General features: G+C 65.6%; 50 protein-coding genes and 1 tRNA gene. 29 read left to right on the top strand and 22 right to left on the bottom strand.

Annotated elements, in window-relative coordinates:
* Positions 1-866: Hpt domain-containing protein (locus tag J6500_RS26940; RefSeq protein ID WP_225715727.1), on the bottom strand; the 866-nt coding region annotated here is incomplete at its 3' end.
* 378 nt (positions 867-1,244) lie between these two features.
* Positions 1,245-2,768 (bottom strand): flagellin N-terminal helical domain-containing protein, encoded by a 1,524-nt coding sequence (locus tag J6500_RS26935; protein ID WP_225715726.1) that lies wholly within the window; start codon positions 2,766-2,768, stop codon positions 1,245-1,247.
* A gap of 576 nt (positions 2,769-3,344) precedes the next feature.
* Here J6500_RS26935 and J6500_RS26930 point away from each other — a divergent pair.
* The 3 genes from J6500_RS26930 to J6500_RS26920 all read left to right on the top strand — a co-directional run bounded on the left by J6500_RS26930 (position 3,345) and on the right by J6500_RS26920 (position 5,440).
* Positions 3,345-4,055, top strand: coding sequence for a Crp/Fnr family transcriptional regulator (locus J6500_RS26930; protein ID WP_225715725.1), 711 nt, complete (start codon positions 3,345-3,347; stop codon positions 4,053-4,055).
* Positions 4,056-4,231: 176 nt separating this feature from the next.
* Positions 4,232-5,008 carry a Crp/Fnr family transcriptional regulator gene (locus J6500_RS26925; RefSeq protein WP_225715724.1) on the top strand — a complete coding sequence of 259 codons (777 nt, stop codon included), beginning with the start codon at positions 4,232-4,234 and terminating at the stop codon, positions 5,006-5,008.
* A 183-nt stretch (positions 5,009-5,191) separates the two neighbouring features.
* Entirely contained in the window at positions 5,192-5,440 is a 249-nt protein-coding gene (locus J6500_RS26920; protein WP_225715723.1) for a hypothetical protein, read from the top strand.
* Between the two features lie 58 nt (positions 5,441-5,498).
* Here the strand turns inward: J6500_RS26920 and J6500_RS26915 are convergent, their stop codons facing one another.
* Positions 5,499-6,116, bottom strand: coding sequence for a response regulator transcription factor (locus tag J6500_RS26915; RefSeq protein WP_376707865.1), 618 nt, complete (start codon positions 6,114-6,116; stop codon positions 5,499-5,501).
* Between the two features lie 360 nt (positions 6,117-6,476).
* On the opposite strand from J6500_RS26915, the gene J6500_RS26910 reads away from it, so the two are divergent.
* A complete protein-coding gene (locus tag J6500_RS26910) occupies positions 6,477-6,893 on the top strand; it encodes a hypothetical protein (RefSeq protein ID WP_376707864.1) in 417 nt (138 codons plus the stop codon).
* An 81-nt stretch (positions 6,894-6,974) separates the two neighbouring features.
* On the opposite strand, the gene J6500_RS26905 is transcribed toward J6500_RS26910, so the two are convergent.
* Positions 6,975-7,157, bottom strand: a complete 183-nt coding sequence (locus tag J6500_RS26905; protein ID WP_225715721.1) for a hypothetical protein — start codon at positions 7,155-7,157, stop codon at positions 6,975-6,977.
* Positions 7,158-7,247: 90 nt separating this feature from the next.
* Positions 7,248-8,255, bottom strand: coding sequence for a glycoside hydrolase family 3 N-terminal domain-containing protein (locus tag J6500_RS26900; protein ID WP_225715720.1), 1,008 nt, complete (start codon positions 8,253-8,255; stop codon positions 7,248-7,250).
* Positions 8,256-8,423: 168 nt separating this feature from the next.
* Here J6500_RS26900 and J6500_RS26895 point away from each other — a divergent pair, with 168 nt between their 5' ends.
* Both J6500_RS26895 and J6500_RS26890 read left to right on the top strand, forming a co-directional pair.
* Positions 8,424-10,469 (top strand): acetoacetate--CoA ligase, encoded by a 2,046-nt coding sequence (locus tag J6500_RS26895; protein WP_225715719.1) that lies wholly within the window; start codon positions 8,424-8,426, stop codon positions 10,467-10,469.
* A 30-nt stretch (positions 10,470-10,499) separates the two neighbouring features.
* Positions 10,500-11,633: a threonine synthase gene (locus J6500_RS26890; RefSeq protein WP_225715718.1), complete on the top strand. Its 1,134-nt coding sequence runs from the start codon at positions 10,500-10,502 to the stop codon at positions 11,631-11,633.
* Positions 11,634-12,449: 816 nt separating this feature from the next.
* Here the strand turns inward: J6500_RS26890 and J6500_RS26885 are convergent.
* Together J6500_RS26885 and J6500_RS26880 are read right to left on the bottom strand one after the other, a co-directional pair.
* Entirely contained in the window at positions 12,450-13,484 is a 1,035-nt protein-coding gene (locus tag J6500_RS26885; protein WP_225715717.1) for an aldo/keto reductase, read from the bottom strand.
* Between the two features lie 24 nt (positions 13,485-13,508).
* Positions 13,509-14,690 (bottom strand): MFS transporter, encoded by a 1,182-nt coding sequence (locus J6500_RS26880; protein WP_225715716.1) that lies wholly within the window; start codon positions 14,688-14,690, stop codon positions 13,509-13,511.
* Between the two features lie 102 nt (positions 14,691-14,792).
* Here J6500_RS26880 and J6500_RS26875 point away from each other — a divergent pair, with 102 nt between their 5' ends.
* Positions 14,793-15,761 carry a LysR family transcriptional regulator gene (locus J6500_RS26875; RefSeq protein ID WP_225715715.1) on the top strand — a complete coding sequence of 323 codons (969 nt, stop codon included), beginning with the start codon at positions 14,793-14,795 and terminating at the stop codon, positions 15,759-15,761.
* The gene (locus J6500_RS26870) at positions 15,758-16,267 is read left to right on the top strand and encodes an SRPBCC family protein (protein WP_225715714.1); all 510 of its coding nucleotides are present in this window, start codon (positions 15,758-15,760) and stop codon (positions 16,265-16,267) included. The genes J6500_RS26875 and J6500_RS26870 overlap by 4 nt, the downstream gene beginning before the upstream one ends.
* A gap of 204 nt (positions 16,268-16,471) precedes the next feature.
* Here J6500_RS26870 and J6500_RS26865 read toward each other — a convergent pair whose 3' ends face one another.
* The gene (locus J6500_RS26865) at positions 16,472-17,221 is read right to left on the bottom strand and encodes a class I SAM-dependent methyltransferase (protein ID WP_225715713.1); all 750 of its coding nucleotides are present in this window, start codon (positions 17,219-17,221) and stop codon (positions 16,472-16,474) included.
* A 235-nt stretch (positions 17,222-17,456) separates the two neighbouring features.
* On the opposite strand from J6500_RS26865, the gene J6500_RS26860 reads away from it, so the two are divergent.
* Together J6500_RS26860 and J6500_RS26855 are read left to right on the top strand one after the other, a co-directional pair.
* Positions 17,457-18,776, top strand: a complete 1,320-nt coding sequence (locus J6500_RS26860; RefSeq protein ID WP_225715712.1) for an Hsp70 family protein — start codon at positions 17,457-17,459, stop codon at positions 18,774-18,776.
* A 138-nt stretch (positions 18,777-18,914) separates the two neighbouring features.
* Complete coding sequence (locus J6500_RS26855; protein ID WP_225715711.1) at positions 18,915-20,513, top strand: ABC-F family ATP-binding cassette domain-containing protein; 1,599 nt, start codon at positions 18,915-18,917, stop codon at positions 20,511-20,513.
* 9 nt (positions 20,514-20,522) lie between these two features.
* Here J6500_RS26855 and J6500_RS26850 read toward each other — a convergent pair.
* Positions 20,523-20,612, bottom strand: a tRNA-Ser gene (locus J6500_RS26850).
* Between the two features lie 215 nt (positions 20,613-20,827).
* Here J6500_RS26850 and J6500_RS26845 point away from each other — a divergent pair.
* Complete coding sequence (locus J6500_RS26845) at positions 20,828-21,691, top strand: alpha/beta fold hydrolase (RefSeq protein ID WP_225715710.1); 864 nt, start codon at positions 20,828-20,830, stop codon at positions 21,689-21,691.
* Between the two features lie 209 nt (positions 21,692-21,900).
* Here the strand turns inward: J6500_RS26845 and J6500_RS26840 are convergent, their stop codons facing one another.
* Positions 21,901-23,040 (bottom strand): ROK family protein, encoded by a 1,140-nt coding sequence (locus J6500_RS26840; RefSeq protein WP_225715709.1) that lies wholly within the window; start codon positions 23,038-23,040, stop codon positions 21,901-21,903.
* A 336-nt stretch (positions 23,041-23,376) separates the two neighbouring features.
* Here J6500_RS26840 and rplU point away from each other — a divergent pair, with 336 nt between their 5' ends.
* The 3 genes from rplU (at position 23,377) to J6500_RS26825 (ending at position 24,914) form a co-directional block, all read left to right on the top strand.
* Positions 23,377-23,757, top strand: a complete 381-nt coding sequence (gene rplU / locus J6500_RS26835) for a 50S ribosomal protein L21 (RefSeq protein WP_225715708.1) — start codon at positions 23,377-23,379, stop codon at positions 23,755-23,757.
* Positions 23,758-23,878: 121 nt separating this feature from the next.
* Positions 23,879-24,148 (top strand): 50S ribosomal protein L27, encoded by a 270-nt coding sequence (rpmA, locus tag J6500_RS26830; protein ID WP_139479951.1) that lies wholly within the window; start codon positions 23,879-23,881, stop codon positions 24,146-24,148.
* Between the two features lie 169 nt (positions 24,149-24,317).
* The gene (locus tag J6500_RS26825) at positions 24,318-24,914 is read left to right on the top strand and encodes a GNAT family N-acetyltransferase (protein WP_225715707.1); all 597 of its coding nucleotides are present in this window, start codon (positions 24,318-24,320) and stop codon (positions 24,912-24,914) included.
* 43 nt (positions 24,915-24,957) lie between these two features.
* Here the strand turns inward: J6500_RS26825 and J6500_RS26820 are convergent, their stop codons facing one another.
* Positions 24,958-25,872, bottom strand: coding sequence for a DMT family transporter (locus J6500_RS26820; protein ID WP_225715706.1), 915 nt, complete (start codon positions 25,870-25,872; stop codon positions 24,958-24,960).
* 161 nt (positions 25,873-26,033) lie between these two features.
* Between J6500_RS26820 and J6500_RS26815 the strand changes: the two genes are divergently transcribed.
* The 12 genes from J6500_RS26815 to J6500_RS26760 all read left to right on the top strand — a co-directional run bounded on the left by J6500_RS26815 (position 26,034) and on the right by J6500_RS26760 (position 37,487).
* Positions 26,034-26,513: a MaoC family dehydratase gene (locus J6500_RS26815; RefSeq protein WP_225715705.1), complete on the top strand. Its 480-nt coding sequence runs from the start codon at positions 26,034-26,036 to the stop codon at positions 26,511-26,513.
* Positions 26,514-26,717: 204 nt separating this feature from the next.
* Positions 26,718-27,767: a GTPase ObgE gene (obgE, locus tag J6500_RS26810; RefSeq protein ID WP_225715704.1), complete on the top strand. Its 1,050-nt coding sequence runs from the start codon at positions 26,718-26,720 to the stop codon at positions 27,765-27,767.
* A 68-nt stretch (positions 27,768-27,835) separates the two neighbouring features.
* Positions 27,836-28,978: a glutamate 5-kinase gene (gene proB / locus J6500_RS26805; RefSeq protein WP_225715703.1), complete on the top strand. Its 1,143-nt coding sequence runs from the start codon at positions 27,836-27,838 to the stop codon at positions 28,976-28,978.
* A gap of 161 nt (positions 28,979-29,139) precedes the next feature.
* Positions 29,140-30,432 carry a glutamate-5-semialdehyde dehydrogenase gene (locus J6500_RS26800; RefSeq protein ID WP_225715702.1) on the top strand — a complete coding sequence of 431 codons (1,293 nt, stop codon included), beginning with the start codon at positions 29,140-29,142 and terminating at the stop codon, positions 30,430-30,432.
* A gap of 42 nt (positions 30,433-30,474) precedes the next feature.
* Complete coding sequence (locus J6500_RS26795; RefSeq protein ID WP_225715701.1) at positions 30,475-31,098, top strand: nicotinate-nucleotide adenylyltransferase; 624 nt, start codon at positions 30,475-30,477, stop codon at positions 31,096-31,098.
* 186 nt (positions 31,099-31,284) lie between these two features.
* Positions 31,285-31,638 (top strand): ribosome silencing factor, encoded by a 354-nt coding sequence (gene rsfS / locus J6500_RS26790; RefSeq protein ID WP_225715700.1) that lies wholly within the window; start codon positions 31,285-31,287, stop codon positions 31,636-31,638.
* 51 nt (positions 31,639-31,689) lie between these two features.
* Positions 31,690-32,172: a 23S rRNA (pseudouridine(1915)-N(3))-methyltransferase RlmH gene (rlmH, locus tag J6500_RS26785; protein WP_225715699.1), complete on the top strand. Its 483-nt coding sequence runs from the start codon at positions 31,690-31,692 to the stop codon at positions 32,170-32,172.
* Positions 32,173-32,210: 38 nt separating this feature from the next.
* Positions 32,211-33,602: a murein hydrolase activator EnvC family protein gene (locus J6500_RS26780; protein ID WP_225715728.1), complete on the top strand. Its 1,392-nt coding sequence runs from the start codon at positions 32,211-32,213 to the stop codon at positions 33,600-33,602.
* Entirely contained in the window at positions 33,599-34,957 is a 1,359-nt protein-coding gene (locus J6500_RS26775) for a S41 family peptidase (RefSeq protein ID WP_225715698.1), read from the top strand. Before J6500_RS26780 ends, J6500_RS26775 begins: the two co-directional genes overlap by 4 nt.
* 180 nt (positions 34,958-35,137) lie before the next feature.
* Complete coding sequence (locus J6500_RS26770) at positions 35,138-36,361, top strand: divergent polysaccharide deacetylase family protein (RefSeq protein WP_225715697.1); 1,224 nt, start codon at positions 35,138-35,140, stop codon at positions 36,359-36,361.
* A gap of 82 nt (positions 36,362-36,443) precedes the next feature.
* A complete protein-coding gene (locus tag J6500_RS26765; protein ID WP_225715696.1) occupies positions 36,444-36,950 on the top strand; it encodes an RNA pyrophosphohydrolase in 507 nt (168 codons plus the stop codon).
* Positions 36,951-36,971: 21 nt separating this feature from the next.
* A complete protein-coding gene (locus J6500_RS26760; RefSeq protein ID WP_225715695.1) occupies positions 36,972-37,487 on the top strand; it encodes an RNA pyrophosphohydrolase in 516 nt (171 codons plus the stop codon).
* A gap of 30 nt (positions 37,488-37,517) precedes the next feature.
* Here the strand turns inward: J6500_RS26760 and J6500_RS26755 are convergent, their stop codons facing one another.
* From J6500_RS26755 to J6500_RS26735, 5 genes are all read right to left on the bottom strand, one after another.
* Entirely contained in the window at positions 37,518-37,925 is a 408-nt protein-coding gene (locus tag J6500_RS26755; RefSeq protein WP_225715694.1) for a F0F1 ATP synthase subunit epsilon, read from the bottom strand.
* 96 nt (positions 37,926-38,021) lie between these two features.
* Positions 38,022-39,464 carry a F0F1 ATP synthase subunit beta gene (atpD, locus tag J6500_RS26750; RefSeq protein ID WP_225715693.1) on the bottom strand — a complete coding sequence of 481 codons (1,443 nt, stop codon included), beginning with the start codon at positions 39,462-39,464 and terminating at the stop codon, positions 38,022-38,024.
* Between the two features lie 27 nt (positions 39,465-39,491).
* Positions 39,492-40,370 carry a F0F1 ATP synthase subunit gamma gene (locus tag J6500_RS26745; RefSeq protein ID WP_225715692.1) on the bottom strand — a complete coding sequence of 293 codons (879 nt, stop codon included), beginning with the start codon at positions 40,368-40,370 and terminating at the stop codon, positions 39,492-39,494.
* Positions 40,371-40,460: 90 nt separating this feature from the next.
* Positions 40,461-41,990: a F0F1 ATP synthase subunit alpha gene (gene atpA / locus J6500_RS26740; protein WP_225715691.1), complete on the bottom strand. Its 1,530-nt coding sequence runs from the start codon at positions 41,988-41,990 to the stop codon at positions 40,461-40,463.
* Positions 41,990-42,550 carry a F0F1 ATP synthase subunit delta gene (locus J6500_RS26735; protein ID WP_225715690.1) on the bottom strand — a complete coding sequence of 187 codons (561 nt, stop codon included), beginning with the start codon at positions 42,548-42,550 and terminating at the stop codon, positions 41,990-41,992. The genes atpA and J6500_RS26735 overlap by 1 nt, the downstream gene beginning before the upstream one ends.
* A gap of 635 nt (positions 42,551-43,185) precedes the next feature.
* On the opposite strand from J6500_RS26735, the gene J6500_RS26730 reads away from it, so the two are divergent.
* Positions 43,186-43,671, top strand: coding sequence for a septal ring lytic transglycosylase RlpA family protein (locus J6500_RS26730; RefSeq protein ID WP_225715689.1), 486 nt, complete (start codon positions 43,186-43,188; stop codon positions 43,669-43,671).
* 226 nt (positions 43,672-43,897) lie between these two features.
* On the opposite strand, the gene J6500_RS26725 is transcribed toward J6500_RS26730, so the two are convergent.
* Positions 43,898-46,108, bottom strand: coding sequence for a primosomal protein N' (locus tag J6500_RS26725; protein ID WP_225715688.1), 2,211 nt, complete (start codon positions 46,106-46,108; stop codon positions 43,898-43,900).
* 91 nt (positions 46,109-46,199) lie between these two features.
* Between J6500_RS26725 and J6500_RS26720 the strand changes: the two genes are divergently transcribed.
* Together J6500_RS26720 and J6500_RS26715 are read left to right on the top strand one after the other, a co-directional pair.
* A complete protein-coding gene (locus tag J6500_RS26720) occupies positions 46,200-47,171 on the top strand; it encodes a tyrosine recombinase XerC (RefSeq protein WP_225715687.1) in 972 nt (323 codons plus the stop codon).
* A 127-nt stretch (positions 47,172-47,298) separates the two neighbouring features.
* On the top strand, positions 47,299-47,889 hold the full coding sequence (locus tag J6500_RS26715) for a DUF4337 domain-containing protein (protein ID WP_225715686.1): 591 nt from the start codon (positions 47,299-47,301) through the stop codon (positions 47,887-47,889).
* 436 nt (positions 47,890-48,325) lie between these two features.
* On the opposite strand, the gene J6500_RS26710 is transcribed toward J6500_RS26715, so the two are convergent.
* The 5 genes from J6500_RS26710 to J6500_RS26690 all read right to left on the bottom strand — a co-directional run.
* Positions 48,326-48,856: a hypothetical protein gene (locus J6500_RS26710; RefSeq protein ID WP_225715685.1), complete on the bottom strand. Its 531-nt coding sequence runs from the start codon at positions 48,854-48,856 to the stop codon at positions 48,326-48,328.
* Positions 48,857-48,974: 118 nt separating this feature from the next.
* Positions 48,975-50,375: a dihydrolipoyl dehydrogenase gene (lpdA, locus tag J6500_RS26705; protein WP_225715684.1), complete on the bottom strand. Its 1,401-nt coding sequence runs from the start codon at positions 50,373-50,375 to the stop codon at positions 48,975-48,977.
* Between the two features lie 27 nt (positions 50,376-50,402).
* Positions 50,403-51,152, bottom strand: a complete 750-nt coding sequence (locus tag J6500_RS26700) for an SDR family oxidoreductase (RefSeq protein WP_225715683.1) — start codon at positions 51,150-51,152, stop codon at positions 50,403-50,405.
* A gap of 72 nt (positions 51,153-51,224) precedes the next feature.
* Positions 51,225-52,478, bottom strand: coding sequence for a 2-oxoglutarate dehydrogenase complex dihydrolipoyllysine-residue succinyltransferase (gene odhB / locus J6500_RS26695; protein ID WP_225715682.1), 1,254 nt, complete (start codon positions 52,476-52,478; stop codon positions 51,225-51,227).
* A gap of 239 nt (positions 52,479-52,717) precedes the next feature.
* The coding region (locus J6500_RS26690; RefSeq protein WP_225715681.1) for a 2-oxoglutarate dehydrogenase E1 component at positions 52,718-54,905 on the bottom strand (2,188 nt) is incomplete at its 5' end.

Raw genomic sequence — 54,905 nt, 5'->3', positions numbered from 1 at the left:
TTCATGACGCCTTCCTGCAGCTCGGCGGTGACGTTGGAGAGCCGCTGCAGCGGCACCTTGAACTCGCTGTCCTCGTTGCGCCGCGAGATCTCCAGCAACTGGTTGCGGGTCAAGACCAGCTCGGAGACCATGGTCATGAGGTGTTCGAGGGTGTCGACATTGACCCGGATCGACTGGTTGGCGATCTTGTCGCCTTCCTGGACATCGCCTTCCGTCGCGGCCTTGCGGGCCGGCTTCCTGGCGGCCTCCGTCGGCTCGGCTGCGGGCGCTGCGGCGGCCGGCTTGGCAACGGGCGCCGGCGCGGGTATGGCGACTTCGGTCTCGGTCTCGCGGAACGCGCGCTCGAGCTCGTCGAGCGAGACCTCGCCCGGACGCAGCGGACGCTCCAGCGTCTGCGCCACCAGCGTGCCCGCGGTGACGTCGGGCTGCACCGACGGCGCCTCGACGACGGGGATGCCAGCTTCAGATTCAGCAGCAGACATCGCGGCCATGCCGTGCTCGACCATGGCTTCCAATTGATCGATCAGGTCGCGGTCGTTGCCCTCGGGCTCGGCCTCGGTGGCCTCGAGCCCCGCCAGAATCTCCTTGATGCGGTCGATCGAGGACAGGATCAGCGTCACCGCCTCGGCGCGCACCGGCATGCCGTCGCGGAATTTGCCCATCAACGTCTCGCCGGCATGCGCCAGCGCTTCCAGCCGCGGCAGACCGAGGAAGCCGCAGGTGCCCTTGATCGTGTGCACCAGCCGGAAGATGTTATCCAGGATCTTCGCGTTGTTCGGATCCTGCTCGAACTGCACCAGCTGGTTGTCGACCGTGTCCAGGCTTTCGCTGCTCTCCGTCAGGAACTCGCGCAACAGATCGTCCATCGGAATCGCCCCTCAACGTGCTACGGAACAGCCGCCTCGCACCGATAACCCCGCCGGCTTCACGGCGGCGTTAATTTTGTCGTCCGTGCAAATACGGACGATGAGGTAATTCAAATGGTTGCGCGATGATTACGACGTCGCGTCAGTCTCGACGGAACGGGCACTTATCACCCGTATGGACAAGACGGTGTTCCGCCTGCGACCGTCACTTGAATCAAATTGGATCAAGCGCCCTCGAGTCCGACGGTGCACGATCGCATCTCGCCAATTGCGAGCGTTGACTGAAAATCACAACCGGCCGACCGCATCAGCCCCACAAAACAGAAGCGGCGGAATCTCCTCCGCCGCTTCCAAAGTCGATGTCTACCGTGGCTATGCTTAGCGGAGCAGCTGCAGCACGCTCTGCTGGCTCTGGTTGGCCAGCGCCAGCGCGGACACCGCGATCGACTGGCGGGTCGACAGCGCCTGGCTGTTGGCCGCTTCCTCGTTGGTGTCGGCCAGCGTCAGGTTGGACGAGCCGGTCTGCAGCACGTTGATCAGGTTCTTCGAGAAGTCCTGGCGGATCTGCACGATCGACAGGTTCGAACCGAGGGTCGAAGCCTGGGTGCGCAGCAGGCCGCTCGCCGTGTTGAGGGTCTTCAACGTGGCGTTGGCCGAAGCGTTGTCCAGGAAGTCGGTACCGGCGGTCAGCTTGGAGAGGTTGAGACCGGCGGCATTGAAGGTCACGCCCTGGATCTTCAGCGTCGAGGTGCCCGTCTCGTTGAAGGTCAGCTTGAGCTGATCGCCGTTGAGCAGGTTGATGCCGTTGTAGGACGCGTCCTGGGAGGTCGTGGTGATCTGGTCCAGGATGTTGTTGTACTGGTTGACCAGGTTGGCGCGATTGGCCAGCGCGGTCGGATCCTGCACCGGCGCACCCGCCGTCAGGCCGGCGAACGGAGCGCCGACACCGGCAGCGGTACCGCCGATGGTGCCGATCGTCGCCGACGCGGCATCGTTGGTGGTGCTGATGGTGATCGCACCGGTCGAGCTGAGCGAGGCCTGCAGGTTGTTGCCCGCGAGCGCGGCGTTCAGATCGTTCAGCGACTTCACCTGGCCGGCGCCGGTGCCGAAGGTGATGTTGGTGGCGGTGCCGTTGCCGGTCGCACCGATCGTCAGCGTCAGGTTGTTGAGCGGGCTGGCGCCAGCCGTGCCGTTTGCGGTCGCCGAAGCGCCGGCCGGGAGACCCAGCTGCGTCGCGTCGCCCGAGCTGAACGTGCCAACGGTCAACGTGTCAGCAGTGCCGGCAGTGCCGGTGCTGGTCAGAACCAGCCTGCCGGTGCCGTCGATCGTGGCATTGACGCTGGCGCTGGTGCCGACCTGGGTGTTGATGGCATCGCGGACCTGCGCAGCGGAGTAGTTCGCGCCGGAGTTCAGCGTCACGGTCTGGCCGTTCACCTGGAACGTCAGATTGGCGCCGGCTGCGGTGAGGTCGATGCCGGAATAGGCGCCGGTGCTGGTGAGCGACGCGTTGGTCGGGGTTGCCGTGCCGAGCAGATTGTCGGCGGTCGCACCCGCGATCGCGGTGGTGGTCACCTGCGACTTCTGCGAATAGCCGACCGCGGCCTGCAGCGCCTGGTTGGCGACCGACTTGGCGCTGTCGACCAGCTTCTGCAGCGAGGTGATGCCGGTGTTGGCCGCCTGCAGCACCTGCACGCCGTTGCTGATGCCGTCCAAGAGGTTGTTGATGTCGCTGGCGCGGTTGTCCAGCGCTTGCGCGGTGAAGAAGTTGGTCGGGTTGTCGAGAGCCGTGTTGACCTTCTTGCCGGTGGCAAGGCGGTTCTGCGTGGTGGCGAGCAGGTCGGCCGTCGACTGCAGCGAAAGCAGATTCTGACGGACCGATGCTGAAAGAACGATGCCGGACATACTGATACCCTTCTGGATGAACACGTTGACGCGACGCCGCAAGTTTCATACGGCGCTCCGTGCCACACTGGGCTGTCCGCGCTACCCGTTCGTTAAAGCGCTGCTCCGTACAAATACCCAGAAGCGCACGGCCAGGTAATTCTACGGGCCGCCCGCACGGCCGCTCCGGCCTGACCACGCCGCAGCGGCGATGGAACGCGGCGGCACGGCGGATTTACCGAGGATTCACAGGGCTTCGGCGATCGACGCCGCGGGTGTCTGAAGCGCGCAATGAGACGGAATCGCGTTCGCGGCGACGTCAGTCCGGGCGAGGACAAAGGTTAACGCAAATCAACGAATACCACCAAAAGCTGTAACTCTTCCGATTACTCCGCCTGCTTGCTCCCTGATTTTGTGTCGAATCGGCATCAGCATCGCGCGAACTGGCACGACACCGGGCTGTCTGCCCTGTAGAGGGTATAGATCGGACACCACAACCCTTGTGCAATTGGACAGGCAAGCTATGTTCGCTTTCATTCCATGCGCCAAGAGTAGGTGATGCGAGACCGTGTGCTCCCGCCCTCGGCAGGAGCTCCAATGTCTGCGGTATCGCGTCCGCCCAATCGTCTCTTGCAAGCCCTGCCCGCGGCAGAGTATGCGCAGCTCGATCCACTTCTCGAAACCGTCGAGCTGACCAAGGAAGCGATCCTGGCCGAGGCCGGCGCGCCGGTGCAGCGGGTCTATCTGCCGCACAGCGGCGTGATCTCGCTGATGGTCAATCTGTCGGACGGGCAATCGGTCGAGATCGCCACGGTCGGCCGCGACAGCATCGTCGGCGCGTCCGCCGCGCTGCATGGCTGGCCGCTGATCGCGGATGCGATCGTCGTGGTGCCGGGCACGGCCTCGGCGTTATGGGCGGAAGATTTCCGCGAGGCGGTCGATCGCAGCGCCACCTTGCGGACGCTGATCGCCCGCTATGAGCAGGCGTTGGCGGCACAGACCCAGCAGTCCGTCGCCTGCAATGTTTCGCATCCGGTCGAGGCGCGGCTGTCGCGATGGCTGCTGCGGGCCAGCGACCTGTGCGGCAGTCAGGCGTTGCCGCTGACCCAGGAGATGCTGGCGCAAATGATCGGGGTCCGGCGCAATGCCGTCTCGATCGTCGCCCACGGCTTTCAGCAGGCCGGCATCCTGCGCTACAGCCGCGGCCATATCGAGATCATCGACATCGAGGGTCTGCGCAAGTCTGCCTGCGAGTGCTATGCGACGGTCAAGGCGCACGCAGAGCAATTGACCGAGAACGAGGATTGACGGCGGCACAGCAGCCGCGCAAGCTGCTGTTTTCGATTGAGACATATCAACAGCATGCGGCGATGGGCCTGTTTTTATCGCATGCAGGACGTGTCAAGATGAGTTGCAGCAACGTCCAGCTGCACGCCTCAGCCTGGTGCCCAGAGACAAGTTTGCCCGCGAGGCAGGAGGTCGCTTTGGATACGGTTCCGCGATCGCCCAATGGCTTTCTCTCGTCGCTGTCGGCGAGCGATTTCGAATTGATCCGGCAGCATTTGCGCCCGGTCGACCTCGCCGCCGATGCGGTGCTGATCGAGGCCGACGAGGTGCTCAAGCGCGCCTACATGCCGCACAAGGGCGTGATCTCGCTTGTGGTCAAGCTCGCAAGGGGCGAGCGCGTGCAGGTCGCGATGGTGGGTCGCGACAGCATCTTCGGTGCGTTCGCCGGCATCGGCGAGGCCCCCTCGCTGAACAGCGCCGTGGTGCTGGTGCCCGGCGTCGCCTCGTCGATCGACGTTACGGTGTTGCGCGCGGCCGCCAGCCAGAGCCCGACGCTGCGCGCGATGCTGATCCGGCACGGCCTCGCCGTCTACGCCCAGATCCAGCAAACCGCCGGCTGCAACGCGGTCCACACTGTGGAGTCGCGGCTGGCACGATGTCTTTTGCATACGCGCGATCTCTCCGGCAGCAACAAGATCGTTCTGACGCAGGAGACCATGGCGCAGATGATCGGCGCGCGGCGCAACAGCGTCTCGCTGGTCGCCCACACGCTGCAGCAGGCCAACTTCATCCATTACAGCCGCGGACACATCGAGATCACCAATCTCGATGGCCTGACCAGGACGGCTTGCGAATGTTACGCCACGGTCAAGGCCCAATATGCAGGACTGCTGCATGGCCAGGAGCCTTCTCGGGGCCAGGAGGCTTCTCAGGGTCAGGAGCCTTGCGGCGGCCAATCGCCTGAGACCCGATGAGACCTCGTCGAATCGGCATCGCCTTGGCTCCTCGTTTGAACCTCCGCCCGCGCTTCGCGTGTGTCGCGAGGCAAGACCGCTCCACACTTTTTCGGACCATGTGAGCCGTACTTCTACGGCTCGCGATTTTCACCGTCGGATAACGTTGCGTCCCCACTGTTGCCTGGACGCGCGGGGGAGCCGATGTTCACGTACCAGACGACCGACCGGAAGGAGGCCAGGCGCTTCCGTATCGCCCAGTTCAACGGCCGGTCCGCCACCGCCCGCTGCGCCGAGGGCGCGATCACGGGCCGGGTGCGCTCGATCGTGGAAAGCGGCTCCGGCGACCGGCCGGCGTGGATCATCACGATCATTCCGGACGAACCAAAGGCCGCCGCGCCGGCGACGCGGCCCGCGCCGCGGGTCTATCTCGCCACCGAAGATCACCTCTGAAAATTCCGGTCCATGGTGCTGCAGCAAACGCGCGGCGTTTGCACAGCCCGGCGCGCGCTCAGGCGGGATGCAGCAGCGCCTTGCGGACGAGATCCGCGGTGTTGCGCGCACCGAGCTTGCGCATGGCTTCGGCACGATGGCTCTCGAACGTGCGCGGGCTGATGTTCATGCGCAGCGCGCCCTGCTTGTTGGAATAGCCGTTGCTGATCAGGCTGAGCACTTCGCGCTCGCGCTTGGTCAGCGGCTTGCGGCCGGCCTCCGGCGCGAACATCACGTCGGGTGAGCGGTCGCGGGCCGGCTTGTCATCGCGAAGCGGCCTGAGATCGGCGGCAGGGATCGCGTTCGGATAGAGATCGGAAATCTGCTTCAACATCGCCGACACGCGTTCGGTCTGCTCGAGCGCGTTCTCGATGACCTGCCGCAGATAGACGCCGTTCCCCGGCGCCTGTCCGACCTGATGGCTGTGCTGCTTCAGCTCATTCATATAGAGCAGCAGCGCCGTCACCGGTCCGTTGAACTGGCGGACAATGGCCGCAGCGGATTCCTCGACCATCTGCGTCCGATGCATCAGCGACGGAGCAACCTCCCGGCCCTCGAGCGGCTGCGTCTCGAGCGGTGCGCCGCCATTCATCCATGGCGAAAGGCGGGCCTCGGCTCGATTGTCATGTTGCGTCATAAATATGGTTTACCGAAGGTGAACTTGTGACTGGGTTAACACGGCGGCCCGTAAAACTACGGGTGACGCAACTGTGATCTGGGGCCCGGGTCACCCAAGAGACGCAGATTGCCCCCGATTTGGCAACGAAACCGGCATATTCGAGTCGAATTACAGAATTCTTACGGAACGAGGCTTGTCCGAGCCCGGCTGCTTGCCGGTTCCGCGTTTACCATCCCGACCGGAGGCCCCTTCGTGCGCGCGATTCGTGCTCCGCACCCGCCGGGGAACAGCTCAGGCGAATGTCGATTTACAGGCTGCGCGGGTGCCGCGATGATCGCCACCTCACGCGGCCGACAAGACCCCTGCAAGGAGGCGACGATGCGCGGACAAGACCGATCCTGGATGGCGATCGCGGCGCTGGCCGTTGCCCTGATATTCGGCACGGCAGCACAGGCCCAGACGTCGCCAAACAATGCGACGCCGACGCCCGACAACGCGGTGTTGCTCACCATCTTCTTCAAGCACGACCAATCGCGTCCGCTGAGCGAATTGAACGCCCAGCTCGAGGGGCAGGGATTCTACAAGGCGTTTCCGCCCGAAGGTGTCGAGGTCGTCAGCTGGTATGTGATGATGGGGATCGGCCAGGTGGTGACGCTGCGGCTGCCGGCCTCGCGGCTGCGCGAGGTCAACCGCATCATCGAGAACAGCGCCTGGGGCGCCTATCGCACCGAGTTCTATCCGACCTACGACTACAAGGCGGTCGGCATCGCCAATCACGACAAGGCGAAGCAATAGCCGAACCAGAGCTGCGGCCGCACCAAGCCCGCCGGTTCTGCCTCGCGCAGAACCACTGCATCGATAGCGATCAGCCTCGATCTACGCGTGCGCCCGCGAGGGCAAGCTCAGCCGCTTCGCCAGAATGCGCAGATCCTCTTTCCGCCCGCTGCAGAGCAGGCGGTTGAATTCGTCAGGATCGATACAGACAGGCTGGAAATCGGCTGATTGGCGCGTGGCGCGGCGTAGCCGGAACGACTGGAAGAGACGCTTGAGCATCTTCATGGTTCTTGGGCCCCGATGAGCGTCTTCATTAAATCACGGTAAGGAAGATTGGTTCCGCGCTCGCCCGGCTCCACGCCAAATTTTGCCGGGTCAGGCAAGCAGCGCCTTGCGCTTCCGCACCCGCACAATGGAGCGTTCGACGGCCGTCCGATCAAGCGCGCCATCTTGCACCGCAGCGGCGACCACCGCGGCAATCGCCGCCAGCTCCTGCTCCTGGTCGAGCAGGTTGTTGCCGATGCAGACCATGTCCATGCCGGCGCCGATCGCCTCGAGGCTGGCTGCGCCGGTGCCGAGCGCCTTCTGCAGCCCCTGCATCTGCATGTCGTCCGATATCAGCAGCGTCTCCGGCAGGCGGCGGCGCAGCCGGCCGATGCCATCCGGTGACAACGTCATCGGATTGCGCGCGTCCCACGGACGGACGATGGCGTGGCTGACCAGCACCGCATCGCCGAAGGTCTGTGGCGCCAGCGTGTAGAACAATTCCTCCTGCTCCGGCCGCAGCGCGCCGGAAATGTCCATGAAGTCCAGATGCGAATCGACGTCGGCGCCGCCGATGCCCGGAAAATGCTTCAGGCAGAGTCCGACCCGCGCCTGCCGCGCCGCGGCGTCGACCAGCCGCGCATTGGCCTCGACCTCGCCGATCTCGGCCGAATAGGACCGCTTGATTCGGCCGATATTGGGATTGTCGGCGTTGTAATCGACGTCGATCACAGGCGCGAAATTGTAGCGGATGCCGAGGCGGCGCAGTTCGCCATAGCTCGCGGCCAGGATTTTCAGCTTGTCATCCGCTGCGAGCAGGTTGAAATCCCTGGCGCTCGGCAGCGGCTGAAAGCCGAGGCCGTCCTTCAGCCGGCGCACCAGCCCGCCCTCCTGATCGATGAACAGCAGCGGTCCCGACGGCAGCGCCGCGATCTCGGCGCATAGCGACTGCACCTGCGCCGGAGACTCGATGTTGTTGTCGTACAGCCGCGTGCGGCAGGAATAGTCGAACAGGATGACGCCGCCGAGCCCGAAGCGCGCGGCAAACTCCTTCAGCCAGGCCGGGACGACCTTGCCGTGGAAGCCGAGGATGAAGAGTTCGCCGATGGCATCGGGCATTCGCGGGTCCTGCGCAGAATCAGGTGCGGCGTCCTGCTTACGGCATAACATGCCCGCCGGTGGTAAGAATATGCTGACCGGCCGCGTTCCCCATGCGCGCAACACCATGTTAGAGAGGGCCGCAAGCCACCGCCGCAAGGCCACGACAAAGACAATCCGGAAACGACCATGACCGCACCTTACGTCCCGCAAATGGCCCTCTATCGCCAATGGCTGAAGGAGCAGCGCGGGCTCAGCTTTGCGAACTTCGAGGAGATGCGGCGCTGGTCGGTCACCGACATCGACGGCTTCTGGCAGAGCGTCTGGGATTATTTCGACCTGCGCTCGCCGACGCAGCATTCGGCCGTGCTGGCCGAACGTAAGATGCCGGGCGCGGTGTGGTTTCCCGGCGCCTCCGTGAACTACGTGCGGCAGGTGTTCCGCCATGTCGAGCCGGCGCACGCGGCGGGGCTGCCGGCCCTGATCTCGAGCGGCGAGAACGGCAAGCTCGTGGAGACGAGCTGGCCGGAGCTGCGGCGCAAGGTCGCCGCGCTGGCGCTGCATTTGAAGGCCAACGGTGTGCGCTCCGGCGATCGCGTCGCGGCCTATCTGCCGAACATCCCGGAGACCATCATCGCGTTCCTGGCCACCGCGAGCCTCGGCGCGATCTGGAGCGTCTGCGCACCCGACATGGCGGCGCCCGCGGTGATCGACCGCTTCAAGCAGATCGAACCGAAGGTGCTGATCGCCTGCGATGCCGTGACCTATGCCGGCCGCCGTCATGACAGGCACACCGTGATCGAGGAGTTACGGCGCGCGCTGCCGACCGTCGAGCATGTGATCCTGCACAGCGAGAGCACCGGCTCCGGGACGCAACTGGCGTCGATCCTCGCAGGCCGAGGTGCCGCGATCGATGCATTCGAGCCGGAATGGCTGCCGTTCGATCATCCGCTGTGGATCGTCTATTCCTCCGGCACGACCGGACTGCCGAAGCCGATCCTGCACAGCCATGGCGGGATCATGATCGTGACGCTGCCGCTCGGCGCGCTGCACAACGACGTCGGCTGCAGCTACCATCCGAACTCGTTCGGCGAGCGCTTCCACTGGTACTCTTCGACCGGCTGGATCATGTGGAATTGCCAGGCCAACGGCCTGCTCAACGGCACCACCTGCTGCATCTTCGACGGCAGCCCCGGCGGATCCAAGGACAAGCCGGACTGGACCACGCTGTGGCGCTTCGTCGCCGATTCCAGAGCGACGTTCTTCGGCGCCGGCGCGGCGTTCTTCGCCAACTGCACCAAGGCGGAGATCGATCTCGCGACTGTCGGCGACCTCTCGGCGCTGCGCGCGCTGGGCTCGACCGGCTCGCCGCTCAGCGCCGACACGCAGAGCTGGTTCAACGACCGCTTCGCCGCGCTGTCGAAGCGGAACGGCAGCGTCGCACAGGCCGAGATGTGGTGGGCCAACATTTCCGGCGGCACCGACTTTGCCGGCGCCTTCATCGGCGGCAATCGCGAGCTGCCGCAGCAGGCCGGCACCATGCAGTGCCGCCTGCTCGGCTGCGCGGTGGAAGCCTTCGACGAACAGGGCCGCGCCGTGATAGACGAGGTCGGCGAACTCGTCTGCACCGAGCCGCTGCCCTCGATGCCGCTCAGGTTCTGGAACGATCCCGGCGACGCACGCTACCGCGCCAGCTATTTCGAGACCTATCCCGACAATTTCGACGGAAGCGGCCGCGGCCCGGTGTGGCGGCACGGCGACTGGCTCAAGATCAGCCCTGATGGTTCCTGCGTGATCTATGGCCGCAGCGACGCCACCATCAACCGCCACGGCCTCCGCATGGGCACCAGCGAACTCTATTCGGCGATCGAAGCGCTGCCCGAGGTGCTGGATTCGCTGGTGGTCGATCTCGAATATCTCGGCCGCGACAGCTACATGCCGTTGTTCGTGGTGCTGCGTGAGGGTATCGCGCTGGATGCGGCGATGAAGGCAAAGATCAACAAGGCGGTCGAGGCCGGCCTGTCGCGCCGCTTCCTGCCCAACGACATCTTTGCGGTGGCAGAGATTCCGCGCACGCTGTCCGGCAAGAAACAGGAGCTGCCGGTCAAGAAGCTGCTGCTCGGCCACGCGATCGAGAAGGTCATCAACCGGGATGCGATGGCCAATCCCGGCTGCCTCGATTGGTATCTCGACTTCGCCAAGAGCTATCTGAACAAGCAGGCCGGCGCGGCGTAGCGCCGGCGCCGCGATTCCCAGGAACACCACATGTCCTCGCCAAGCTATATCGACCCGCTCAACGGGAAGCTCTATCCGCTGGATATTCCGCGCTGGTGTTCCGATGACGGCAAGCCGCTGCTGGTGACGCCGCTAGCCGGCATCTCGCGCGACGACGTCGATCGCGGCACGCGCTCGCTGTGGCGCTATCGGGCCGCCCTGCCGGTCGAGATCGGGCAGCCGATCACGATGGGTGAAGGCTGCACGCCGCTGGTCGAGAAGGCGTGGGGCGAGTTGCGGCCGCAGTTCAAGCTCGAATGGTTCAATCCGACCGCGAGCTTCAAGGATCGCGGCACCACGGTGATGCTGTCATTCCTGCGTCAGCTCGGCGTCGACGCTGTGCTCGAGGACAGCTCCGGCAATGGCGGCGCATCGGTCTCGGCCTACGGCGCGGCAGGCGGCATGCGGGTGAAAATCCTTGCGCCCGCCACGACCTCGCCGATGAAGGTCGCGCAGATGCACGCCTTCGGCGCCGAGGTGCAACTGGTCGAGGGCCCGCGCGAGGAATCCGAGGCGGAAGCGATCCGCCAGTCGAAACAGACCTTCTACTCCAGCCACAACTGGCAGCCGTTCTTCCTGCAGGGCACCAAGTCGCTGGCCTACGAGATCTGGGAGGATTGCGGCTTCACCGCGCCGGACAACGTCATCATGCCGGTCGGCGCCGGCAGCAGCCTGCTCGGCTGCTATATCGGCTTCAAGGAACTGCTCAGGGCGGGCCAGATCGCGCGGCTACCGCGGCTGTTCGCCTCGCAGCCGCTGAACTGCTCGCCGGTCGATGCCAGCTTCACCGCCGGTGTCGACACGCCAGTCAGCCGCGAGGTCCGCAAGACCATTGCCGAGGGCACCGCGATCAAGCATCCGCTGCGGCTGAAGCAGATGATCGCGGCACTGCGCGAGAGCGGCGGCGGCACGGTCGCGATCCCCGAAGACAGCCTCATCGCGGCGCTGAAGCGGATGGCGCAGACCGGCCTGTTCGTCGAGCCGACGTCGGCCTCTGCAGCCGCCGCGCTCGACGTGCTCAGCGCGCGCGGTGCGATCCGCACCAGCGAGCGCACCGTCGTCATTATCACCGGGACGGGGATCAAGGCGGCATCGCTGATCACGGAGCTGCTGGGAGCGACCTAGGGGAACTGCCGTCGCAGGTGCCTCGCTGCCAAAATGACGAAAACAACCCCATGCAAAGGAGCGGGCGGCTGCCGACGCTCGACAAGGCAGCTTGACACGTCGCTGGGCAAAAAGGGGCCGCCAAGGGCCCGTAGCAGACATCTCGCTCTATTCGGTCACGTCGCTCCATAGACCTCAACCGTTTCATAACCTGGCTTGCTAAACTTCAACCTGCGCGAGCGCTTGGTGCGAGGTGAGCCATGGTTGAAGCAAGCACGATTCACATCATCTATGAGCCTCCTTATAAGGGGTCCCAGGTGCGGGACTTCCGCAACGCGACCTCGGCACTCTCGACGAGCTGGCGCATATCGAGGCGCTGTACGGAAAGACCGCGGCCTACATGGACGCCCGCGACCTGCTGGCCGCCGACATGCCTTACCTCGGAAAGCAAACGCCGACCTCGCTCTTCGGTCGGCTTCGCTGGGCCACGCGGGGCTGGCGCGGCAATCGACAGTTCTACGAGGGAGGTTAGAGCGGGATGAGGTTAGGTTGAATCGGTTTGACCGCGAGTTCGCTCCACCTCTCCCCGACGGGGAAAGGTCGATTTGCGCCAGCAAATCGGGTGAGGGGCCGCAGCTTCAACGAGAGACCGTAACCCCTCACCCGGCGCTGCGCGCCGACCTCGCCCGAGGGAGAGGTAAACCCTCCGCTGCCGCTCCAACCCAACCTGATCTCATTGTGCTTTAGCTAGGCGGCAAATTCGCAGCACGTTCCCGCTGCGGGATGTTCGGCGTGCGCGGCAGCGCCGAGACGAGCACGGGCACCATTGCGCCGGCCTCACACCGATGGCGGGTTGAGCCGCGCAAAGCCGTCCTGGATACGATAGGGATAATACGGATAGGCCGGCATCACCGCGCTGGCCTGGTCGAGGCGCGCGATCTGGTCCGGTGACAGCGACCATCCGAACGCGCCGAGATTGTCACGCAGCTGCGCCTCGTCGCGCGCGCCGATGATCACCGACGACACGCTGGGCCGCGCCAGCAGCCATGCGATCGCGATCTGCGGCACGCTGCGGCCGGTCTCGGCGGCGACGGCATCCAGCGCGTCGACGATCGCGTAGAGCCTGTCGTCATCGACCGGCGGGCCGAACTGCGCGGTCTCGTGCAGCCGGCTGCCCTTCGGCAACGGCTGGCCGCGCCTGATCTTGCCGGTGAGCCGGCCCCAGCCGAGCGGGCTCCAGACCAGGGCGCCGACGCCCTGGTCGAGCGCAAGCGGCATCAACTCCGATTCATAGTCGCGGCCGACCAGCGAATAATAGACCTGATGCGCGACATAGCGCGGCCAGCCATGCCGTTCGGCGACGGCGAGCGACTTCATCAGGTGCCAGCCGGAGAAATTCGAGGCGCCGACATAGCGCAGCTTGCCGGCCCGCACCAGCGCATCGAGCGTCGCCAGCACCTCGTCGACCGGCGTGAAGGCATCGAAGGCATGGAGCTGCAACAGGTCGATATAGTCGGTGCCGAGACGCCGCAGGGCGGCATCGACCGCCGCGACCAGACGATGCCGCGAAGTGCCGGCATCAAGCGGCCCCTCGCCCATCGGCAGGCCGGTCTTGGTCGAGATCAGCACCTTGTCGCGCCGGCCCTTGATCGCGGCGCCGAGGATCTCCTCCGACGCGCCGTTCGAATAGACGTCGGCGGTGTCGAACAGATTGACGCCAGCCTCCAGACAGATGTCGATCAAGCGCCGGGCTTCGCCGGCGTCGCTCCGGCCCCACGCCGAGAACAGCGGCCCCTGCCCGCCGAACGTGCCGGTGCCGAAGCTGAGTACCGGGACCTTCAGGCCGGAGATACCGAGATTGCGATAGTCCATGGTCCAGCTCCTTGCGATGTTTGATTATTCCGCCGGGCACTGCGCGGCGAGAACGGCGGGCCGATCGAGCCGCAGGCTCCACACCGCGAGCAGCAGGCCGACCGCGGTGATCACGGCCGCCACCAGCGGCAGCGCGCCAAGGCCGAGGCCGCGATCGATGGTGATCCCGCCGGCCCAGGCGCCGAGCGCATTGCCGAGATTGAAGGCCGCGATGTTCAGGCTCGAGGCCAGCGTGCGCCCTTCGACGCCGGCGGCTTCGAGCACGCGAAGCTGCAGCGGCGCGACGGTTGCGAAGGCGGCGATGCCAAGGATGAACAGCAGCGCCACGGCAAGCGCCTTGACCGAGATGACAGCGGCGAGCGCGACGAGGACGGCGGCGAGACCACCGAGCGTGATGATCAGCGCACGCGCCAGCCCCTTGTCGGCGAGCCGCCCGCCCGCGACATTGCCGATCGCAAGGCCGGCGCCGAACACCAAGAGGATCGGCGACACCGCGGCATCGGAGAAGCCGGTGAGCCGGGTCAGGATCGGCTGCACATAGGTGAAGACCGCGAACAGGCCGCCGAAGCCGAACACCGTCATGGCGAGCCCGAGCAGCACCTGCGGGCGGCCGAGCACGGCGAGCTCGTCGCGCAGCGGCGCCGGCTTGTCGCTGGCGCCGACATGGCCGGGCACCAGCACGGCGAGCACGATGAAGGCGACCACGCCGATCGCGGCCACCGCCCAGAACGCCGCGCGCCAGCCCAGCATCAGGCCGAACCAGGCACCGAAGGGAACGCCGAGCAAGGTCGCGACCGTCAGCCCGATGAACATCGTCGCGATCGCGGAAGCCCGCTTGTCCTCTGCGACGAGGCTGGTCGCCACCACAGAGCCGACGCCGAAGAAAGTGCCGTGCGCCAGCGAGGTGAGGATGCGCGCCGCCATCAGCAGCGCATAGCTGGGCGCCAGCGCGCAGGCCGCGTTGCCGAGCGTGAAGATCGCCATCAGCGCCAGCAGCACCGCCTTGCGCGGCATCTTGCGCGTCGCAAGCGTCAGGATCGGCGCGCCGACGAACACGCCGAGCGCGTAGCCGGAGATCAGGAGGCCCGCCGCGGAGACCGAGACCTGCATGTCGGCGGCGACCTGCAGCAGCAGACCCATGATGAGGAATTCGGTGGTGCCGATGCCGAAGGCACCGGCGGTTAGGGCAAGAACAGCAGCAGGCATGGGTCGCTCCCAATCGAATGGCATTCCGCGATGCGAGATAGCGAAGCCGGCGTAAAAGGATTAGGATCGCCGCAATCCAATCATTTATGACGTGAATTCATCATGGTCCGATCCGACAGCAACCGTTCCGGCGAGATGGAGGTCTTCGTCCGCGTCGTGGATCTCGGCGGCTTCACGGCGGCCGCCAAGAATCTCGGCCTGACGCCATCGGGCGTCAGCAAGCTGATCTCGCGGCTCGAGGCCCGGCTCGGCACCCGGCTGGTCAACCGCACCACGCGCAAGCTGCTGCTCACGGCAGAGGGCCAGTCGTTCTACGAACGCGCGCTCGCCATCCTCGCCGATATAGAGGAGGCCGAGCGGCTGGCCGGCTCGGGCGCGGCGCCGCGCGGCCATCTCACCGTCAACAGCAACATCCCGTTCGGCATGCTGCATGTGATGCCGCTGCTGTCCCGTTTCATGAGCGAGCATCCTGACGTCACGCTCGACGTCGTGCTGACCGACACCCTGGTCGACCTAATGCAGGAGCGCGCCGACGTCGCGATCCGCGCCGGCCCGCTCGGCGCCTCACGGCTGATCGCGCGCAAGCTCGGCACCAGCCGCATGGCCGTCGTCGCCGCGCCGTCCTATCTCGCCCGCTACGGCACGCCGAAGACGCCGGCTGACCTCGCCGCGCATCGCGGCATCGGCTGGACCTTCCCGCGCAGCATCCGCGGCTGGCCGTTCCGCCGCGCCGAAAAGATCGAGGAGGCGCTGCCGCCGCCGGTCGCCCGCGCCAGCGACGGCGAGGTTGCGCGCCGGCTCACGCTGGGCGGCATTGGCCTGGCGCGGCTGGCGCTGTTTCACATCGGCCCCGATATCGAGGCCGGCCACCTCGTGCCGGTGCTGCAAAACCTCAATCCTGGAGATCGCGAGGACATCCATGCGGTCTATGTCGGCCACGCCGGCCCGCTGCCGGCGCGGGTGCGCGCCTTCATCGATTTCCTGGCCAAGCACATCCGGATCGGCGATCCGGCGCTGCGGCGGGGTACGGACGGCAAGTGGAAGATCGTTGGCGAGCCGGTGCGGACATGAAGGACGAGCGGGAAGCCTTTCAGCTGATCACGGAGTCGCTCCGCATCGCGGCCGATCCAGGCCAGGTCTGGGACGCGATCATGGATCGCAATGCCGGCGAGAGGTGGCGCAACGCGCATTTCGCCACGGACTGGCGGATCGGCGGTCCAATCGAGATCGAGGCGGTGATCGGCGAGAAGCGCTATCGCGACAAGGGGCACGTGATCCGCGTCGAGCCGCCGTCACGGCTCGCCTACAGCTATTGGTCGCTTGTTTCCGGCCTGCCGGATCGCCCGGAGTCCTATTCGATCATCGACATGACGCTTGTGGCCGAAGGCGGCGCGACCGTGCTGACGGTCACCCAGCAGGTGCCGCCTTCGCCGGTGCGCCGCGGCAACGGCTGGGAGATCGGCGCAGAGTCGGGCGCGAAGCACGCCGCGTTCTACTGGCGCATGGCGCTGCCGCGTCTGAAGCGGGTCGTCGAGGAAGGGCTTGCTGTACGGCCGCCTGATCCTGCGAGAGGCTAAAGCGGATCAGGTCAGGTTGAATAGGTTCGACCGCTGGTTCGGTCCACCTCTCCCTTTGGAGAGGTCGATTTGCGCAGCAAATCGGGTGAGGGGTTACGGTCTACCGAGAGAGCGAGAGCCCTCACCCGGCGCTTTGCGCCGACCTCTCCCAAGGGAGAGGTGGACCTCCGCCGCTGCTCCAGCTCAATCCAAGCTCATCCCGACCTAGACCCGCTTCAGCAGATAGAGCTGCGTGACGTAGGGAAATACCACATCGTCGGCGCCGCCGAGGCCGGCCTCGCGCAGGATATCGTCCGTCCTGGTCCGCAGCTTCGCCTTCTCCGCATCGGGAAGGTTGGCGACATAGCTGGTCGATGCGACGCGCTCGAACACACCCTGCCGCGCCATCCGGTGCGGATGCTCCTGCACGATCTCCTTGTCGAGCACAAAGCGCGGATCGTTCAGGATCCAGCGCCACCGCCCGGATTGATGGCGGGGCGTATCGCCGGCGTATTGCTCGATCATCACCGACAGCGCCTTGACCCACGGCGTGCCGTCGTCCCTGACGTTCCAGACCAGCGCCAGCGTGCCGCCTTGCCGCAGCAGGCGGGCGATCTCGGCGACCGACGGCTCGTTGTCGAACCAGTGGAACGCCTGGGCGCAGGTGACGAGATCGACGCTACCGGTCTCGAGCGCGATCGCATCGGCGCGCGTGTTGATGACTTCGACCTTGCCTTCGCTCGCCAATTTCGCCGACATCTCCGCGACCGGCTCGACCGCGACGAGCCGCGCCGTGGCTGATAGATGCGGCAGCAGCAGGCGGGTGAACTTGCCGGTTCCGGCGCCGAGATCGATGACGCAGCGCGCGCCTCGAAGCGGTAGCGCGGCGATGATGTCGGCCGGATAGCTCGGCCGCCCGGCCTCGTAAGCGCCAACCGCGACACGATAATTCTTCGCCGTGGGATTCAGTGTCATTTTGCTGCTCCTGCGCGCCGTTGTGCCTGCCGGATGCGTATAGAGCAGTGGCGCGCAGGGCTGGGAAGAGCGTGTCGATTCAAAATTCGCGGAGCGTTCGTCACCTTTGCGTCACAGCCCGTTCGCGCTCAAGCCAAGCTCTGCACGGCAGGCGCGCAGGCCGGCCGGACGGGTTGGCAAGCGCAGCCAAAGCCGCTAAAGGTCCGCCCCCTTCACATCAGCATCCGAGCAGAACATGTCGAGCGCCCCGCCCGCCGTCTCGATCGGCGTCGATTTCGGCACCAGCAACACCGTGGTTGCGCTGGCCGATGGCGACGGCCGCGTCGAGGCCATCCGATTCGATCATGGCGGCCGCACCCACAGCGTCTACGTGTCGGCGCTGTGCTTCTGGGAGGAGCGGCCGGGCGCCGGCCTGCATCCGCGAGCCGAGGGCGGCCCCTGGGCGATCGAGCAGTTCCTCGAAGGGCGCACCATCCACCGCTTCATCCAGTCGTTCAAGACGTTCGCGGCGAGCTCGGCCTTCAACACCACGCAGATATTTCGGCAGCGCTACAAGTTCGAGGATCTGCTGGCCGCGTTCCTGCGCACGCTGGCGCGCCATGCCGGCGACAGTTTTGATCTGGGCGCGCCGACCATCATGGTCGGCCGTCCGGTGCGCTTTGCCGGCGGCAATCCGAATGACGAGCTCGCGATGCAGCGCTACCGCGCCGCGTTCGAGCGGCTCGGCGCCGGGCATGCGCGCTACGTCTACGAGCCGGTCGGCGCCGCGTTCTCTTTTGCGCGCAGCCTCGACCACGACGCCACCGTGCTGGTCGCCGATTTCGGCGGCGGCACCAGCGACTTCTCGGTGATGCGGTTCTCGCGCAAGGGCGGCGTGCTGCGCGCCGAGCCGCTCGGCCACGCCGGCATCGGCATCGCCGGCGACAGCTTCGACTATCGCATCGTCGACCACATCGTCTCGCCGCGGCTCGGCAAGGGCACCAACTATCGCTCGTTCGACAAGGAGCTGCCGATCCCCAACCACTACTACTCCAGCCTCGCCCGCTGGCATCAGCTGGCGATGATGAAGGGCAATGGCGATCTGCGCGAGCTGCAGCAGCTCGCGCGGACCGCGCTCGATCCGGCCCCGCTGCAGGACTTCATCACCATCGTCGACCACGATCTCGGTTTCGCGCTCTATCGCGCCGTCTCAGACACCAAGGTGGCGCTGTCGAGCCACGACCGCGTCGAGTTCCGCTTTGCCCGCGAGGGCATCGACATCGGCGCCACCGTCACCTGCGCCGATTTCGAGGGCTGGATCGCCGACGACATCGAACGGCTCGGCGCAACCGTCGACGAGGCGCTGGCCAAATCCGGCATCACGGCGGGCGACGTCGAGAAGGTGTTCTTGACCGGCGGCACCTCGTTCGTGCCGGCGGTGCAGCGGCTGTTCGCCGACCGCTTCGGCGCGGCGCGGCTGACCTCGGCGGATCAGTTCGAATCGATTGCGTACGGTCTCGCGCTGATCGGCCACAGCCAGGATCCCGACCGCTGGACCGTGGCAGAGGCGGCGTGACGTTCAGCTTCAAGTCTTGATCCCGACCGCGCACGCGACTACATCACGTCAATCATCAATCCGAGAGGATGCCGACGGCCATGGATTTCATCCGGACAGCAAAGCCCATCAGCGTTGCCCACCGGGATATCCATTGCCATGCCTGCATCGATCGCACTCTCGAATCTGACCCTGTCCGCGCCTGACGGGCGGGTTCTCCTCTCCAGCATCGACCTCAATTTCGGACCCGAACGGACCGGCCTTGTCGGCAGGAACGGCGTCGGGAAAACGACGCTGCTTGCCCTGATCGCCGGTGAGCGTGTGCCGCAATCCGGCACCGTCTCGGTGCAGGGGCGCGTGGCGATGCTGCGTCAGGCGGTTCAGGTGAAGCCCGATGAGCGGGTCGTCGACCTGTTCTGCGCGCGAGAGGCACTTGCCACACTGCGCCGCGCCGAACGAGGCCTTGCCACCACCGAGGAGCTTGCGGATATCGACTGGACGCTCGACGCCCGCATCGGGTCTGCGCTCGACCGCGTCGGCCTCAACGCTGCGCTCGACGCGCTGCTGACGACGCTGTCCGGCGGCCAGGCGACCAGGGCGCGCCTCGCCGCCCTCACCTTCGCGGAGCCGGACTTCCTGCTGCTGGATGAGCCCACCAACAACCTCGACCGCGAGGGACGCAGAGCGATGATCGAGCTGCTCGCCAACTGGCACCATGGCGCCATCATTGTCAGCCACGACCGCGAGCTGCTCGAGAACATGGATGCGATCGTCGAACTGACCTCGCTGGAAGCAAGGCGCTACGGCGGCAATTGGAGCCAATATCGCGCGCGCAAGGCGATCGAGCTTTCGGCCGCGAGGCACGACCTCGCCGATGCCGAGAAGCGCGTCGCCGAGCTCGATCGCAAGGTGCGGGAAACGGCGGAACGGAAGGCGCACAAGGACGGTGCCGGCGCGAAGCAGCGCGCCAAAGGCGGTATGCCGCGCATTGCCGCCGGCCTGCGCAAGGACCGCAGCGAGGACACCGGCGGCGAGCACGCACGTCTTGCCGAGCGTAGGCGCACGCAAGCGCTCGAGCTCGCCGATACCGCGCGACGGCGCATCGAGGTGCTTCAACCGTTCTCGGTGCAACTGCCGTCGACCGGCCTGCCAGCCGGCAAGATGGTGCTGCGGATCGACGCCGCCGATGTGGGCTACGCGACTGATGCGCCGATCCTGCGTGACGTCAGCTTGTCCATCTCGGGTCCGGAGCGTGTCGCGATCGTTGGCCCCAACGGCGCGGGCAAGACGACGCTGCTCAGGCTGATCAGCGGCGAATTGCCGCCATTGCGCGGCACGGTGCAGGTGATGACGCGCTTCGCGATGTTCGATCAGGCGGTCAGCCTGCTCGATGCGTCCGCCTCCATCCTGGACAATTTCCGGCGCATCGATCCGCGCGCCGACGAGAATGCGTGTCGCGCAGCCCTGGCGCGGTTCATGTTCCGGGCCGATGCAGCGCTGCAGACCGTTTGCTGTCTCAGCGGCGGCCAACTCCTTCGCGCCGGTCTCGCCTGCGTTCTGGGCGGTACGGCACCGCCACCGCTCCTGATCCTCGACGAGCCGACCAATCACCTCGACATCGAGTCGATGGAAGCGGTCGAGGCCGGCCTGCGCGCCTATGACGGCGCGCTGCTGATCGTCAGCCACGACGAGACCTTCCTCGAAGCCATCGAAGTTAGACGCAGGTTCGATCTCGGTGCTTGTGCCGAAGCCCGTTAGGGCGTCTGCTGGCGGAGAGGGAGGGATTCGAACCCCCGATAGGCTTGCACCTATGCCGCATTTCGAGTGCGGTGCATTCAACCACTCTGCCACCTCTCCGGTGGACCGGGTGATTTGCGCCACCCGCGGTCGGGGCGTGTTCTAGGCGAGGATGGCGGGACAGACAAGGCGCTGCAATAATATTTCCGTTACGGCGCCGGCGAACCGCACGGGCCTTTACGGCGGCCGAAGAACCTACGCGGAAACAAAGCGCTAGCGGCATGGTTACGGTCTGATCGGCTACTCGCCGGGCCAGCCTGAACAGGGAGCGGACGATGGAGCATCTGACGATTCGGGCCAACGGCGCCGCGTTGCACGTCGCGCGGATCGGCCGCGGCCGGCCGCTGCTGCTGTTGCACGGCTGGCCCGAATTCTGGCTGACCTGGAAGCCGGTGATGACGCGGCTGGCCGACCGTTACACGCTGATCGCACCCGACCTGCGCGGCTTCGGCGACAGCGACAAGCCCGAGGGTGACTGCGGCCCCGATCAACATACCGACGACATGCTGGCGCTGCTGGATGCGCTCGGCATCGAGACGGCCGGCGTGGTCGGCCACGATGTCGGCGGCGCGGTGATGCAGCCGCTCGCCCGCAGGGCGCCGCAGCGGATCGCCGGGCTGTTCTTCTTCGATTTCGTCTATCCCGGCATCGGTCCGCGGATGGCGGCGCCGGATCGGCTGAATCACATCTGGTACCAGTCGTTCCACCAGATGGAGATGGCACCGGCGCTGGTCGGCGCCACGCGCGAGAGCTGCCGCAGTTATATCGGGCATTTTCTGCGCAACTGGTCGCATCGCAAGGCGGCATTCGACGACGTGCTCGAAGCCTTCACCGACAATTTCATGAAGCCGGGCAACCTCGCCGGCGGCTTTGCGCATTACCGCGCGGCGCATGCGGCGCGCGTCAAGATGATGCAGGGCGAGGCGCCACAGCTGCCGCCGATCGCGCTGCCGACCTGCATCCGCTGGGCCGAGCACGATCCGCTGTTCCCCTACGCCTGGACCGACCGGCTCGGCGAGACCTTTACCAGGCTCGACCTCAAGATGTTCGCCGATGTCGGGCACTTCCCGCATCGCGAGGATCCCGACCGCGCGGCCGCGGAGATTGCCGGGTTCTTCGAGAGGATCAACTGGAAGTAGAAATGGGTGGGACCGCCAGGACGCGACAAAAAACTGGCGGTCCCGTGCCGCTTCACACAATTGCTGGCCGGGAAGTGCGGCTTCGCCGGTCGGCGGGAGCGACGAGACCACGGTAGCGCCCGCGATCAAAACGACAACGCGAACCCGATCTTAACCTAACCTGTCAACCTTACCGCTTGCGGCTTGCCGGCGCCGAGGCTCACGCCGCCTCAATCGTCGGCCTTCTTGGCCTTCTTAGGCTTTTTCTCGGACTTCTCACCGTTGTTGCCGTTCTTCTCGTCCTTGCCGTTGTCCTTCCTGCGGTTGGTGTAGCGGGCATTGCCGAGCCCGGTGCCGATCGTCAGCACACCCCAGCGCTCGACATCCTGCATGAAGGGCACCTCGGCGAGCCCCTGCACCACGCCGTCATTGTGCATCACGACCGCGGTGTCATGGCCGCCGATCTCCGGGATCGCCTCGACCAGGCTCGCCGGCAGGTTGAACTTGCTGCTCTCCCAATTGCCGGGGAGATTCTGCGCGCCCTTCTCGATGCTGCCGTCTGCGTCGATCACGCCGGGACAAGCGACGCCGATGAACGGCGCAAGCTTCAGGTCCTCGGCTTCGGCGGCGTCGATCAGGTCCTTCAGCATCTTCACCAACCGCTTCACTGCGCCTTCGCGGGTCGGCTCGTCGTCGGCGTGACGCCACAGCTCCGATTTCCACACCGTCGCCTTGGACAGGTCGGGTGCCTTCTTCCAGCGCGTCTCGACCACGCCGCAGCGGATATTGGTGCCGCCGATATCGACGGCCAGCACGCCGTCATGGGCCTCGAAGATCCAGGACGGCGCGAGATGCAGCGAGCCGATCAGGCCGGCGTCGTCGGGATGAAAGCGGATCGGCATCATGTCGACCTTGAAGTCCTCGGACTTCAGGATGATCTCGGCGCGGGCAATGGCAAGCGCGCCGAGGCGGCTTTCGCGAAAGCCGCCGCCGACGATGATCCGCTCGGTCTTCGCCCAGTATTTGGTCTTGAGAAAGCGGCGCGTCACATAGGCGAGTTCCTGGGCAAACTCCTCGATCGCGCTGTGCACCACCGCGGAGGCCTCGGTGTCCTCGCCGATCAGCATGTCATCCAGCTTCTTCTTGCTAATCTCGTCCGACGGCTCGTCGCCGAACGGATCCTCGCCTGATTTGCGCAGCGGCTTGCGCCAGCGCTCCAGGATCTTGCGGAAGGCACCCTTGGAGGCGCGATCGCCGAGGAAGCCCTCGTCGTCCTTCAGTTCGATGTTGAAACTGTCGATATCGACCGAAGGCAACCGCGCGGCACCGTGCCGGGCGATTCCAGTGGTCGCAATTGCGTCTTCAGTCATGTATCCCTTGCCCCGTGAGAGCCCGCCGGGGACAACGGACATGGAACCCGTTGGTTTCACGGGCGCGCGGCGTGGATCCGGGCCTCAACAGGACCCAAATGGCGCCAAACCCTTCGATTTTCGTCGGTTTTCGCCCCGCTTTACCTTGACTCTGCGCGGTTTGCGGCTATAAGTCCCGGCAATCCGGCGCGAGGATTTCTCGCGCCGCTTGTTTTTGCGTGAAATTATGCGGGGACTTGTGCCCGTTTCGCGCAGAAAACGTACCCTGAACCGACTGAACAAAAAGCTGGCCCGGATGCGTCCGAGGCCGGGATCGAACACGAAGGAATCAAAACGATGTTCGCAGTCATCAAAACCGGCGGCCGGCAGTTCCGGGTCGTTCCGAATGATGTACTCGAGATTGGCAAGATCGCCGGCGATGTCGGCACGATCGTGCAGCTTAACGAAGTTCTGGTGCTCGGCAGCGACACGCCGGTGCTGGGAACGCCCACCGTGGCAGGCGCGTCCGTTGCAGCCGAAGTGCTGCAGCACAAGCGCGGCCCCAAGGTGATCGCGTTCAAGAAGCGTCGCCGCAAGAATTCCCGCCGCAAGCGCGGCTATCGCGACGAGCTCACGGTGCTTCGCATCACCGAGATCCTCGCCGACAACGCCAAGCCGACCATCGGCCCGCGGCCGAAGAGGGAAAAGGTCGCGGCGCCCGCGGAAGCAGCCGAGTAAGGCTGCCGCGGCAAGCGAGCAAAAGTGAACGTCGCGCGGCAAGACGTGAAGCGTGACAAAACGTGAAATGATTCCGTCAAGGAATTGATCTAGAGATCAAAGCGAAGTTCGGAGACGAGCCATGGCTCACAAAAAAGCAGGCGGTTCATCGCGCAACGGACGTGATTCCAAGGGCAAGCGCCTTGGCATCAAGGCGTTCGGCGGCGAGCTCGTCATTCCCGGCAACATCATCGCGCGTCAGCGCGGCACCACCTGGCATCCCGGCCTTAATGTCGGCATGGGCACCGACCATACTCTCTTCGCCAAGGTCGAGGGTCATGTCGAGTTCCGTGCCAAGGCCAACGGCCGCACTTTCGTATCGGTTATTCCGGTGGCGGAGGCGGCCGAGTAGACGGTGGACATAGATGAGTCCGCCGGGTCCTGTTGAACCGGCGGAGTCACAAGGGCTCCAAGGGGAGGCGGGATAACCGGCCTCCCCTTTTTGCTGCGCGTGTTCAGCTTCGGCCACGCGTGGCGTTCCAAGCGTTGCGTATCGTTTATTCGCATCACAGGAGCTCGACATGTTGCAGGACATCCCGATGCCGACCTTGCGCGAGGCAAGAGCTTGCGTCCTCGAGACCGAACGGCTGACATTGCGCAAGCCGACGCTCGCGGACGTAAAAGCAATCGCACGCCTCGCCAACGATCGCCGCATCGCGGAGAACACCCGCCGCCTGCCGCATCCCTATACCCAGGACGACGCCATCGACTTCGTGCGTGCGGTGGCCGGCGGCGGACGCGAGACGGTGTTCCTGATCGAGAACAATCACACGCCGATCGGCATGGTCGGTATCGACTGGCGCGAAGAAACCGCAGCCGAACTCGGCTACTGGCTCGGCGTCGAGCATTGGGGCCAGGGTTTCGGCACCGAGGCTGCGCGCGCGGTGATCGACTACTTCTTCGAGGAGTTCGACCTCGACCAGCTGATCTCGGGCGCCCGCGTCGCCAACCCGTCATCGCGCAACATCCTCGAGAAGTGCGGCTTCCAGTGGAGCGGCGTCGAGCTGCACCGCTTCGAGGCGCTGGGATCATCGACCCCTGTCGACTGCTTCCGCCTGTCGCGCGGCGTCTGGGCCTCGCTGAAGAGCTGGAACAATTCGATCCGGCGGGAGAGCTGATCTTCACCCTCCCCCGGAGGGCCCTCGAGGGGAGGGTGAAGGCCTACGCCGGCGGATTCACCGCGGGGTCCTCGCGGCCGAGCTGCTGCTCGCGGATGAAGATGTAGAGGCCGGCGGCGATGATGATCGCGGCGCCGACGATGGTGGCCCAGGACGGCACATCGCCGAACACCACGAAGCCGAAGATCACCGCCCAGACGATCATCGAATACTGATAGGGCACGACGACGCTGGCGGGCGCGAGCTTGAGCGAGCGGTTGACGCAGAGCAGCGCGGCCACCGAGATGATGCCCGCAGTGAAGAACAGCGCGAGGCTGCCGGCCGATGGCGTGACCCAGCCGAACGGCGACAGCACCGCGCCCAGGATGAAGGTGCCGCCGAACTGCGTGGTCGCCAGCACGATGTCCGGCGTCTCGCGCAGCGAGCGGGTGATCAGCATCAGCACGGCAAACGACAGGCTGCCGCCGAGTGCGATCATCGCCGGCCAGCTGATGGTCTGCGCCGACGGCCGCAGCGCGATCAGCACGCCGCAGAAGCCGACCAGGATCGCCGTCCAGCGCCGCCAGCCGATATGCTCGCCGAGCACGAGGCCCGACATCGCGGTGACGAAGATCGGTCCGGCCAGATAATAGGTGATGACGTCGGCGAGCGGCAGGTAGACGGTCGCCAGGAAGAACGCCGCGACCTCCAGCGTCGACAGCGTGATGCGCAGCAATTGCAGCCAGGGCCGCTCCAGATGCAGGAAGTCGGCACGGCGCTTCCAGACAATCGGCAACAGCACCAGCAACGCCGCGCAGGCGCGCAGCCACAACAGCTGGCCGACCGAATAGGTCGCGACGATGAACTTGCCCATCGCATCGCCGAACGAGAACATGAAGATCGACAGCAGCATCAACCCGATGCCGGCAAGCCGCGCTGACCGATCGTCATAGGAGGACAGCTTTGCGAACAGGCTCATTGCTCTTGTTGTCGCCGCGCGTGAATCGGCCGGTGTTGCTGCCGGTTTTAGCGGCGTGGCGGTGCAGGGCAACCCCGCCGGGGCAAATCGAACCAATTGTCGCAGTGCGGCACCTGCGCTACCGGTAGGTCAGAACCCAAGAACAGAGCAGGAAACGCCGCATGAGCGAGTTCGACCCCACCCAGCACCGCATGGTTTCAGCGCAGCGCTGGTTCGAGGATTTCGTGCTCGGCGAGCGCTTCGTGATTCCGAGCCGCACCCAGACCTCCGCGGTGTTCGCCGCGTTCCAGACCGCGAGCGGCGACACCCATCCGATCCACTACGATGTCGAATACTGCCGGGCGCGCGGCATGCCCGAGCTGCTCGCGCATGGCTTCCAGACCCTGGTGCACACCGCGCCCGGCGCGGGCCTGTTTCCTTATGTCGTCGAGGAATCCCTGATCGGCTTCCTGGAGCAGTCCAGCAAGTTCCTCAAACCGGTCTATGCCGGTGACACGATCTACCCCGCGCTGGAGGTGATCGAGCTCGTTCCCGGCCGCACCACCGGCGTGGTGACGCTGCGCTCGACCGTGCACAACCAGCGCCGCGAGCTGGTGCTGGAAGGCACGCAGAAATTTCTGGTCCGGCGCAGGCCGACCTAGCCGCCGCCAGCCGCAAAAAGGCCCAAAATTAAGGCTTTTCACCGGTGCGTGGGCGTTTCCGGTTGCCGCAGCGGGCCCCCTGCCCTAACTAGAGCAAGCTGGCCCTGATGAGATCAGAACCTGCACGCTCACGATTGTTGCTTTGACGCGTTTTCTTCACGCGAACCGGCGACCGCTTCGCTTGAAAACGCTATAGTAGAAATCATGAAATTCCTCGATGAAGCCAAGGTCTATATTCGCTCGGGCGACGGCGGCAACGGCTGCGTCGCATTCCGGCGCGAGAAGTTCATCGAGTTCGGCGGCCCCTCCGGCGGCAATGGCGGCCGCGGCGGCGACGTCGTCATCGAGTCCGTCGACGGCCTCAACACGCTGATCGACTACCGCTACCAGCAGCACTTCAAGGCGCAGAAGGGCGGCAATGGCATGGGCAAGGACCGCCATGGCGCCAACGGCAAGTCAATCGTGCTGAAGGTGCCGGTCGGCACCCAGGTGTTCGACGAAGACCGCGAGACGCTGCTGTACGACTTCACCGAGCTCGGCGAGAAATTCGTGCTCGCCAAGGGCGGCAATGGCGGCTTCGGCAACGCGCATTTCAAGTCCTCCACCAACCGCGCGCCGCGCAACGCCAATCCCGGCGCGCCGGGCGAGGAGCGCTGGATCTGGCTGCGGCTGAAGCTGATCGCCGACGCCGGCCTCGTCGGCCTGCCCAACGCCGGCAAATCGACCTTCCTGTCGGTGGTCAGCGCCGCCCGCCCGAAGATCGCCGACTATCCCTTCACCACGCTGCATCCGCAGCTCGGCGTGGTCGATGTCGGCGGCCGCGAATTCGTGCTCGCCGACATTCCCGGCCTGATCGAGGGCGCCCATGAAGGCGCCGGCCTCGGCGATCGTTTCCTCGGCCATGTCGAACGCTGCCGCGTGCTGCTGCATCTCGTCGATGCCACCTGCGAGCATGCCGGCAAGGCCTACAAGACGGTGCGCACCGAGCTCGAGGCCTATGAGGGCCAGCTCGCCGACAAGGTCGAGATCGTCGCGCTGAACAAGATCGACGCGGTCACGCCGGACGAGTTGAAGAAGCAGAAGGACCGCTTGAAGCGGGCGGCGAAGAGGACGCCGCTGCTGCTTTCCGGCGCCACCGGCGAAGGCGTGCAGGAGGCGCTGCGCGCGCTGGTCGAGGTGATCGGCGAGGCGCCGGTCTCCAACAAGGCCAAGAGTCAGACGGAGCCGTGGGCGACGCCGGTGCCGCAGGGTTGAACGCCCTCCGGACTTCCCAAGCCACATCGTGGCGCGTATTGCTTCCACCACTCCGCCAGACCAAGCCCATGAAACGCCCCGCGCTCAAGAATTTCCGCCGTATCGTCGTCAAGGTCGGCTCGTCGCTGCTGGTCGATTCGCAGGCCGGCGAGCTGCGCGCCGCGTGGCTCGCGGCGCTGGTCGACGACATCGCCAGGCTGCACAAGGATGGCCGCGAGGTGCTGGTGGTGTCGTCGGGCTCGATTGCGCTCGGCCGCAGCCGCCTGAAGCTGCCGCGCGGGCCGCTGAAGCTCGAGGAGAGCCAGGCGGCCGCGGCGGTCGGCCAGATCGCGCTGGCGCGGATCTGGTCGGAGGTGCTGGGGCATCACGGCATCGGCGCCGGGCAGATTCTCGTCACGCTGCAGGACACCGAAGAGCGGCGCCGTTATCTCAATGCGCGCTCGACCATCGCCAAGCTGCTGGACTGGCGCGTGGTGCCGGTGATCAACGAGAACGACACCGTCGCCACCAACGAGATCCGCTACGGCGATAACGACCGCCTCGCAGCCCGCGTCGCCACCATGGCGAGCGCCGATCTGCTGATCCTGCTGTCGGACATCGACGGCCTCTACACCGCGCCGCCCGCCGTCGATCCGAATGCGACGCTGATCCCAGTGGTCGAGAGCATCAGCTCGGAGATCGAGGCGATGGCGGGCTCCGCCGGTTCGGAGCTGTCGCGCGGCGGCATGACCACCAAGATCGAGGCGGCGAAGATCGCGACAACCGCGGGCACGCATATGCTGATCGCGTCCGGCAAGATCGAGCATCCGCTGGCTGCAATCGCCGATGGCGGCCGCTGCACCTGGTTCCTGACCCCGGCCAATCCTGTCACCGCGCGCAAGCGCTGGATCGCGGGATCGCTGGAGCCGAAGGGTACCCTGACCATCGATGCCGGCGCCGTGGCTGCGCTGCGCGCCGGCAAGAGCCTGCTGCCGGCCGGCGTCGTCAGGGTCGACGGCCAGTTCGCCCGCGGCGACGCCGTGGTGGTGCGCGGCCCCGACACCCATGAGATCGGCCGCGGCCTCGTCGCCTACGACGCCGACGACGCCGAGAAGATCAGGGGCCGCTCCTCACGCGACGTGACCGCGATTCTGGGCACCAGCGGCCGCTCCGAGATGATCCACCGCGACGACCTCGTGATCGGCCCGGCGGGAACGATTCCGGCCAAATAGGCCATTGACCGACCCGGCGGCGAGCCGCCCACCTGCCATGCCGGTTCCGCGCCTCGCCACCCCTCAATTGCCATGCTAGAACATGGCCTTAGGGCATGATCCGGAAAAGTGGACACCGGTTTTCCGAAAAGATCATGCTCAAACAAAGAGCTGAGACTATTATGACCGCGCCCCTGAAGGCGATCGACGGCAACGCCGATCTCTCCGCCCTGATGTCCGACCTCGCCGCGAAGGCGCGCGCCGCCGCGCGCGTGCTGGCACTGGCGCCGCCGGAGCAGAAGAACCGGGCACTCGCGGCGATCGAACGCGCGATCCGAGCCAATGCGCCGACGATCCTCGCCGCCAATGCCGAGGATGTCACTGAAGCGCGTGCCGCCGGCACGACGGCGGCCTTCCTCGATCGGCTGACGTTGACGCAGGCGCGCGTCGACGGCATGGCCGACGGTGTCGCCACCGTGCGCGAGATTGCCGATCCGGTCGGCGCGGTGACCGAAAGCTGGCAGCGGCCGAACGGCATGACCATCGAGCGCGTGCGGGTGCCGCTCGGCGTGATCGGGGTGATCTTCGAGAGCCGTCCCAATGTCGCCGCCGATGCCGGCGTGTTGTGCCTGAAGGCAGGCAACGCCGTGATCCTGCGCGGCGGCTCCGACAGCTTCCGCTCCTGCCGCGCGATCCACGACTGCCTGGTGCAGGGCCTGCGCGAAGCCGGCCTGCCGGAAGCCGCGATCACGCTGGTGCCGACCCGCGACCGCGCCGCCGTCGGCCTGATGCTGTCGGGCCTCAACGGCGGCATCGACGTCATCGTGCCGCGCGGCGGCAAGAGCCTGGTCGCGCGCGTCGAGGCCGAGGCGCGCGTGCCTGTGTTCGCGCATCTCGAAGGCGTCAACCATGTCTATGTCGACGGCAGCGCCGATCTCGACATGGCGAAGTCGATCGTGCTGAACGCCAAAATGCGGCGCACCGGCGTCTGCGGCGCGGCCGAAGCGCTGCTAGTCGACCGTGCCGCTGCGGCGACCAGCCTGAAGCCGCTGGTCGAGATGCTGCTCGATGCCGGCTGCGAGGTGCGCGGCGACGACGCCGTGCAGAAGATCGATGCGCGCGTGAAGCCGGCGGCCGATGAGGACTGGGGCAGGGAATATCTCGATGCCGTCATCGCTGCACGTCTGGTCGACGGCGTCGACGGCGCGATCGCGTACATCCAGAACCACGGCTCGCGTCATACCGATGCGATTGTCGCCGACGACGCCAAAGTCGCTGCGAAATTCCTCAGCGAGGTCGATTCGGCGATCGTGCTGCACAACGCCTCGACGCAGTTTGCCGATGGCGGCGAATTCGGCTTCGGCGCCGAGATCGGGATCGCCACCGGCAAATTCCACGCCCGCGGCCCTGTCGGCGCCGAGCAGCTGACGAGCTTCAAATACCGCGTCCACGGCACCGGGCAGACGCGGCCGTGATTATCGCCCGTGCACGGTAGACCCTTGCAGCAAGCCTCAACCGTGCCGCTCTCCGCGGCCCAGGCGCTGCCGTTCTACACCAACGGCATGCGCATCGGATTGCTCGGCGGCTCATTCAATCCGCCGCACGCCGCGCACCGCTCCATCAGCCTGTTCGCGCTCAAGCGATTGCAGCTCGACCGCATCTGGTGGCTGCTGACGCCGGGCAACCCGCTGAAGAACCACGACGGCCTGCACGCGCTGGCCGAACGCGCCGACGCCGCGCGCAAAGTCGCCGGCGATCCGCGCATCGACATCTCCTGTCTCGAAGCTGTCATTGGCACGCGCTACACTGTCGACACGATCATCCACTTGCGCCGCCGTGTCTCCGGCGTGCACTTCGTCTGGATCATGGGCGCTGACAACCTCGCGCAGTTCCATCGCTGGAAAGACTGGCGCCGCATCGCGTCCGATGTGCCGATGGCCGTGATCGACCGACCGCCGCAAAGCTTCCGCGCCCTTGCCGCACCCGCGGCGCAGGCGCTCGCGCGCTATCGCATGCCCGAAAACCAGGCGACGCGGCTGGCCGACCAGCGCGCCCCGGCCTGGGTTTTCCTGACAGGAATGAAATCCAATCTGTCTTCGACCGGACTTCGGAACCCGGACGGGAGCTGGAGGACGGCGTGAGGCGCAAAAGGGTTACTGGAATATTGAAACCATTAACCCCACATGCGTAATATGGTCCGTGGGGCCGAGGATTCGGTGCCCGCGATACAGTGAAAGGAATGGTCCCTGGCCACATCTGTATTGTCCAAGTCTGTTTTACCCAAGGTTCCAAAGACTGCGCGTAAAACATCGACGAAAACCGCGGCCTTGCAGGCGCAACCGGACGCCGACAAGACGCTGAGCCTGATCCTCTCCCGCCTCGAGGATATGAAGGCGGAAGAGACGGTCACCATCGACCTTCGCGGCAAATCCGCATATTCCGATTACATGATCGTCACCTCGGGCCGGGCCAACCGGCACGTCGGCGCGATCGCGGAAAATGTGACGAAGAGCCTCAAGGAAAACGGGGTCAAGAACATCCATGTCGAGGGCTTGCCCAATTGCGACTGGGTGCTGATCGATTCCGGCGAGGTGATCGTGCACGTGTTCCGCCCGGAAGTGCGTGAGTTCTACAATCTCGAGAGATTGTGGACTCAGAACCCGGCGGTCGCGGCGGTCTAAGGCTCGATCGAGGCCGATGCGAATCGGCAGCAGCGCATATAACTTGCGCTGATGCGTGTCGTCGTGATCTGCATCGGCCGGCTGAAACAGGGCCCTGAACGGGAGCTCGCCGAGCGTTATCGCGAGCGCTTCGACGATATCGGCCGCAAGCTTGGCTTTCGCGGCCTGGAGATTCATGAGATCGCGGAAAGCCGCGCGCGCGACACCGGTGCGCGCATTGCCGAAGAGGCGGCGGGTATTTCGGCGCTGATGCCGGACAAGCATATGCTCGTAGCGCTCGACGAGCGCGGCAAGAGCATCGACAGCGCAAGCTTTGCCGCACAGCTCGGCCGCTGGCGCGACGAGGGAACGGCAAATACCGTGTTCGTGATCGGCGGCGCGGACGGACTTTCGCCCGAATTGCAGCGCAAGGCGTCCCTGCGCATTGCCTTCGGCTCCGCGACCTGGCCGCATCAAATGGTCCGCGTCATGCTTCTGGAACAGATCTATCGGGCCGCCACCATTCTGGCCGGCCATCCCTATCACCGCGCATGAATGCGGTGACGCATCGTCGAAAGCGCGAACCAGCTCGGATGCAGCACAAGCGAGACATGCTTTCGGAATCCGGCCCCGCGCCTCGCGGCTGGCGGCAGGTGACGCTCGCCCTGTCGATCGCCGTCGCCGCGTGTTCGGCAACGCAGGTGCATGCGCAAGCCACGCCGCCGGCACAACCAGCCGCGCCGCCGGCGCAACAGGCCGCGGCAGCGCCGACATCGCCCGATGCCATCAAGCAGCGCGAGCAGGAGCTCGAGGCGGCGCGCGAGCAGCAGCGCAAGGCGACCGAGTTGCAGGAGAAGCTAAAAGCCGACATCGCCGCGATCGGCCAGGACCGCAGCAAGCTCAATCAGCAACTAATCGACATCGCCGGCCAGGTGCGCGGCGTCGAGACCCGGATTGCCGACGCCGAAGCGCGGCTGCAGCCGCTCGACGGCCGCGAGCGCCAGATTCGCTCTTCGCTCGATTCGCGCCGCGCCGAGGTCATCGAAGTGCTGGCCGCGCTGCAACGCGCTGGGCGGCGCACGCCGCCAGCGCTGCTGGTGCGGCCCGAGGACGCGCTGCAATCACTGCGCACCGCGATGCTGCTCGGCGCCGTGGTGCCGGAATTGCGCGGCCGCGCCGAGAAGCTCGCGACCGATCTCGGGGAATTGGTGGCGCTGCGCAAGACCATCGCGAGCGAGCGCGACGCGCTGGCGCGCGACCGCGACAAGCTCACCGAGGACCAGACCCGCCTCGCCGCGCTGGTCGACGAACGGCAGCGGCAGCAGAGCGCCGCGGAAAAGGACATGGAGGCCGAAGGCGTCCGCGCCATCACACTGTCGAAGCAGGTGAACGATCTGCAGGGCCTGATCGCCAAGATGGAGCAGGACCTCAAGAGCGCGGCCAAGGCTGCCGCCACCGCCAATCTCCAGGGGGCACCCGCTACCGTTAACGGCAAGCCGAATCTGGGAGCCTTCAAGGATCCGGCCCGGTTGAGCCCGGCGGTCGCCTTCGCCTCGGCCAAGGGCCTGTTCGCGTTTCCCGTGAACGGCACCAAGATTCGCGATTTTGGCGGTTCCGACGGTGCGGGCGGCGTACAAAAAGGCATTTCTTTGGCAGCCAAGCCGGGCGCGCAGGTCACAACCCCGTGTGACGGCTGGGTTGTTTACGCCGGTCCTTTCCGCAGCTACGGACAACTCTTGATCCTCAACGCCGGGGGCGGGTATCATGTCCTGATCGCCGGGATGGAGCGTATTTCGGTTAACATCGGCCAGTTTGTACTGACGGGGGAGCCGGTCGCGACCATGGGCTCGACATCCCAAGTCGCATCTATTTTCGCGACCAGTGCGAGCCAGCCAGTGCTCTATGTCGAGTTCCGCAAAGACGGCACTCCAATCGATCCAGGCCCATGGTGGGCCGCAAATGAAGGCGAAAAGGTTCGCGGATGATGCGCAAGACTTCGGTAATTCTCCTTAGCGCCGCCACCGGCGCGGCCCTGACGCTGTTCGTCACGCAGCCCCGCTCTGTGCTGATGGGATCGAGCGCCCGCGCCGCGACCTCCGACACCTATCGCCAGCTCAATCTGTTCGGCGACGTGTTCGAGCGCGTGCGCAGCGACTATGTCGAGAAGCCGGATGATTCGAAGCTCGTCGAATCCGCGATCTCCGGCATGCTGTCCGGGCTCGATCCGCATTCGAGCTATATGGATGCCAAGAGCTTCCGCGACATGCAGGTGCAGACCCGCGGCGAGTTCGGCGGCCTCGGCATCGAGGTCACGATGGAAGACGGGCTGATCAAGGTCGTCTCGCCGATCGACGACACCCCGGCCTCGAAGGCCGGCATCATGGCCAACGATATCATCACCACGCTCGACGACGAGGCGGTGCAGGGCCTGACGCTGAACCAGGCCGTCGAGAAGATGCGCGGCCCGGTCAACACCAAGATCAAGCTCAAGATCGTCCGCAAGGGGCAGGACAATCCGATCGAAGTCACGCTGGTGCGCGACAATATCCGCGTCCGTTCGGTGCGCGCGCGCGTCGAGGCCGACGACATCGCCTACATTCGCATCACCACCTTCAACGAGCAGACCACCGAAGGCCTGAAAAAGGAGATCGCCAATCTCTCCAGCCAGATCGGCGACAAGCTGAAGGGCTACATCATCGACCTCAGAAACAACCCGGGCGGGTTGCTGGAAGAGGCGGTGACCGTCTCCGATACCTTCCTGGAGCGCGGCGAGATCGTCTCGACCCGCGGCCGCAATGCCGAGGAGACGCAGCGCCGCGCCGCCCATGCGGGCGACCTGACCAAGGGCAAGCCGGTCATCGTGCTGATCAACGGCGGCTCGGCATCGGCCTCCGAAATCGTCGCCGGCGCGCTGCAAGACCACAAGCGGGCGACGCTGGTCGGCACCCGCTCGTTCGGCAAGGGCTCGGTGCAGACCATCATCCCGCTCGGCTCGGGCAACGGCGCGCTGCGCCTGACCACCGCGCGCTACTACACGCCGTCGGGCAAGTCGATCCAGGCCAAGGGCATCGTGCCCGACATCGAGGTGCTGCAGGACGTGCCGGACGAGCTGAAGGCGCGCACCGACACCAAGGGCGAGGCCTCGCTGCGCGGCCATCTGAAGTCGGACGGCGACGAGAAGACCGGCTCGCAGTCCTACGTGCCGCCGGATGCCAAGGACGACAAGGCGTTGAAGATGGCCGACGACCTCCTGCACGGCATCAAGTCGACCTCGAGCGCGGCGCCTGAGGCGGCGCGCGACAAGGCTTCGGTCGACAAGCCGGGCAAGGCTTCGAACTGATCAAGGCTTCGAACTGATCAAGGCTTCGAACTGATCTCTGCTCCATTCGCGTAAAGGGCGGCCCTCGGGCCGCCCTTTTGTTTGTGGAGCCGGCCTCGCCAGCACCGCACCGTGGCGGGCACGGCGCGCGGAATGAGGCCGCATCGTGGTATCGTTCGCGCTGTTGATTCGGGGAGGGTCATGGCAGAGGCGGCCGACGAGCTCAGCACGCCGCTTGGGCAGAAGACCACCAGCAAGACGCGCCGGTTCCGCCTGCCGTTCACGGCGATGCAGGCGCTTGCCGTGCTGCTGGGGCTTGTGCTGGTCGGCTTCGTCGGCGTTGCGCTGTTCAACGACAATCCGCTGGGCGGCGAACCGGTCGCCCATATCGCCCTCCGCAAGGCCTCCCCTGCCACGACGCCCGACAAGCAGGCGCCTGCCGGTCCGACCGAGGCGGCCAAGGCTGCCGCCAAGCCGCCGGCTGCGGGCGGTGATGCCAGGAACGACGCCAGGACCGTCACCATCATCGACGGCTCCAGCGGCAAGCGTCAGGACGTGGTGATCGGCGGGGGCGATGGCGCCGACAGGGCGGACGGCGACAGCCCCGCACCAACCTCCGCGATGACCGGCGTCGACCCGCGGCTGCTGGAGAAATCGCGCTACGGCATGATCCCGGTGGCCGCCGACGGCTTGAAACCCTTCACTGCCTATGCGGCCGATGCCGACCGCACCAAGGCCGCCAGGGCGCCCGTGGTCGCCATTGTGCTCGGCGGCCTCGGCGTCGGCGCGGCGAAGACCGCTGATGCCATCATGAAGCTGCCGCCGGCCGTGACGCTGGCGTTCACGCCCTATGGCGCCGACCCCGGCAAGCTGGCCGAACGCGCCCGCGCCCAACGCCATGAGATCCTGCTCCAGATCCCAATGGAGCCGTTCGACTATCCCGACAACGATCCGGGGCCGCAGACGCTGCTGACCACCCTGAGCAGCGAGCAGAACCTCGACCGCTTCTACTGGCACCTCAGCCGCCTGCAGGGCTATGCCGGGATCGCCAACTTTATGGGCGCTCGCTTCATCGCCAGCGATCCGGTGATGCAGCCGATCCTCCGCGACGCGGCCAAGCGCGGCCTCGGCTATTTCGACGACGGTTCCACCCCGCGCAGCGTCGCCCAGCCGCTCGCGTCGGCGCAGGGCATGCCGTTCGCCAAGGCCGACTTCACCATCGACGCGGTGCCGACCTCGGCGGAAATCGACCGCACCCTGGTGAAGCTGGAGACCCTCGCCAAGGAACGCGGCACGGCCGTGGGCATCGCTTCGGCCCTGCCGGTTTCGATCGAGCGGATCGGCGCCTGGATCAAGACGCTGGACTCCAAGGGCATCATGCTTGTGCCATTGACAACGGCCATGCTGAAATCAAAATCGAGCTAAAGATCAATCCGTTGGTGCGACTTCAGACCTTGCCGGGGGGCCGGGTCGGGCCAGCCCCAGGACTCAACGAGGGTGCGGCGGCATGGCACGTTATGAAGACCTGCCCTATCGAACCTGTGTCGGCATCATGCTGCTCAATCCGGCCGGGTTGGTCTTCATCGGACGCCGCGCGGGCGGCATCGAGCATGTCGACGAGACCCATGTCTGGCAGATGCCGCAAGGCGGCGTCGATCCCGGCGAGGATACGTTCCAGGCCGCCAAGCGCGAGCTCTATGAAGAGACCAGCATCAAGTCCGTGGAGAAGCTCGGCGAGGTGCCGGACTGGCTGATCTACGACATCCCGCGCACCGTCGCCGGCCGCGCCTGGAAGGGCCGCTATCGCGGCCAGCGGCAGAAATGGTTCGCGCTGCGCTTCACCGGCAAGGAAAACGAGATCAACGTCGCCAACCCCGGCGGCGGCGGGCACAAGGCGGAGTTCATCTCCTGGCGCTGGGAGCCGATGCAGAATCTTCCGGAGCTGATTGTGCCGTTCAAGCGCCCGGTCTATGAGCGGGTGGTGAAGGAATTCGCGGCGCTCGCGGCGAAGTAATTCCGCCAACTCTGCACTGAGATGTCGTCAAGCAAACCGTACCGGCCCAACGTGGGCATCGCGCTGTTCAACGCGGACGGCCGCGTGCTGATCGGCCGCAGATTCAAGGACGACGGGCCGGAGATCATCCTGCCGGGCCTCGAGTGGCAGATGCCGCAGGGCGGCATCGACGCCGGCGAGGATTCGCGCCAGGCGGTGATGCGCGAATTGTGGGAAGAGACCGGCGCCGTCAGCGCCGAGTATCTCGGCGAGACCGACTGGATGACCTACGAATTTCCGCCCTATGACGGGCCGTCGACGCATCGGCTGGCGCGCTTCCGCGGCCAGCGGCAGAAATGGTTTGCGCTGCGCTACACCGGACGCGATGACGAGATCGACCCGCTGACGCCGCGCAACGGCCAGCCCGCCGAGTTCGATCAATGGCGCTGGGAGGCCCTCGACCGCGTCGCCGATCTCGTGGTCCCGTTCCGCCGCGAGGTCTATCGCGCGGTCGCCGCCAGCTTCGCGGAATTCACCGGCACGTCTAAAGCGCGATGAGATTTGGTTGAATCGTCATCGCGCCTTAGTCTAGTGCATCGCGGTCGCGTTGAGCTCGTGCTGGATGCTCTTGAAGTGGTCGAGCCGCTCGATCGCGTGGTCGAGCTCGGAGCCCTCCTTCTCGGCGAGCTTCTCTTCCATCTCCTTGATGGTCTCGGCGAACCTGGCGCGGTCGAGATCCGCGATCGCAGTCGCGACGTCGGCGAGCACGGTGAGGCCCTTGTCCGACACCTCGGCGAGACCGCCGAGCACGATCACCTTCTCACGCTTGCCGGCGGCCGTGATCGTCAGGATGCCCGGACGAACGGTGGCGACGACAGGCGCGTGTCCGGCGAGCACGCCGAAATCGCCTTCCACGCCGGGGACGTCAACCTGATCGACCTCGCCGGAGAAGGCGAGCTTTTCGGGAGAGACGAGATCGAAGTGGAAGGTGGCCATGGGAAACCTGTAAGTAGCGAATGGCGAATGGCGAGTAGCGAATGGTGCAGCGAGTAGCGGATATCTATTCGCTACTCCCTATTCGCCATTCGCCTCTTAGGCGGCTTCGGCCGCCAGCTTCTTGCCCTTCTCGACGGCTTCCTCGATGGTGCCGACCATGTAGAACGCCGCTTCGGGCAGGTGGTCATACTTGCCCTGGCAGAGGTCGCGGAAGCCCTTGATGGTGTCGGCGAGGTCGACGAACTTGCCCGGCGAGCCGGTGAAGACTTCGGCGACGTGGAACGGCTGCGACAGGAAGCGCTCGACCTTGCGGGCACGGGCCACCGTCAGCTTGTCCTCTTCCGACAATTCGTCCATGCCGAGGATGGCGATGATGTCCTGCAGCGACTTGTAGCGCTGCAGGATCTGCTGAACCATGCGCGCGGTGTTGTAATGTTCCTCGCCGACGACCAGGGCCGACAGCATGCGCGAGGTCGAGTCGAGCGGGTCCACCGCCGGATAGATGCCCTTTTCCGAGATCGCGCGCGACAGCACCGTGGTGGCGTCCAGATGCGCGAACGAGGTGGCGGGCGCCGGGTCGGTCAAGTCGTCGGCCGGCACGTAGATCGCCTGCACCGAGGTGATCGAGCCCTTCTGCGTGGTGGTGATGCGCTCCTGCAGCGCGCCCATGTCGGTCGCGAGCGTCGGCTGATAGCCCACCGCCGAAGGAATACGGCCGAGCAGCGCCGACACTTCCGAACCCGCCTGGGTGAAGCGGAAGATGTTGTCGACAAAGAACAGAACGTCCTGGCCCTGGTCACGGAAGTGCTCGGCGACGGTCAGACCGGTGAGGCCGACGCGGGCGCGGGCGCCCGGCGGCTCGTTCATCTGGCCGAACACCAGCGCGCACTTCGACTTCACGCTCGGATCCGGATTGTGCGGATCGGCATTGACCTTGGATTCGATGAACTCGTGATAGAGGTCGTTGCCTTCACGGGTGCGCTCGCCGACGCCGGCGAACACCGAGTAACCGCCGTGCGCCTTGGCGACGTTGTTGATCAGTTCCTGGATCAGCACGGTCTTGCCGACGCCGGCGCCGCCGAACAGGCCGATCTTGCCGCCCTTGGCGTACGGAGCGAGCAGGTCGACGACCTTGATGCCGGTGACGAGGATTTCCGCTTCGGTCGATTGGTCGGTGTAGGTCGGCGCGTCCTGGTGGATGGCGCGCAGGCCTTCGGACTTGATCGGGCCGGCTTCGTCGATCGGCTCGCCGACCACGTTGATGATGCGGCCGAGCGTGCCTTCACCGACCGGCACCCGGATCGGCTCGCCGGTATCGGTCACTTCCTGGCCGCGCACCAGACCCTCGGTGATATCCATCGCGATGGTGCGGACGGTCGATTCGCCAAGATGCTGGGCGACCTCGAGCACCAGGCGGTTGCCGCCGTTCTTGGTCTCGAGCGCATTCAGAATCGCCGGAAGGTGGCCTTCGAACTGCACGTCGACCACGGCGCCGGTGACCTGAGTGACGCGACCGATCGGGTTGGCTGCTGTAGCCATGGACTGTTCTCCTTCGAAAATCTTGCCTTAGACCGCCTCAGCGCCGGAGATGATTTCAATCAGCTCCTTCGTGATCTGGGCCTGACGGGTCCGGTTGTAAATCAGGGTTTGCTTGCGGATCATTTCGCCGGCGTTGCGCGTGGCGCTGTCCATGGCGCTCATCTGCGCGCCGTAGAACGAAGCGTTGTTTTCCAGCAGCGCGCGGAAAATCTGCACCGCGAGGTTGCGCGGCAATAGGCTGCCGAGGATCTCGTCCTCTTCGGGCTCGTATTCGTACGAGGTCGCGGGAGCCGCATTGGTCGCGGGCGCGGCCACCTCGAGCGGGATGATCTGCTGCGCGGTCGGAATCTGCGCGATCACCGATTGGAAGCGCGAATAGAACAGCGTGCAGACATCGAACTCGCCGGCCTCGAACCGCGCCAGCACCTTGTTGGCGATGTCCTCGGCGTTGACGAATCCGATCTGGCGCACCGCGCGCAGGTCGAGGTGCTCGACGATGCGCTTCTCGTAGGTCCGGCGCAGCTGCTCGTAGCCCTTGCGGCCGACGCAGAAGAACTGGACCTCCTTGCCTTGCGCAAGCAGCGACTGCGCACGCTCGCGCGCCAGGCGCACGATAGCCGAGTTGAACGCGCCCGACAGACCGCGCTCGCCGGTGCAGACCAGGAGTAGGTGCACCTGATCCTTGCCGGTGCCTGCCAGCAGCGCCGGCGCGCCGGGCGAGCCATTGGCCGCGGCCGCGATGTTGGAAATCACCGCGTCCATCTTGTTGGCATAGGGCCGCGCCGCTTCGGCGGCGTTCTGCGCGCGGCGCAGCTTCGAGGCTGCGACCATCTGCATGGCCTTGGTGATCTTCTGCGTCGCCTTGGTCGAGGCGATGCGGGACCGCATGTCTTTCAGTGACGCCATTCTTCGTCCACCCCGGCGATCCGACCCGCAAGGGTCAGATCGCAAGCCTCCGTTCGTTACGCCCGGCCGTCCGCCGGGCGGCGCCCATTGTTACGCAAAGGTCTTGGCGAAGCCGTCGACCACCGTCTTCAGCTTGGCGGCGGTGTCGTCGGAGAGGTCGCGGCTGGTGCGGATGGCATCGAGGATCTCGACGTTCTTGCCGCGCAGCAGCGACAGCAGCCCATCCTCGAACGCCTTCACCTTGTTGAGCGGCAGCGGATCGAGGTAGCCGTTGGTGCCGGCCCAGATCACGCAGACCTGCTCTTCCATCTTCAGCGGCGAGAACTGCGGCTGCTTCAACAGCTCGGTCAGGCGCGCGCCGCGGTTGAGCAGACGCTGGGTCGAGGCGTCGAGGTCGGAGCCGAACTGCGCGAACGCCGCCATTTCGCGGTACTGCGCGAGCTCACCCTTGATCTTGCCGGCGACCTTCTTGGTCGCCTTGGTCTGCGCCGACGAACCGACGCGCGACACCGACAGACCGACGTTCACCGCGGGACGGATGCCCTGGAAGAACAGGTCGGTCTCCAGGAAGATCTGGCCGTCGGTGATCGAAATCACGTTGGTCGGAATGTAGGCCGACACGTCGTTGGCCTGGGTTTCGATGACCGGCAGCGCCGTCAGCGAACCCAAACCGTGGTCCTTGCCGAGCTTCGCCGCGCGCTCGAGCAGGCGGGAATGCAGGTAGAACACGTCGCCCGGATAGGCTTCGCGGCCCGGCGGGCGGCGCAGCAGCAGCGACATCTGGCGGTAGGCGACGGCCTGCTTGGACAAGTCGTCATAGATGATCACGGCGTGCATGCCGTTGTCGCGGAAGTATTCCCCCATCGTGCAGCCGGTGAACGGCGCGATGTACTGCATCGGGGCCGGATCCGACGCGGTGGCGGCAACGACGATCGAGTATTCCAGCGCGCCCTGCTCTTCGAGCACCTTGACGAACTGCGCCACCGTCGAACGCTTCTGGCCGACCGCGACGTAGACGCAGTACAGCTTGATGTTCTCATCCGGCTGCGCGTTCAGCGGCTTCTGGTTCAGGATGGTGTCGAGCGCGATCGCGGTCTTGCCGGTCTGGCGGTCGCCGATGATCAGCTCGCGCTGGCCGCGGCCGATCGGGATCAGTGCGTCGATCGCCTTGAGGCCGGTCGCCATCGGCTCGTTCACCGACTTGCGCGGAATGATGCCGGGCGCCTTGACGTCGACGCGCTTGCGCTCGGTGGCCTGGATCGGACCCTTGCCGTCGATCGGGTTACCCAGCGCGTCGACGACGCGGCCGAGCAGGCCCTTGCCGACCGGCGCGTCCACGATGGCGCGGGTGCGCTTGACGGTCTGGCCTTCCTTGATCTCGCGGTCGGCGCCGAAGATCACGACACCGACGTTGTCGGTTTCGAGGTTCAGCGCCATGCCGCGGGTGCCGTTCTCGAACTCGACCATTTCACCGGCCTGGACGTTGTCCAGACCGTAGACGCGGGCGATACCGTCGCCGACCGACAGCACCTGGCCAACTTCGGTGACCTCGGCTTCCTGGCCGAAATTCTTGATCTGGTCCTTGAGGATCGCAGAAATTTCTGCGGCGCGGATGTCCATCAGCCTGCCTCTTTCATCGCGTTCTTGATCGAATTGAGTTTGGTGCGAAGCGAACTATCCACCATGCGGCTGCCAAGCTTGACCACCAGGCCACCAATAATGGAGGGATCGACCTTCACGTTGAGCGCGACGTCCTTGCCCGTCACTGATTTCAGTGCGGTCTTCAGCGCGTCGAGATTCTTGTCACTGAGATCTTCGGCGACGGTGACTTCGGCAGTCGCCTCGCCCTTGAACTTCGCCACCAGCGCGCGATAGGCGCGGATCACATCGGCAACGGCGAACAGCCGGCGATTGGCGGTGAGCACTTTGAGGAATTTTGCCGTGGTGCCCGCGATGCCGGCCTTGTCGAGGATGGCGGCCAGCGCCTTCGACTGCGCATCCGCGGAGAACACCGGACTGCGAACGAGGCGCTTGAGATCCTCGCTGCCGTTGAGCATCGCCTCGAATCTGTCGAGATCGGCCCTTACGGCATCGACGGACTGCTCGTCGCGCGCCAATTCGAACAACGCCGTTGCATAACGGCCGGACACTCCCGAAACGGACGGATCTTCAGCAGCCACGAGCTCGCTCTTTTTGCTGTTAAATTCGCAAGGGAAAAACCGTCGCCACCAAAGCAGCGCCTAGCGATCCAAGCCCTTGGAATTCAAGCGGGACTTCGATTTTCGACCGGCACAGGACGTGCCGGGACCGTTAAAATCGCGGGCTTTGCTAACATAGCAATCGCGCAGGTGCAACATGACGACACACGCCGGTGCTGCCGTGTCGCACGCGGCCTGGCCGGCGATCGCCCCGGGCCAAAATCGGCGAACTCTGCGCACCAGGAATTCCCTCGCCCGAGCCGCCAGCATCTCACTCCGGATTTGGTTCCAGCAAAAATTTGCATGGCCCCATGCGGGCGCTGGGAGGAACGATTCGCCGGCGTTGCGCTCCACTTGGCGATTACTTACCGAGAACTTACGGCCCGCTCTCTAAGCAATATTCGCCAGTATTAGCTTGGTTAAAAATTCGTTAAACAGCAAGATTTCGGGACCCTCTATAAATACCCTTGGCCGGTAACAAGATATCTCTACCCGAGACCTCAGGGATTTACTGCCCAATTCATGCCTCATTGCGAAATCAAACGGCGATGGTCAACGAAGGGACGGGGGTTCCACTTGCCACATTTGTGGCAATACTGTCTGAGGGTCTTAAATCAATGGCTAATATCAAGAAGATGGTACTGGGCGTTACCCAGTCGCGTACGGCGCTTGCTGTTGTTGCCGCGACGCTTCTGGTTGGGGGCAGCGTGACCGAGGCGTCCGCGAAGTCCAGGCATCATCGTCATCACCACCACCATCATCACGCCGAGGCCGAGGGGTCGTCCTGGCGTAATGCAAATGCGTCGGTGCAGCCGGGCGGCGGCCACAGCTTCTCGGGCATGGCGTCGTTCTACGGCAACGAGTCCGGCAGCCGCACCGCCTCCGGTCAACGCTTCAACCAGAACGCCATGACCGCGGCCCATCGCTCGCTGCCGTTCGGCACCAAGCTCCGCGTCACTCATGGCGGCCGCAGCGTGGTCGTCACCATCAATGATCGTGGCCCGTTCATCCGCGGCCGCGTGCTCGACCTCTCGACCGGCGCAGCCCGCGCCATCGGCCTGACCGGCCGCGGCGTCGGCCGCGTCACCGCCGAGGTCATGTAATCGCGTTCAGTAAGCGTTGCGTTGCGTCGTGGCCGCGGGGCCTGTGCTTCGCGCGTCCCAGTAAATGGCCTGCCGTCGCAAATGACGGCAGGCTTTTTGTTTGCATCTCTCCTCTCGTCATTCCGGGGCGGCGCGAAAGCGACGAGCCCGGAATCCATTCTCAACACGTTGTGCGGCCCGATGGATTCCGGGCCGGCGGCGCGTCCCGGAATGACGCGCGTGGGAGCTACAAAAAGCTCTGCGGATCGACGTCGATCTCGAGCTTCAGATTGCCCTTGGTCTTGGGACCGGCGGCGAGCCATTCGCGCAGATATTGCGACAGGTCGACATTGCGCAGCGACTTCACCAGCAGGCGGAAGCGGTAGCGGCCCTTGATGACGGCGAGCGGCGCCTCGGCGGGACCGAGCACTTGGATCCGGTCGTCGAGCGGCGCCACCGCGACGAGCTTGCGCGCAAAGCCTTCCGCCGTCGGACGGTCGCCGGCGGAGACGATCAGGCTCGCCAGCCGGCCGAACGGCGGATAGCCGGTGCGCTCGCGGATCTCGATCTCGCTGGCGTAGAACGCCTCGCGGTCGCTCGCGATCAGCGCCTTGATCACGGGATGCTCGGGCTGATGGGTCTGCAGGAAGCCGACGCCGCGGCCCTGCTCGCGGCCGGCGCGGCCGACCACCTGGTTGAGCAGCTGAAAGGTCCGCTCGGCGGCGCGCGGGTCGCCGTTGCTGAGGCCGAGATCGGCATCGACGACGCCGACTAGGTTGAGCCGCGGGAAATTGTGGCCCTTTGCCACGAGCTGGGTGCCGATGATGATATCGACCCGGCCCTCGGCGATCTCGTTCAGCTCGCTGCGCATGGTCTCGATCGAGGTGACGAGATCGCTCGACAGCACCATAGTGCGCGCTTCAGGGAAGATGCTCGCCGCCTCCTCCTGCAACCGCTCGACGCCCGGACCGACGGCGGCCAGCGATTCCTCCGCCGAGCAATGCGGGCAGATGTTCGGGCGCGGCATCGAGAAGCCGCAATGGTGGCAGACCAACCGCTGGCGGAACCTGTGATCGACCAGCCATGCGTCGCAGATGGTGCAGGCGAAGCGATGGCCGCAGGCGCGGCACAGCGTCAGCGGCGCATAGCCGCGGCGATTGAGGAACAGCAGCGCCTGCTCGCGGCGCTCAATCACATAGCGGATCTGCTCGGCGAGCGGCGGCGAGATGAAGCGGCCGCGCGGCGGCGGCGCGCGACGCAGGTCGATCGCCTCGATATGCGGCATGTGCTGGCCGCCGAACCGCGACGGCAGCGCGACGCGCTGGTAGCGGCCCTTGCGCGCATTCACCTCGCTCTCGACCGACGGCGTCGCCGACGCCAGCACGATCGGAATCTTGGCGATATGAGCGCGGACCACCGCCATATCGCGGGCGTGATAATGCGCGCCTTCGTCCTGCTTGTAGGCTTGGTCGTGCTCCTCATCGACGATGATGAGGCCGAGATCGGCATAGGGCAGGAACAGCGCCGAGCGGGCGCCGACCACGACCGGTGCCTTGCCCTCGGAGATCGCGGCCCAATTGCGCGCGCGGGTGCGCGGCGTCAGCTCGGAATGCCATTCCAGCGGCCGCACGCCGAAGCGCTGCGCAAAGCGGTCGAGGAACTGGCCGGTCAGCGCGATCTCCGGCATCAGGATCAGCGATTGCCTGCCGCGCCGGATGTTTTCGGCGATCGCCTCGAAATAGACCTCGGTCTTGCCGGAACCGGTCACGCCGTCGAGCAGCGCGACGTGGAAGCTGCCGCTCGCCGCGAGCGTGCGCATCATGTCGACCGCGCTGCGCTGCTCGCGTGAAAAATCCGGCTGCGCATAGGCCGGATCGGGCGCCGGTGGCGGTGCCGGCGGCGGCATCGCCTCCACCGTCAGCGTGCCCTCGTCGACCAGGCCGTCGACCACGCCGGAACTGACGCCGGCCTCCTTCGCCGCATCCGACTTGCCGTGCAAGAGGCCGTCCGACAGCACCTCGATCACCCGCCGCCGTGCCGGCGTCAGCCGCTGCGGCGGCTCGCCGACCAGCCGCACGCCGAGGCGTGTGCGCTCGGGCCCGAGGTTCTCGCCCATCCGCAGCGTCATCCGCAGCACCATGCCGCGCGCCGACAGCGTGTAGTTCGACACCCAGTCGACCAGCTGACGCAGTTCCGGCTTCAGCGGCGGCACGTCGAGCTTCTCGCTGACGTCCTTGAGGCGGTTGTGCAGCCGCGGATCGGGCTTCGCATTCTCGGCCCATACCACCGCGACGACCTCGCGCGGCCCGAGCGGAACGGCGATCACGTCGCCCGGCGCCAGCTCCATGCCGCGCGGCACACGATAGGAATAGGTCTGGTTCAGCGCGACAGGCACCAGCACATCGACGACACGCGTCGCCGGTGCGGAAGCCGTGCTGCTGCGCGTGGTGTGGTCCATCGGGATCGCCTAGCACCGCTGCGCCGCCTTAGCGAACGGTAAACGAAAGAAGTGCGATATAATCAGGAGAATCGCAGCACCAATAGCCCTTATGGCCCGAACCGATCAGCCCGTTCAACCGATCGAACTCGACTGCGCCGACGTCTCCATCACGCAGGAGATGACGCGCTGGCTGTCGCATCTGCGCAGCGAGCGGCGGCTGTCGCAGAAGACGCTTGAGGCCTATGCCCGCGACGTCAGGCAGTGCCTTGCCTTCCTGGCCGAGCATTGGGGTGCGCAGGTCACGCTCGCCGGGTTCGCCGCGCTGGAGGCAAGCGACGTCCGCGCCTTCATGGCGATGCGCCGCGCCGACGAGATCGGCGGACGGTCGCTGATGCGGGCGCTGGCCGGCCTGCGCTCGTTCGGCCGCTTCCTGGAACGCGAAGGCAAGGGCAAGGTCGGCGCGCTGTCGGCGATCCGCGCGCCGAAAGTGGCCAAGAGTCTGCCGAAGCCGATTCACATGGCGGCGGCAAAGCGCTTCGCCGATGCCGACGAGCGCGCCGGCGAGGAGCGCGAGACCTGGATCCTGATGCGCGACGCCGCCGTGATGGCGCTGCTCTACGGTTCGGGCCTGCGCATCTCCGAGGCGCTCGGACTGAAACGCCGCGACGTGCCGAAGCCGGGTGCAGGCGACGTGTTGGTCGTGACCGGCAAGGGCAACAAGACCCGCATGGTGCCGGTGCTGCAGAACGTGCTGCAGCTGATCGCTGATTACGCGGCGATCTGCCCGCATCAACTCGACCCGGCCGGGCCGATGTTCGTCGGCGCACGCGGCGGACCGCTCAGCCCGCGCATCATCCAGCTCACGATGGAGCGGCTGCGCGGCGCGCTCGGCCTGCCCGACAGCGCGACGCCGCATGCGCTGCGGCACTCCTTTGCCACCCACCTGCTCAGCCGTGGCGGCGATCTGCGCGCGATCCAGGAATTGCTCGGCCACGCCTCGCTGTCGACCACCCAGATCTACACCGGCATCGACAGCGAACGCCTGCTCGAGGTCTATCGCTCGGCGCATCCGCGCGGCTGAGCCGCATGGTGCAGCGAACGGCGCCGTTCATATTCGTTCATATTCATACGTCCGCCATAAATCGCCCACCCCTTGCGTTGTATGCCGCATTCGGCAATCGTGCCGCGATCGCATCCGGAGGGGAATCATGAGCGCACATGAGAGTATGGAGCACGCCGAGCATGCCCAGCATGCCGGCGGCGAGAACAAGAAGATCGCACTCCTGATCGCCGTGATCGCGCTGTTCCTGGCGCTGTCGGAAACGCTCGGCAAGGGCGCGCAGACCGAGGCGATCAGCAAGAATGTCGAGGCCTCCAACCTGTGGGCGTTCTTCCAGGCCAAGAGCATCCGCCGCACCACGGTGCAGGTCGCGGCCGACCAGGGCAAGCTGAGCCTCGCCACGGCCCCTGACGATGCGGCCAAGGCGGCGCTGCAGAAGCAGATCGACGACTGGCAGAAGACCGCGGCGCGCTACCGCTCGGAGCCCGACACCGGCGAAGGTTCGGAGCAGCTCGCCGAGCGCGCCAAGCACGCCGAGCATGAGCGCGACGAGGCGACCGCGAAATATCACCACTTCGAGCTGGCCTCCGCCGCTTTCCAGATCGCCATCGTGCTGGCGTCGGCGACCATCATCACCGGCATCCTCACGCTGGCCTGGGTGTCCGGGATCGTGACCCTCGCCGGCATCGCGATGACCGCGCTCGGCCTGTTCCAGCCGCACCTGCTGCACCTGCATTGAAGGCGGGCGGCGCCCGCGCTGCCAAAATGCCGAAAAACAACCCCATGCAAAGGAGCCGGCGCCCGATAGAGCAGCTTGACACGTCGGGCAACTCAGGGATATTCTTCTAATATTCCGAATTTATGTGAGAGCGTGGGCCGCCGATCCTTCGAGACGGTCGCTCCGCGACCTCCTCAGTGAGATGGATTGAGCAGCGGTGCTGCATATGAGGTGTCGTCCCGGCGAAGGCCGGGACCCATAACCACCGAACGCCATTGTTGCACGACGCTGGGGCCACAGCCTTCTTCAACAACCGAGCCCTGTGGTTATGGATCCCGGCCTTCGCCGGGACGACAGCGAAATTCGCTGCACCACTATTCATTCCGCCACCTCCGCGCAAAGGCTTTGCCTTTTGCGCACGCAGGATGACGAACGCAATAGCTTTTGCGTGGAGGAACTAGCGCGCCTGGTGCACGCTTTTGCGGAAGCGTGCGATCGTGCGGAAGGTGCGGGCGGCCCAGCCGTCGCCATCGCCGCGCAGGATTTCCAGGGCGCGCTGCTTGACCGGTTCGACCAGAGCGGTGGCCTTGGCGCGCAGCGTGATGACGAAATCATGGAGCGTGCGGAACCAGTGCATCTGCATCAGCTTCGGCCGCGTCACGTCGAACAGGAACGCGGTGATGCCGACACCGACGAATTTCGCAAGCAGGATCAGCAAAACCGCGGTCAGCCAGAACCCGTGGGCGAGCAGCCACAGCCCGATCAGCTTGAGCGGAAACAGCGAAATCGCCGGCACGACGAAGATGATCAGCGTCATCTCCGGTGACAGCGAATGCACCCGCTCGGCGACCCAGTGCTTCATTGCGTGCAGCGGGATGGCCGCCACCACGCGCGCCACGATCGGCTCGAGGTGATCCCACAGCCACGCTTCGATCAAGAAGATGATCGCAAGCAGGACCCAGAGCGGCTGAAGCAAGCGGCGCAACATCGTCGTGATCTCTCGATCATGATGCGATGGACAGCATCATGATCTCATCTCTTTGCCAGAGCGTGAAGCCGGCTTTCCGTCACCGGGATCGCGCTCAGCCGGCTCGCGCCGGACCAGATCACATATGGATGGCGCGTTTGCCCACCGCAAGCGCGGCTTCCTTGACCGCTTCCGAGCGGGTCGGATGGGCGTGGCAGGTGCGGGCCAGATCTTCGGCCGAACCGCCGAACTCCATCAAAACGCAGGCTTCATGGATCATTTCGCCGGCTTCGCGGCCGACGATATGCACGCCGAGCACGCGATCGGTCTTCGCATCCGCGAGAACCTTCACGAAGCCGTCGGTGGTCTGGTTGACCTTGGAGCGGCCGTTGGCGGTGAACGGGAATTTGCCGACGGTATAAGCCACGCCCGCCTGCTTGAGGTCTTCCTCGGTCTTGCCGACCGACGACACTTCCGGCGTGGTATACACGACGCCTGGGATAACGTCGTAATTCACATGGCCCGCCTGGCCCGCAATGATCTCGGCGCAGGCGACGCCCTCGTCTTCCGCCTTGTGCGCGAGCATCGGCCCGGCGACGACATCGCCGATGGCGTAGATGCCCTTCACCGAGGTCGAGAAGTGCGCGTCGATCTGGACGCGGCCGCGATTGTCGAGCGCAACGCCGGCTTCCTTCAGCCCGAGGCCTTCGGTGTAGGGCACGCGGCCGATACAGACGAGCACGACGTCGGCTTCGATCGTCTCCGCGGCGCCGCCCGCGGAGGGCTCGACCTTGGCCTGTAGGGTCTTGCCTGACGTGTCGACCGCGGTGACCTTGGCGCCGAGCTTGAAGGCAAAACCCTGCTTTTCCAGCATGCGCTGGAATTGCTTTGCCACTTCGCCGTCCATGCCGGGCAGGATGCGGTCGAGGAATTCGACGACGGTGACCTTGGCGCCGAGGCGATGCCAGACGGAGCCGAGCTCGAGCCCGATCACGCCGGCGCCGACGATCAACAGGTGAGAAGGCACCTTCTCCAGCGACAACGCGCCGGTCGACGACACGATGCGCTTCTCGTCGATCTCGATGCCTTTCAGGCGGGCGATATCGGAGCCGGTGGCAATGACGATGTTCCTGGTCTCGACGGTCTCGGTCTTGCCGTCGCCGGAGACCTCGACCTTGCCGGCGCTGAGGATCTTGCCGATGCCTTTGAGCACGTCGATCTTGTTCTTCTTCATCAGGAACTCGACGCCCTTGACGTTGCCGTCGATGCCCTGCTGCTTGAAGTTCATCATCGCGGGAAGATCGAGCTTCGGCGCGGAAACGCTGACGCCCATCTTGGCGAAGGAGTGCGCGGCTTCCTCGAACATCTCGGAGGCGTGCAGCAGCGCCTTCGACGGCATGCAGCCTACATTGAGGCAGGTGCCGCCCAGCGTCGCGTTCTTCTCGACGACGGCCACCTTCATGCCGAGTTGCGCGGCGCGGATCGCGCAGACATAGCCGCCAGGGCCGGTGCCGATGACGACGAGATCGTAAGAAGCCATGATTGAGGTCCTGTAACTCTTTGACTGTTAGCGACCGCCCGACACGTCGAGGATCGTGCTGGTGACATAGGAAGCCTCGTCCGAGAGCAGCCAGACGATGGCGTTGGCGATTTCGTCCGCAGTGCCGACGCGCTTCATCGGCACCATATGCGCAAGCCGGTGCGCACGATCGGGCTCGCCGCCGGCGGCATGGATTTCGGTGTCGATCAGACCGGGACGGATGCCGGCGACGCGGATGCCTTCGCCGGCGACTTCATGACCGAGGCCGACGGTGAAGGAATCGATCGCGCCCTTGGAGGCGGCATAATCCACATAGGTGTTGGGCGCGCCGAGCCGCGCTGCGACCGAGGATAAATTGACGATGACGCCGCCCTTGCCGCCGTGCTTGGTCGACATCCGCTTCACCGCTTCGCGCGCGCAGAGGATGGAGCCGGTGACGTTGACCGCCATCACGCGCCGGATGCGCTCGGCCGACATCTCGTCGACGCGCACGCCGCTGGTGCCGACGATGCCGCCATTGTTGACCAGCGCGCCCAGCGTACCGAACTTGTCCGCCGCCTTGAACAGGTCGAGGATCTCGGCTTCCTCGGCGACGTCGCATTTCACCGCGATGGCCTTGCCGTTGCGGGCCTCGATCTGGGCGACGACCTCGTCGGCCGCCGTCTTGTTGCTGGCATAGCCGACCACGATGCGATAGCCGCGCGCCGCGGCAGCGAGGGCGGTGGCGCGGCCGATGCCGCGGCTGCCGCCGGTGATGATGACGACCTTGTCAGTCATATTGATCCCCCAACGTGAGCGCTCAAACCGATTGCGGCGCCCGATCAGGTCGAGCGCCGCGCGCGAATGACCTTACAGGTCGAGCACGAGCCGCGCCGGATCCTCCAGGCTCTCCTTGACGCGCACCAGGAAGGTGACCGCTTCCTTGCCGTCGATCACGCGGTGATCGTAGGACAGCGCCAGATACATCATCGGGCGCACCTCGATCTTGCCGCCGACCACCATCGGCCGCTCCTGGATCTTGTGCATACCGAGGATGCCGGACTGCGGCGCGTTGAGGATCGGCGTCGACATCAGCGAACCGTAGATGCCGCCATTGGTGATGGTGAAGGTGCCGCCCTGCATCTCGTCGATCTTGAGCTGGCCGTCGCGGGCTCTACGGCCGAAATCGGCGATCGACTTCTCGATCTCGGAAATCGACTTGTGGTCGCAGTCGCGCACGACAGGCACCACGAGGCCGCGGTCGGTGCCGACCGCGACGCCGATGTGATAGTAGTTCTTGTAGATCAGATCGCTGCCGTCGATCTCGGCGTTGACGGCGGGAATGTCCTTCAAGCCCTGCACGACGGCCTTGGTGAAGAAGCCCATGAAGCCGAGCTTCGAGCCGTGCTTCTTCTCGAACACATCCTTGTACTGGGCGCGCAGCTTCATCACCTCGGTCATGTCGACCTCGTTGAAGGTGGTCAGCATCGCGGCGGTGTTCTGCACGTCCTTGAGGCGGCGCGCGATGGTCTGGCGCAGCCGGGTCATCTTCACGCGCTCCTCGCGGGCGGCATCGTCGGCCGGCGACGGCGCACGCACCTGCACGGCCGCGGCCGGCTGGTTGACCGGGGTCGGCGCCGAGGCGGCCTTCTCGATCGCGGCCAGCATGTCGCCTTTGGTGACGCGGCCGTCCTTGCCCGAGCCGGGCACGGTGGAGGCGTCGATGCCGCTCTCGGCGGAGAGCTTGCGGACGGAGGGGGCGAGCGGCGCATCGGCCGGCGGCGCCTTCGGCGCAGCGGCGGCAGCCGGTGCCGGCGCAGCGGCAGGCGCCGCAGCGGGAGCGGCAGCCTTGGCGGCCGGGGCAGCGGCAGCGGGCTTCGCCGCAGCCGCGCCGTCATTGATCTGGCCGAGCAGCGCGCCGACGGCGACGGTCTCGCCGTCCTTGGCGATGATCTCGCCGAGGGTGCCGGCGGCCGGCGCCGGCACCTCGATCGTGACCTTGTCGGTCTCCAGCTCCACCAACGGCTCGTCCACCGCGACGGCCTCGCCCGCCTTCTTGAACCAGCGCCCGATGGTGGCCTCGGTCACAGATTCGCCGAGCGTTGGAACGCGAATTTCAGTCATGGTCTTTTCCTCAGATAACCCTGCAGTCATGAACACTAGAGCTGTTTCCAGCTCCAGCTTGTTGTTTTGACGCGTTTTCTTCACGCGAACCGGTATCCACTTCGCTCGAAAACGCTCTGGTGCCGCCACCGTCCGCCACAAGCAGACGATCCGGTACTCCGTGACGACAGCGCTTGTGCTGGATGACGCGGGATACCGGATGCCCCGCACGAGGCGGGGCATGGCTTCAGTGAAGGTCGTTAGTTCAGTGCGTCGTCGAGCAGCGCCTTGAGCTGCGCCAGATGCTTGGACATCAGGCCGGTGGCGGTCGCCGCCGCGGCCGGACGGCCGGCATAGCGCGGACGCTTGTTCGGCGCATTGATCTGGTTCAGCACCCATTCGAGATAGGGCTCGATGAAATGCCAGGAGCCCATGTTGCGCGGCTCTTCCTGGCACCAGACCATCTCGGCCCCCTTGAAGCGGCCAAGCTCCTGCACCAGCGCCTTGAGCGGCACCGGATAGAGCTGCTCGATGCGCATCAGGTAGATGTCATCGATGCCGCGCTTCTCGCGCTCCTCATAGAGGTCGTAATAGACCTTGCCGGAGCACAGCACGACACGGCGGATCTTGTCGTCCGGCTGCAGCTTGATGGCCTCGTTCGGCAGCATTTGCGCGTCATCGTACAGGATGCGATGGAACGTCGCGTTCTTGCCGAGCTCCTCGAGCCGCGACACCGCACGCTTGTGGCGCAGCAGCGACTTCGGCGTCATCAGGATCAGCGGCTTGCGGATCTCGCGATGCAGCTGGCGCCGCAGCACGTGGAAGTAGTTGGCCGGGGTGGTCGGATACACCACCTGCATGTTGTCTTCGGCACACATCTGCAAATAGCGCTCAAGGCGCGCCGAGGAGTGTTCCGGCCCCTGCCCTTCGTAGCCGTGCGGCAGCAGGCACACGAGACCCGACATGCGCAGCCATTTGCGCTCGCCCGAGGAGATGAACTGGTCGAACACGACCTGCGCACCGTTGGCGAAGTCGCCGAACTGCGCCTCCCACATCGCCAGCGCGTTCGGCTCGGCGAGCGAGTAGCCGTATTCGAAGCCGAGCACCGCCTCTTCCGACAGCAGCGAGTTGATCACCTCGAAGTGGCCGGTGTCGTCGCCGCCGAGATGGTTGAACGGCGTGTAGCGGCTCTCGTCTTCCTGATCGATCAGCACCGAATGGCGCTGCGAGAAGGTGCCGCGCTCGGAGTCCTGGCCGGACAGCCGGACGTGGTGGCCTTCCTGCAGCAGCGTGCAGAACGCCAGCGCCTCGCCGGTCGCCCAGTCGATGCCGACGCCTGATTCGATCGCCTTAGCGCGATTGTCGAGGAAGCGCTGGATGGTGCGGTGGACGCGGAAGCCGTCCGGCACCTTGGTGATCTTGCGGCCGATGTCCTTCAGCACCGCGATATCGACGCCGGTGACGCCGCGGCGGGCGTCTTCTTCCTGGTCGGCGATCTTGAAGCCGGCCCATTTGCCGTCGAGCCAGTCGGCCTTGTTCGGCTTGTAGCCGGTGCCGGCCTCGAACTCGGCATCGAGCCGCGCGCGCCAGTCGGCCTTGGCCTTCTCGACCTCGCCTTCGGTGATCACGCCGTCGGCGATCAGCCGCTTGGCGTAGATCTCGAGGGTGGAGGGCTGCGAAGCGATCCGCTTGTACATCACCGGCTGGGTGAACGCCGGCTCGTCGCCCTCGTTGTGGCCGTGGCGGCGGTAGCAGAACATGTCGATGACGACCGGCTTATGGAACTTCTGCCGGAACTCGATCGCGACCTTGGCGGCGAACACCACCGCCTCGGGATCGTCGCCGTTCACATGGAAGATCGGCGCGTCGATCATCTTCGCGACGTCGGACGGATAGGGCGAGGAGCGCGAGTAGCGCGGATAGGTGGTGAAGCCGATCTGGTTGTTGACGATGAAGTGCAGCGAGCCGCCGGTGCGGTAGCCCTTCAGATCCGACAGGCTGAAGCATTCGGCGACCACGCCCTGGCCCGCGAACGCCGCGTCGCCGTGCATCAGCAGCGGCAGCACCGAGATGCGCATGTCGGGCGGATCGCCGTGCTGATCCTGCTTGGCGCGCACTTTGCCGAGCACGACGGGATCGACGATCTCGAGATGCGAGGGGTTGGCGGTCAGCGACAGATGGATCTTGTTGCCGTCGAACTCGCGGTCCGAGGAGGCGCCGAGGTGATACTTGACGTCGCCGGAGCCTTCGACCGAGTCCGGATTGGCCGAGCCGCCCTTGAACTCGTGGAACAGCGCGCGGTGCGGCTTGCCCATCACCTGGGTCAGCACATTGAGGCGGCCGCGATGCGGCATGCCGACGACGATCTCCTTCACGCCGAGATTGCCGCCGCGCTTGATGATCTGCTCCAGCGCCGGGATCAGCGATTCGCCGCCGTCGAGGCCGAAG

Source organism: Bradyrhizobium semiaridum (genome assembly GCF_020329505.1).
Lineage (GTDB): Bacteria > Pseudomonadota > Alphaproteobacteria > Rhizobiales > Xanthobacteraceae > Bradyrhizobium > Bradyrhizobium semiaridum.
The sequence above is the reverse complement of the archived record's forward strand: the minus strand, read 5'-3'. Positions and strand labels throughout refer to the sequence as shown.

Coding starts and splice junctions, on each gene's coding strand:
- J6500_RS26710 (WP_225715685.1), bottom strand. CDS start 48,856: ATGTTGCGCCGCTTGCTTCAGCCGCTCTGGGTCCTGCTTGCGATCATC.
- obgE (WP_225715704.1), top strand. CDS start 26,718: ATGAAATTCCTCGATGAAGCCAAGGTCTATATTCGCTCGGGCGACGGC.
- J6500_RS26865 (WP_225715713.1), bottom strand. CDS start 17,221: ATGACACTGAATCCCACGGCGAAGAATTATCGTGTCGCGGTTGGCGCT.
- J6500_RS26885 (WP_225715717.1), bottom strand. CDS start 13,484: ATGGACTATCGCAATCTCGGTATCTCCGGCCTGAAGGTCCCGGTACTC.
- J6500_RS26715 (WP_225715686.1), top strand. CDS start 47,299: ATGAGCGCACATGAGAGTATGGAGCACGCCGAGCATGCCCAGCATGCC.
- J6500_RS26910 (WP_376707864.1), top strand. CDS start 6,477: ATGCGCGGACAAGACCGATCCTGGATGGCGATCGCGGCGCTGGCCGTT.
- J6500_RS26870 (WP_225715714.1), top strand. CDS start 15,758: ATGAAGGACGAGCGGGAAGCCTTTCAGCTGATCACGGAGTCGCTCCGC.
- J6500_RS26780 (WP_225715728.1), top strand. CDS start 32,211: ATGCAGCACAAGCGAGACATGCTTTCGGAATCCGGCCCCGCGCCTCGC.
- rpmA (WP_139479951.1), top strand. CDS start 23,879: ATGGCTCACAAAAAAGCAGGCGGTTCATCGCGCAACGGACGTGATTCC.
- J6500_RS26770 (WP_225715697.1), top strand. CDS start 35,138: ATGGCAGAGGCGGCCGACGAGCTCAGCACGCCGCTTGGGCAGAAGACC.
- J6500_RS26845 (WP_225715710.1), top strand. CDS start 20,828: ATGGAGCATCTGACGATTCGGGCCAACGGCGCCGCGTTGCACGTCGCG.
- J6500_RS26720 (WP_225715687.1), top strand. CDS start 46,200: ATGGCCCGAACCGATCAGCCCGTTCAACCGATCGAACTCGACTGCGCC.
- J6500_RS26820 (WP_225715706.1), bottom strand. CDS start 25,872: ATGAGCCTGTTCGCAAAGCTGTCCTCCTATGACGATCGGTCAGCGCGG.
- J6500_RS26900 (WP_225715720.1), bottom strand. CDS start 8,255: ATGCCCGATGCCATCGGCGAACTCTTCATCCTCGGCTTCCACGGCAAG.
- J6500_RS26855 (WP_225715711.1), top strand. CDS start 18,915: ATGCCTGCATCGATCGCACTCTCGAATCTGACCCTGTCCGCGCCTGAC.
- J6500_RS26880 (WP_225715716.1), bottom strand. CDS start 14,690: ATGCCTGCTGCTGTTCTTGCCCTAACCGCCGGTGCCTTCGGCATCGGC.
- lpdA (WP_225715684.1), bottom strand. CDS start 50,375: ATGGCTTCTTACGATCTCGTCGTCATCGGCACCGGCCCTGGCGGCTAT.
- J6500_RS26755 (WP_225715694.1), bottom strand. CDS start 37,925: ATGGCCACCTTCCACTTCGATCTCGTCTCTCCCGAAAAGCTCGCCTTC.
- J6500_RS26815 (WP_225715705.1), top strand. CDS start 26,034: ATGAGCGAGTTCGACCCCACCCAGCACCGCATGGTTTCAGCGCAGCGC.
- odhB (WP_225715682.1), bottom strand. CDS start 52,478: ATGACTGAAATTCGCGTTCCAACGCTCGGCGAATCTGTGACCGAGGCC.
- atpA (WP_225715691.1), bottom strand. CDS start 41,990: ATGGACATCCGCGCCGCAGAAATTTCTGCGATCCTCAAGGACCAGATC.
- J6500_RS26760 (WP_225715695.1), top strand. CDS start 36,972: ATGTCGTCAAGCAAACCGTACCGGCCCAACGTGGGCATCGCGCTGTTC.
- J6500_RS26930 (WP_225715725.1), top strand. CDS start 3,345: ATGTCTGCGGTATCGCGTCCGCCCAATCGTCTCTTGCAAGCCCTGCCC.
- J6500_RS26905 (WP_225715721.1), bottom strand. CDS start 7,157: ATGAAGATGCTCAAGCGTCTCTTCCAGTCGTTCCGGCTACGCCGCGCC.
- J6500_RS26895 (WP_225715719.1), top strand. CDS start 8,424: ATGACCGCACCTTACGTCCCGCAAATGGCCCTCTATCGCCAATGGCTG.
- J6500_RS26725 (WP_225715688.1), bottom strand. CDS start 46,108: ATGGACCACACCACGCGCAGCAGCACGGCTTCCGCACCGGCGACGCGT.
- J6500_RS26860 (WP_225715712.1), top strand. CDS start 17,457: ATGTCGAGCGCCCCGCCCGCCGTCTCGATCGGCGTCGATTTCGGCACC.
- J6500_RS26840 (WP_225715709.1), bottom strand. CDS start 23,040: ATGACTGAAGACGCAATTGCGACCACTGGAATCGCCCGGCACGGTGCC.
- J6500_RS26775 (WP_225715698.1), top strand. CDS start 33,599: ATGATGCGCAAGACTTCGGTAATTCTCCTTAGCGCCGCCACCGGCGCG.
- atpD (WP_225715693.1), bottom strand. CDS start 39,464: ATGGCTACAGCAGCCAACCCGATCGGTCGCGTCACTCAGGTCACCGGC.
- J6500_RS26745 (WP_225715692.1), bottom strand. CDS start 40,370: ATGGCGTCACTGAAAGACATGCGGTCCCGCATCGCCTCGACCAAGGCG.
- J6500_RS26915 (WP_376707865.1), bottom strand. CDS start 6,116: ATGACGCAACATGACAATCGAGCCGAGGCCCGCCTTTCGCCATGGATG.
- J6500_RS26935 (WP_225715726.1), bottom strand. CDS start 2,768: ATGTCCGGCATCGTTCTTTCAGCATCGGTCCGTCAGAATCTGCTTTCG.
- J6500_RS26920 (WP_225715723.1), top strand. CDS start 5,192: ATGTTCACGTACCAGACGACCGACCGGAAGGAGGCCAGGCGCTTCCGT.
- rplU (WP_225715708.1), top strand. CDS start 23,377: ATGTTCGCAGTCATCAAAACCGGCGGCCGGCAGTTCCGGGTCGTTCCG.
- J6500_RS26765 (WP_225715696.1), top strand. CDS start 36,444: ATGGCACGTTATGAAGACCTGCCCTATCGAACCTGTGTCGGCATCATG.
- J6500_RS26800 (WP_225715702.1), top strand. CDS start 29,140: ATGACCGCGCCCCTGAAGGCGATCGACGGCAACGCCGATCTCTCCGCC.
- J6500_RS26700 (WP_225715683.1), bottom strand. CDS start 51,152: ATGACTGACAAGGTCGTCATCATCACCGGCGGCAGCCGCGGCATCGGC.
- J6500_RS26730 (WP_225715689.1), top strand. CDS start 43,186: ATGGCTAATATCAAGAAGATGGTACTGGGCGTTACCCAGTCGCGTACG.
- J6500_RS26825 (WP_225715707.1), top strand. CDS start 24,318: ATGTTGCAGGACATCCCGATGCCGACCTTGCGCGAGGCAAGAGCTTGC.
- J6500_RS26890 (WP_225715718.1), top strand. CDS start 10,500: ATGTCCTCGCCAAGCTATATCGACCCGCTCAACGGGAAGCTCTATCCG.
- proB (WP_225715703.1), top strand. CDS start 27,836: ATGAAACGCCCCGCGCTCAAGAATTTCCGCCGTATCGTCGTCAAGGTC.
- rlmH (WP_225715699.1), top strand. CDS start 31,690: ATGCGTGTCGTCGTGATCTGCATCGGCCGGCTGAAACAGGGCCCTGAA.
- J6500_RS26875 (WP_225715715.1), top strand. CDS start 14,793: ATGGTCCGATCCGACAGCAACCGTTCCGGCGAGATGGAGGTCTTCGTC.